This is a genomic window from Cellulomonas aerilata (assembly GCF_007991755.1).
Taxonomy (GTDB): Bacteria; Actinomycetota; Actinomycetes; order Actinomycetales; family Cellulomonadaceae; genus Pengzhenrongella; species Pengzhenrongella aerilata.
On record NZ_BJYY01000021.1, the window covers coordinates 57,311 to 113,948 of the forward strand.

The 56,638-nt window shown below is 75.2% G+C and carries 50 protein-coding genes (2 of these 50 cut by a window edge); 18 read left to right on the forward strand and 32 right to left on the reverse strand.

The genetic code is table 11. The features are described from left to right. The 9 genes from ftsW to mraZ form a co-directional block, all read right to left on the reverse strand. Positions 1-493, reverse strand: the start of a protein-coding gene (gene ftsW, locus CAE01nite_RS16390) for a putative lipid II flippase FtsW (RefSeq protein WP_146906599.1). Its footprint begins 827 nt before the window's first position; 493 of the gene's 1,320 nt are visible here — the first part of the coding sequence; its start codon is at positions 491-493; the stop codon falls past the left edge of the window. A 17-nt stretch (positions 494-510) separates the two neighbouring features. Next, positions 511-2,004, reverse strand: coding sequence for a UDP-N-acetylmuramoyl-L-alanine--D-glutamate ligase (gene murD, locus CAE01nite_RS16395; protein WP_146906709.1), 1,494 nt, complete (start codon positions 2,002-2,004; stop codon positions 511-513). Positions 2,005-2,012: 8 nt separating this feature from the next. After that, positions 2,013-3,095 (reverse strand): phospho-N-acetylmuramoyl-pentapeptide-transferase, encoded by a 1,083-nt coding sequence (gene mraY, locus CAE01nite_RS16400; protein ID WP_146906600.1) that lies wholly within the window; start codon positions 3,093-3,095, stop codon positions 2,013-2,015. After that, positions 3,092-4,591, reverse strand: a complete 1,500-nt coding sequence (locus CAE01nite_RS16405) for a UDP-N-acetylmuramoyl-tripeptide--D-alanyl-D-alanine ligase (RefSeq protein ID WP_146906601.1) — start codon at positions 4,589-4,591, stop codon at positions 3,092-3,094. Before CAE01nite_RS16405 ends, mraY begins: the two co-directional genes overlap by 4 nt. Further along, a complete protein-coding gene (locus CAE01nite_RS16410) occupies positions 4,588-6,156 on the reverse strand; it encodes a UDP-N-acetylmuramoyl-L-alanyl-D-glutamate--2,6-diaminopimelate ligase (protein ID WP_146906602.1) in 1,569 nt (522 codons plus the stop codon). Before CAE01nite_RS16410 ends, CAE01nite_RS16405 begins: the two co-directional genes overlap by 4 nt. A 67-nt stretch (positions 6,157-6,223) precedes the next feature. After that, complete coding sequence (locus CAE01nite_RS16415) at positions 6,224-8,362, reverse strand: peptidoglycan D,D-transpeptidase FtsI family protein (protein ID WP_246131287.1); 2,139 nt, start codon at positions 8,360-8,362, stop codon at positions 6,224-6,226. Positions 8,363-8,631: 269 nt separating this feature from the next. Continuing rightward, positions 8,632-9,057 (reverse strand): cell division protein FtsL, encoded by a 426-nt coding sequence (gene ftsL / locus CAE01nite_RS16420; protein ID WP_146906603.1) that lies wholly within the window; start codon positions 9,055-9,057, stop codon positions 8,632-8,634. Further along, positions 9,054-10,046: a 16S rRNA (cytosine(1402)-N(4))-methyltransferase RsmH gene (gene rsmH / locus CAE01nite_RS16425; RefSeq protein WP_146906604.1), complete on the reverse strand. Its 993-nt coding sequence runs from the start codon at positions 10,044-10,046 to the stop codon at positions 9,054-9,056. The genes ftsL and rsmH overlap by 4 nt, the downstream gene beginning before the upstream one ends. Before the next feature lie 327 nt (positions 10,047-10,373). Further along, positions 10,374-10,808, reverse strand: coding sequence for a division/cell wall cluster transcriptional repressor MraZ (mraZ, locus tag CAE01nite_RS16430; protein WP_186816642.1), 435 nt, complete (start codon positions 10,806-10,808; stop codon positions 10,374-10,376). Between the two features lie 426 nt (positions 10,809-11,234). Between mraZ and CAE01nite_RS16435 the strand changes: the two genes are divergently transcribed. From CAE01nite_RS16435 to CAE01nite_RS16445, 3 genes are all read left to right on the forward strand, one after another. Beyond that, on the forward strand, positions 11,235-12,233 hold the full coding sequence (locus CAE01nite_RS16435; protein WP_146906606.1) for an AAA family ATPase: 999 nt from the start codon (positions 11,235-11,237) through the stop codon (positions 12,231-12,233). A gap of 109 nt (positions 12,234-12,342) precedes the next feature. Beyond that, positions 12,343-13,605 carry a DUF58 domain-containing protein gene (locus tag CAE01nite_RS16440; protein WP_146906607.1) on the forward strand — a complete coding sequence of 421 codons (1,263 nt, stop codon included), beginning with the start codon at positions 12,343-12,345 and terminating at the stop codon, positions 13,603-13,605. Next, complete coding sequence (locus CAE01nite_RS16445) at positions 13,575-15,800, forward strand: transglutaminase TgpA family protein (RefSeq protein ID WP_222595962.1); 2,226 nt, start codon at positions 13,575-13,577, stop codon at positions 15,798-15,800. The genes CAE01nite_RS16440 and CAE01nite_RS16445 overlap by 31 nt, the downstream gene beginning before the upstream one ends. Positions 15,801-16,290: 490 nt before the next feature. Here CAE01nite_RS16445 and CAE01nite_RS16450 read toward each other — a convergent pair whose 3' ends face one another. The 3 genes from CAE01nite_RS16450 to CAE01nite_RS16460 are packed head-to-tail and all read right to left on the reverse strand — an operon-like array spanning position 16,291 to position 18,547. Continuing rightward, positions 16,291-16,692 carry an SCO2097 family morphological protein gene (locus CAE01nite_RS16450; protein ID WP_146906609.1) on the reverse strand — a complete coding sequence of 134 codons (402 nt, stop codon included), beginning with the start codon at positions 16,690-16,692 and terminating at the stop codon, positions 16,291-16,293. A 39-nt stretch (positions 16,693-16,731) separates the two neighbouring features. Continuing rightward, positions 16,732-18,012 carry a DNA polymerase IV gene (dinB, locus tag CAE01nite_RS16455; RefSeq protein ID WP_146906610.1) on the reverse strand — a complete coding sequence of 427 codons (1,281 nt, stop codon included), beginning with the start codon at positions 18,010-18,012 and terminating at the stop codon, positions 16,732-16,734. A 10-nt stretch (positions 18,013-18,022) separates the two neighbouring features. After that, on the reverse strand, positions 18,023-18,547 hold the full coding sequence (locus CAE01nite_RS16460) for an SAV_6107 family HEPN domain-containing protein (protein WP_186816637.1): 525 nt from the start codon (positions 18,545-18,547) through the stop codon (positions 18,023-18,025). Between the two features lie 173 nt (positions 18,548-18,720). Here CAE01nite_RS16460 and CAE01nite_RS16465 point away from each other — a divergent pair, with 173 nt between their 5' ends. After that, positions 18,721-19,497: a spermidine synthase gene (locus tag CAE01nite_RS16465; protein ID WP_246131288.1), complete on the forward strand. Its 777-nt coding sequence runs from the start codon at positions 18,721-18,723 to the stop codon at positions 19,495-19,497. Positions 19,498-19,555: 58 nt separating this feature from the next. Here CAE01nite_RS16465 and CAE01nite_RS16470 read toward each other — a convergent pair whose 3' ends face one another. The 5 genes from CAE01nite_RS16470 to CAE01nite_RS16490 all read right to left on the reverse strand — a co-directional run bounded on the left by CAE01nite_RS16470 (position 19,556) and on the right by CAE01nite_RS16490 (position 24,376). Beyond that, on the reverse strand, positions 19,556-19,759 hold the full coding sequence (locus CAE01nite_RS16470; RefSeq protein WP_146906611.1) for a cold-shock protein: 204 nt from the start codon (positions 19,757-19,759) through the stop codon (positions 19,556-19,558). 299 nt (positions 19,760-20,058) lie between these two features. Next, a complete protein-coding gene (locus CAE01nite_RS16475; RefSeq protein WP_146906612.1) occupies positions 20,059-21,000 on the reverse strand; it encodes a proteasome assembly chaperone family protein in 942 nt (313 codons plus the stop codon). Positions 21,001-21,096: 96 nt separating this feature from the next. Further along, positions 21,097-21,537, reverse strand: coding sequence for a response regulator (locus CAE01nite_RS16480; protein ID WP_146906613.1), 441 nt, complete (start codon positions 21,535-21,537; stop codon positions 21,097-21,099). 11 nt (positions 21,538-21,548) lie between these two features. Next, entirely contained in the window at positions 21,549-23,225 is a 1,677-nt protein-coding gene (locus tag CAE01nite_RS16485; RefSeq protein WP_246131289.1) for a sensor histidine kinase, read from the reverse strand. Continuing rightward, the gene (locus tag CAE01nite_RS16490; RefSeq protein ID WP_246131290.1) at positions 23,222-24,376 is read right to left on the reverse strand and encodes a PP2C family protein-serine/threonine phosphatase; all 1,155 of its coding nucleotides are present in this window, start codon (positions 24,374-24,376) and stop codon (positions 23,222-23,224) included. Before CAE01nite_RS16490 ends, CAE01nite_RS16485 begins: the two co-directional genes overlap by 4 nt. Positions 24,377-24,671: 295 nt before the next feature. On the opposite strand from CAE01nite_RS16490, the gene CAE01nite_RS16495 reads away from it, so the two are divergent. Then, on the forward strand, positions 24,672-26,951 hold the full coding sequence (locus CAE01nite_RS16495) for a HelD family protein (protein ID WP_146906614.1): 2,280 nt from the start codon (positions 24,672-24,674) through the stop codon (positions 26,949-26,951). Between the two features lie 79 nt (positions 26,952-27,030). After that, complete coding sequence (serA, locus tag CAE01nite_RS16500; RefSeq protein WP_146906615.1) at positions 27,031-28,230, forward strand: phosphoglycerate dehydrogenase; 1,200 nt, start codon at positions 27,031-27,033, stop codon at positions 28,228-28,230. An 85-nt stretch (positions 28,231-28,315) separates the two neighbouring features. Here the strand turns inward: serA and CAE01nite_RS16505 are convergent, their stop codons facing one another. After that, entirely contained in the window at positions 28,316-28,516 is a 201-nt protein-coding gene (locus CAE01nite_RS16505; protein WP_146906616.1) for a DUF5302 domain-containing protein, read from the reverse strand. 133 nt (positions 28,517-28,649) lie between these two features. Between CAE01nite_RS16505 and CAE01nite_RS16510 the strand changes: the two genes are divergently transcribed. Both CAE01nite_RS16510 and CAE01nite_RS16515 read left to right on the forward strand, forming a co-directional pair. Beyond that, positions 28,650-29,705 (forward strand): aldo/keto reductase, encoded by a 1,056-nt coding sequence (locus tag CAE01nite_RS16510; RefSeq protein WP_146906715.1) that lies wholly within the window; start codon positions 28,650-28,652, stop codon positions 29,703-29,705. A 16-nt stretch (positions 29,706-29,721) separates the two neighbouring features. After that, positions 29,722-31,236 carry a serine hydrolase domain-containing protein gene (locus CAE01nite_RS16515; protein WP_146906617.1) on the forward strand — a complete coding sequence of 505 codons (1,515 nt, stop codon included), beginning with the start codon at positions 29,722-29,724 and terminating at the stop codon, positions 31,234-31,236. Between the two features lie 50 nt (positions 31,237-31,286). Here CAE01nite_RS16515 and nrdR read toward each other — a convergent pair whose 3' ends face one another. Beyond that, positions 31,287-31,823 (reverse strand): transcriptional regulator NrdR, encoded by a 537-nt coding sequence (gene nrdR, locus CAE01nite_RS16520; RefSeq protein WP_146906716.1) that lies wholly within the window; start codon positions 31,821-31,823, stop codon positions 31,287-31,289. Positions 31,824-31,958: 135 nt separating this feature from the next. Then, positions 31,959-32,444, reverse strand: a complete 486-nt coding sequence (locus CAE01nite_RS16525) for a LysM peptidoglycan-binding domain-containing protein (RefSeq protein ID WP_146906618.1) — start codon at positions 32,442-32,444, stop codon at positions 31,959-31,961. 216 nt (positions 32,445-32,660) lie between these two features. On the opposite strand from CAE01nite_RS16525, the gene lexA reads away from it, so the two are divergent. Together lexA and CAE01nite_RS16535 are read left to right on the forward strand one after the other, a co-directional pair. After that, the gene (lexA, locus tag CAE01nite_RS16530) at positions 32,661-33,416 is read left to right on the forward strand and encodes a transcriptional repressor LexA (RefSeq protein ID WP_371862914.1); all 756 of its coding nucleotides are present in this window, start codon (positions 32,661-32,663) and stop codon (positions 33,414-33,416) included. 143 nt (positions 33,417-33,559) lie between these two features. Then, positions 33,560-33,814 (forward strand): hypothetical protein, encoded by a 255-nt coding sequence (locus tag CAE01nite_RS16535; protein ID WP_146906620.1) that lies wholly within the window; start codon positions 33,560-33,562, stop codon positions 33,812-33,814. Here CAE01nite_RS16535 and CAE01nite_RS16540 read toward each other — a convergent pair. The 3 genes from CAE01nite_RS16540 to hflX all read right to left on the reverse strand — a co-directional run bounded on the left by CAE01nite_RS16540 (position 33,811) and on the right by hflX (position 38,970). Then, positions 33,811-34,818, reverse strand: coding sequence for an L-lactate dehydrogenase (locus CAE01nite_RS16540; protein ID WP_146906621.1), 1,008 nt, complete (start codon positions 34,816-34,818; stop codon positions 33,811-33,813). The genes CAE01nite_RS16535 and CAE01nite_RS16540 overlap by 4 nt on opposite strands. Before the next feature lie 84 nt (positions 34,819-34,902). Next, positions 34,903-37,251 carry an ATP-dependent DNA helicase gene (locus CAE01nite_RS16545; RefSeq protein ID WP_371862917.1) on the reverse strand — a complete coding sequence of 783 codons (2,349 nt, stop codon included), beginning with the start codon at positions 37,249-37,251 and terminating at the stop codon, positions 34,903-34,905. 165 nt (positions 37,252-37,416) lie between these two features. Then, the gene (gene hflX / locus CAE01nite_RS16550; RefSeq protein ID WP_146906622.1) at positions 37,417-38,970 is read right to left on the reverse strand and encodes a GTPase HflX; all 1,554 of its coding nucleotides are present in this window, start codon (positions 38,968-38,970) and stop codon (positions 37,417-37,419) included. Positions 38,971-39,201: 231 nt separating this feature from the next. Between hflX and CAE01nite_RS16555 the strand changes: the two genes are divergently transcribed. Then, positions 39,202-39,864 carry a class I SAM-dependent methyltransferase gene (locus tag CAE01nite_RS16555; protein WP_146906718.1) on the forward strand — a complete coding sequence of 221 codons (663 nt, stop codon included), beginning with the start codon at positions 39,202-39,204 and terminating at the stop codon, positions 39,862-39,864. 27 nt (positions 39,865-39,891) lie between these two features. Here the strand turns inward: CAE01nite_RS16555 and CAE01nite_RS16560 are convergent, their stop codons facing one another. From CAE01nite_RS16560 to CAE01nite_RS16575, 4 genes are all read right to left on the reverse strand, one after another. Further along, positions 39,892-40,230, reverse strand: a complete 339-nt coding sequence (locus CAE01nite_RS16560; RefSeq protein WP_146906623.1) for a thioredoxin family protein — start codon at positions 40,228-40,230, stop codon at positions 39,892-39,894. A 124-nt stretch (positions 40,231-40,354) separates the two neighbouring features. Then, positions 40,355-41,338: a diaminopimelate epimerase gene (dapF, locus tag CAE01nite_RS16565; protein ID WP_146906624.1), complete on the reverse strand. Its 984-nt coding sequence runs from the start codon at positions 41,336-41,338 to the stop codon at positions 40,355-40,357. Next, entirely contained in the window at positions 41,335-42,303 is a 969-nt protein-coding gene (gene miaA, locus CAE01nite_RS16570; protein WP_222595964.1) for a tRNA (adenosine(37)-N6)-dimethylallyltransferase MiaA, read from the reverse strand. Before miaA ends, dapF begins: the two co-directional genes overlap by 4 nt. Next, positions 42,300-43,064, reverse strand: coding sequence for a class III extradiol ring-cleavage dioxygenase family protein (locus CAE01nite_RS16575; protein WP_146906625.1), 765 nt, complete (start codon positions 43,062-43,064; stop codon positions 42,300-42,302). Before CAE01nite_RS16575 ends, miaA begins: the two co-directional genes overlap by 4 nt. A 79-nt stretch (positions 43,065-43,143) precedes the next feature. Between CAE01nite_RS16575 and CAE01nite_RS16580 the strand changes: the two genes are divergently transcribed. Both CAE01nite_RS16580 and CAE01nite_RS16585 read left to right on the forward strand, forming a co-directional pair. Continuing rightward, entirely contained in the window at positions 43,144-43,776 is a 633-nt protein-coding gene (locus tag CAE01nite_RS16580; protein WP_146906626.1) for a type III secretion system chaperone family protein, read from the forward strand. Next, positions 43,773-44,285, forward strand: coding sequence for a type III secretion system chaperone family protein (locus tag CAE01nite_RS16585; protein WP_371862915.1), 513 nt, complete (start codon positions 43,773-43,775; stop codon positions 44,283-44,285). The genes CAE01nite_RS16580 and CAE01nite_RS16585 overlap by 4 nt, the downstream gene beginning before the upstream one ends. Before the next feature lie 52 nt (positions 44,286-44,337). Here the strand turns inward: CAE01nite_RS16585 and miaB are convergent, their stop codons facing one another. After that, positions 44,338-46,038, reverse strand: coding sequence for a tRNA (N6-isopentenyl adenosine(37)-C2)-methylthiotransferase MiaB (gene miaB / locus CAE01nite_RS16590; protein ID WP_146906627.1), 1,701 nt, complete (start codon positions 46,036-46,038; stop codon positions 44,338-44,340). 100 nt (positions 46,039-46,138) lie between these two features. Here miaB and CAE01nite_RS16595 point away from each other — a divergent pair, with 100 nt between their 5' ends. The 4 genes from CAE01nite_RS16595 (at position 46,139) to CAE01nite_RS16610 (ending at position 49,536) form a co-directional block, all read left to right on the forward strand. After that, entirely contained in the window at positions 46,139-46,930 is a 792-nt protein-coding gene (locus CAE01nite_RS16595; RefSeq protein ID WP_146906628.1) for an amino acid ABC transporter ATP-binding protein, read from the forward strand. 28 nt (positions 46,931-46,958) lie between these two features. Further along, positions 46,959-47,834 carry a glutamate ABC transporter substrate-binding protein gene (locus CAE01nite_RS16600; protein WP_146906629.1) on the forward strand — a complete coding sequence of 292 codons (876 nt, stop codon included), beginning with the start codon at positions 46,959-46,961 and terminating at the stop codon, positions 47,832-47,834. A 131-nt stretch (positions 47,835-47,965) separates the two neighbouring features. Continuing rightward, positions 47,966-48,667 (forward strand): amino acid ABC transporter permease, encoded by a 702-nt coding sequence (locus tag CAE01nite_RS16605; RefSeq protein WP_146906721.1) that lies wholly within the window; start codon positions 47,966-47,968, stop codon positions 48,665-48,667. After that, positions 48,664-49,536 (forward strand): ABC transporter permease subunit, encoded by an 873-nt coding sequence (locus CAE01nite_RS16610; RefSeq protein WP_146906630.1) that lies wholly within the window; start codon positions 48,664-48,666, stop codon positions 49,534-49,536. Before CAE01nite_RS16605 ends, CAE01nite_RS16610 begins: the two co-directional genes overlap by 4 nt. 3 nt (positions 49,537-49,539) lie before the next feature. On the opposite strand, the gene rny is transcribed toward CAE01nite_RS16610, so the two are convergent. The 4 genes from rny to CAE01nite_RS16630 form a co-directional block, all read right to left on the reverse strand. Further along, the gene (gene rny / locus CAE01nite_RS16615; protein WP_146906631.1) at positions 49,540-51,081 is read right to left on the reverse strand and encodes a ribonuclease Y; all 1,542 of its coding nucleotides are present in this window, start codon (positions 51,079-51,081) and stop codon (positions 49,540-49,542) included. A 40-nt stretch (positions 51,082-51,121) separates the two neighbouring features. Next, positions 51,122-51,802 (reverse strand): regulatory protein RecX, encoded by a 681-nt coding sequence (locus CAE01nite_RS16620; protein WP_146906632.1) that lies wholly within the window; start codon positions 51,800-51,802, stop codon positions 51,122-51,124. A gap of 5 nt (positions 51,803-51,807) precedes the next feature. After that, positions 51,808-52,848: a recombinase RecA gene (gene recA, locus CAE01nite_RS16625; protein ID WP_146906633.1), complete on the reverse strand. Its 1,041-nt coding sequence runs from the start codon at positions 52,846-52,848 to the stop codon at positions 51,808-51,810. Between the two features lie 319 nt (positions 52,849-53,167). Next, positions 53,168-53,401, reverse strand: coding sequence for a DUF3046 domain-containing protein (locus CAE01nite_RS16630; RefSeq protein WP_146906634.1), 234 nt, complete (start codon positions 53,399-53,401; stop codon positions 53,168-53,170). A 61-nt stretch (positions 53,402-53,462) separates the two neighbouring features. Here CAE01nite_RS16630 and CAE01nite_RS16635 point away from each other — a divergent pair, with 61 nt between their 5' ends. After that, a protein-coding gene (locus tag CAE01nite_RS16635) for an Lhr family helicase (RefSeq protein ID WP_186816640.1) crosses the window boundary here: on the forward strand, positions 53,463-56,638 show its 5' portion. The gene runs 1,990 nt beyond the window's last position; the window shows 3,176 of its 5,166 coding nt (coding positions 1-3,176); it begins with the start codon at positions 53,463-53,465; the stop codon falls past the right edge of the window.

The window sequence follows — 56,638 nt, forward strand, 5'->3', positions numbered from 1 at the left end:
CGAGCTTGACGATCTCGGACGGCTGCATCGTGATGGGGCCGACGCCGATCCAGTTCTGGTTGCCGCCCTCGCCGAGCCCGAGCGGCGTGAAGACGAGCAGCTGGAGCACCGCGGCGCCGACGAGCATGGGCCACGCGAGCCGCTTGAGCGCGGCGACCGGCAGCCGGCTCATCACCCACAGCACCGGGAGCCCGATGATCGCGAACTGCGCCTGCTTGAGGAACTCCGCGTACGGCGAGCGGTCGTCGGCCAGCGACTCCACGCTCGAGCTGGACAGGACCATCACGAGCCCGAGGACGACGAGCATCGTCGTGGCGCCGGTCAGCAGGTAGTAGCTCGTGACGGCGCTGTTCCAGTGGCCCAGCACCGCCGCGAGGTCGCGGCGGCGGCCGTGCAGCGCGGCGCCCGTCGAGGCCGTCGCGGCACCGGCGGGTCGGCGGGGGTCGTGGTCGCGCGCCGAGGCGGCCGGGCGGTACCCGGCGGTCTGCGTCATGCCGCGTCCCTCGCCGCTCACCGGTCGCCGAGCGCCCGGGCGGCCGCGGCGAACGCGTCACCCCGCTCGGCGTAGGACGTGAACTGGTCCATCGAGGCGCAGGCCGGTGCGAGCAGCACGGTGTCGCCCGGCCGGGCGAGCCGGCGGGCCTGGTCGACGGCGCGGGTCATCACCGTCCCAGTGTCGTCGGGATCCACCCCGACGACGGGAACCTCGGGAGCGTGTCGGGCCAGCGCACCGGCCAGCGGCTCCTGGTCGACGCCGATCAGCACGACGGCGTGCAGCCGGTCCCGGCGGGCGCGGACCAGCTCGTCGAACGACGCCCCCTTGGCCAGCCCCCCGGCGACCCAGACGACGCCGCCGCGCGGCAGGGCGGCCAGCGAGGCCGCCGCCGCGTGCGCGTTGGTCGCCTTGGAGTCGTCGACGTAGCGGACGCCGTCGACGGTGGCGACGGTCTGGATCCGGTGCGCGCCGGGCGCGTACGCGCGCAGCCCGTCGCGCACCGCGGCCGGCGGGACGCCGTGCGCGAGCGCGAGCGCGGCGGCCGCGAGCGCGTCCGCGACCACGTGGGACGGGACCGCGCCGGTGCGCGGGTCGGTCCCCTCGCCGCCGCCCGGCGCGAGGTGCTCGAGGTCCGCCAGCGTGCCCAGCTCGGCGGCGTGCGTGTGCCGCAGCACGGCGAATCCGCGGTCGACGAGCACGTCCTCGACGAGGCCGACCTGCCCGACGCTCGGAATGCCGAGCGTGAACCCGACCGCGACCGCGCCGTCCACGACGTCGGCGTCCCGGACGAGCTGCTCGGTCAGCGGGTCGGCGGAGTTGTAGATGCAGGCCACCTGGGCGCGCTCGAAGATCCGGCCCTTGGCCGCGGCGTAGTCCTCGAAGGTGCCGTGCCAGTCCAGGTGGTCGGGGGCGACGTTGAGCACGGCCGCCGCCTGCGCGGACATGGACCGCGTGTGGTGCAGCTGGAAGCTGGACAGCTCCACGGCCAGGACGTCGAGGTCGGGGTCGGTGGCCGCCAGGATCGCCGGCGTCCCGACGTTGCCGACCGCCAGGGTGCGGCGTCCCGCCGCGGTGAGGATCGCCTCGAGCATCCCGACGGTCGTGGTCTTGCCGTTCGTCCCGGTGACCGCGAGCCACGGCGCCGGGCCGCGCGGGGTGCCGTCCGCGTCGGGGGTCCGGTCCGCGCGCAGCCGCCAGGCCAGCTCGACCTCGCTCCACACCGGGATGCCGCGACGCTCCGCCTCGGCGAGCACGGGCGTGGTGGGACGCCACCCGGGCGACGCGACGACGAGGTCGACGTCGTCCAGGGCGGAGCCCACGGCGAACCCGTCGACGTCCGCGACGTCGGCGTCCGGGTCGCGCGCGTCGAGCGTCGTGACGCGGGCGCCGCGGGCGGTGAGCACCTCGGCGACCGCGCGGCCGGTGACGCCGTAGCCGGCGACGACGACGCGCCGGCCGGACAGGTCCGGGGTGCCCGGGCGCGCACCCGGGACGTCGGGGAGCGGCAGGTCCGGCACTAGCCCGCGACCCACTCGGCGTAGTACACGCCGATCCCCGCGGCGACGAACAGCCCCGCGATGATCCAGAACCGGATGACGATGGTGACCTCGCCCCACCCGGACAGCTCGAAGTGGTGGTGCAGCGGCGCCATCTTGAAGACCCGCTTGCCGGTCATCTTGAAGAAGCCGATCTGGATGACGTCGGAGAGCACGACGAGCACGAACAGGCCGCCGATGATCGCGGCGAGGACCTCCGTGCGGGACAGGATCGACAGCCCGGCCAGGGCGCCGCCCAGGGCCAGGGACCCCGTGTCGCCCATGAAGATCTTCGCCGGGCTCGCGTTCCACCACAGGAACCCGAAGCAGGCGCCGGTGATGGCCGCGGCCACCACCGCCAGGTCCAGCGGGTCGCGCGTCTCGTAGCAGCGCGGGCCCACGGTGAGGATCGACTGGCAGGTCTGGTTGGACTGCCAGACGCAGACGATGACGTAGGCGCCGAACACGATGAGGGACACACCGGTCGCCAGGCCGTCGAGCCCGTCGGTGAGGTTCACGGCGTTCGACCAGGCCGTGATGAGGAAGTTCGCCCAGATGACGAACAGGATCAGGCCCACGGTCGCGCCGGCGAACGCCAGGTCCAGCCCGGTGTCGCGGATGAACGAGATCTGGGTGGACGCCGGCGTGCGGAAGTTCTGGTTCGGGAACTGCAGGGCGGCCACCGCGAAGCCGATCCCGACGAGCCCCTGCCCGATGATCTTCCAGCGGGCGCGCAGGCCCAGGCTGCGCTGCCGGGAGATCTTGATGAAGTCGTCGAGGAACCCCACCACCCCCAGCCCGGTCATGAGGAACAGCACCAGGACGGCGGACGCGCTGGGCAGGTTCCCCGTGACCAGGCTCGCGCCGGCCCACCCCAGCAGCGTGGCCAGGATGATGACGACGCCGCCCATGGTCGGCGTCCCGCGCTTGGTGAAGTGCGCGGTCGGACCGTCCTGGCGGATGAACTGCCCGTACTGCTTGCGGACGAGGTAGCGGATGAACAGCGGGGTTCCCAGCAGCGACAGGACCAGCGCGAGCCCGCCGGAGATGAGGACCGCCCTCACGGGGCGACCACCGCCTCGTCCCCGCCCGTGGCCTCGTCGGCCGGGCCGGCGGCGCCGGTCGCGCCGGCACCGTCGGCGGTGAGGAGGTCCCCGAGCCGCCACAGGCCCGCCCCGAAGGACGACTTGACCAGGACGACGTCGCCCGCGCGGAGCTCGTCGGCGAGGAAGGCGGCCGCGGCGTCGACGTCGTCGACCATGGCGACCTCGTCGCCCCACGAGCCCTCACGCAGCGCACCGTCGGCGATCGGCTGGGCGCCGGACCCGACGACGACGGTGAGGCCGACGTTCAGCCGCACCACCATGAGCCCCAGGGCCTCGTGCGCGGTCCGGTGGTCCTCGCCGAGCTCGAGCATCTCCCCCAGCACCGCGACGGAGCGGCGGTCGCGGCCGGCGACGACGGCGAGCGTCTTGAGCGCGGCCCGCATGGAGTCCGGGTTGGCGTTGTAGGAGTCGTCGATGACCGTCACGCCGTCGGCGCGCTCGACGACGTTCATGCGGTGCGGGCTGAGCGTGCCGGCCGACGACAGCCGCTCGGCGACGTCCGCCAGACCCAGCCCGAGCCGCAGGGACACCGCGGCGGCGGCGAGCGCGTTGTGGACGTGGTGCTCCCCCACCAGCCGGAGCGTGACGGTCGCGCTGTCACCGCCCGCGGTCAGGGCGAACGTGGCGCGGCCGGCGCGGTCCACGCGCACGTCGGTGGCGCGCACGTCGGCGCCCTCGGAGCTACCGAACGTCACCACGTCACCGGGCGCGGCGTCCGCCATCGCGGCCACGCGCATGTCGTCGGCGTTGAGGACCGCCACACCGCCGGGCGCCAGGCCCGCCACGATCTCGGCCTTGGCGCGCGCCACGGCCTCGATCCCGCCGAACTCCCCCAGGTGCGCGCTGCCGACCACCAGGACGGCGGCGACGTCGGGCGGCGCGATGCCGGTCAGGTAGGTCAGGTGGCCCAGCCCGCTGGCCCCCATCTCCAGGACGAGGAACCGGGTCTGCTCGTCGGCGCGCAGGACGGTCAGCGGAAGGCCGATCTCGTTGTTGAACGACTTCACCGGTGCGACGGTCGGGCCCGACGGCGTCAGCAGCTGGGCGAGCAGGTCCTTCGTCGTGGTCTTGCCGACCGACCCGGTGACGCCGACGACGGTGAGCCGGGTCGCGCCCGCCTCGTCGTCGGTCCGCAGCCGCAGCAGCACCTCGCGCGCGAGGTCGCCCAGCGCGCGCTCGACGTCGTCGACCAGGACGCTCGGCAGCTCGCGGCCGTCGTCGCCGACCGTCGCGCGCGACGCGAGCACGAGGGCCGCGCCGCGGTCCACGGCCGCGGCGGCGTAGTCGTGCCCGTCCACGTGCTCGCCGGGCAGCGCGACGAACAGCGACCCGGTGTCGACCTGGCGCGAGTCCACCACCACCGGCCCGTGCACCATCAGTGCCGGGTCGAGGGTCTGCGGGTGCAGCCGTCCGCCCGTGGCGGCCGCCACCTCGGCGGCCGTCAGGGCGATCACTCGCCGGCCCCGCGAGCGGGCGTGCCGACGGCGGCGAGCAGGACGTCGCGGTCGTTGTACCGGTGGAAGACCCCGGCGATCTCCTGGGTGGGCTCGTGCCCCTTGCCGGTGATGATGATCGTGTCCTTGTCGTCGGCGAGCGCGAGGGCCGCCCGGATGGCGTCCGCGCGCGACGTCGCCTCATGGATGTCGGTGCCGTCGGGACGCTCGGCGCGTGCCCCGGCGAGGATCTGGGCCCGGATCGCGGCCGGGTCCTCCGACCGCGGGTTCTCGTCGGTCACGACCAGCACGTCGGCCAGCCGCGCCGCGATCTGCCCCATGATCGGGCGCTTGCCCTGGTCCCGGTCGCCGTCGGACCCGAAGACCAGGACGAGCCGGCCGGGCGTGATCGGCCGGACCGCCTCCAGGGCCAGCACGAGCGCGTCCGGGGTGTGGGCGTAGTCGACCAGGGCCAGCGGCAGGCCGCCGCCGCGCTCGACCACGCGCTCCATCCGGCCGGGGATGGCGTGCGCGGTGCCCACGGCGGCGATCGCGGCGTCGAGCGGCACCCCGGCGCGGTGCGCGAGCACGATCGCCAGCGCGGCGTTGGAGACGTTCACGAGCCCGGGCAGCGGGCTCGCGGCGGCGTGCTCCACGCCGTCCGGGCCGCGCAGCGTGAAGGTCGACCCGACGCCGTCCAGGCCGATGGTCGCCGCGGTGACGGCCCAGTCGGCACCGGCGGCCTGCGGCGAGCCGACGTGGGTGGAGACCGACTCCACCGGCACGGGGGACTGCGCGACGAGCCGGCGTCCCCACTCGTCGTCGACGACGACGACCCCGCGGCGGGCCTGCGCGGGCGCGAACAGGCGCGCCTTGTCCGCGAAGTAGCCCTCCATGTCGCCGTGGAAGTCCAGGTGGTCGCGCTGGAGGTTGGTGAACCCCACGACGTCGAAGGTCAGGCCGTGCACCCGGCCGAGCGCGAGGGCGTGGCTGGAGACCTCCATGGTCACCGCGCCGGCGTCCCGCTCACGGGCCAGGCGCAGCAGCGCGTGCAGGGCGGGCGCCTCCACCGTGGTGCGGGGGCTCTCGATCGCCTCCTCGCCGATGCGCAGCTCGACCGTGCCCAGGACGGCGGTCGTCGCGTGCACGGCGCGCAGCGCGGCGTCGACGAAGTAGCTGGTGGTCGTCTTGCCGTTGGTGCCGGTGATGCCGACGGTGACGAGCTCGGTGGCCGGGTGCCCGTGCACCCAGGCGGCGAGGTCGCCCAGCAGCGCCCGGGGGTCGTCGGCGACGAGCACCGGGACGTCGAGGTCGCCGCACCGGTCCGCGCCCTGCGCGTCGGTGAGCACCGCCACGGCACCGGCGGCCACCGCGGCGGGTGCGTAGGCGGCGCCGTGCACCCGGAACCCGTCCAGGCCGACGAACAGGTCGCCCGGCTCCACCTCGGAGCTGGCGTGCGTGACGCCGGTGACGACGACGTCGGGCTGCTCGGGTCCCGCCCAGCGCAGCGCGAAGGTGCGTGCGAGGTCGACGACCCCGTGGACCGTGGGATGCGCAGGGCGCATCCGGCCGTACGGGGACGTCATGGGACGAATCTACCGCGGGCCGTCGGGCCGGGCCGGAGGGCGAGCGGCCGCGCGGGCATGGTCTGCCTCACTCGTAGGTCGTCGGGAAGAGGGCGGCCGGCGCACCGGTGGGCGGCACCTTGAGCAGCTGCAGGGCGAAGCCGCCGACCTCGCTGAAGACCGGCGCCGCGACCGTGCCGCCCCACTCGGACGTGCGCGGGTTGTGCATGATCACGGCGATCGCGATCCGCGGGTCGTCGGCCGGTGCGACGCCGATGAACGACGCCGTGATGCCGACCTGCCCGTCGGCGCCCCACGCCTGCGCCGTGCCGGTCTTGCCCGCCACCCGGTAGCCCGGGATCGCGGCGTCGGCGCCGGTGCCGCCCTCGCTCGTCACGACGCTCTCCAGCATCGTCATCACCGTGTTCGCGGTCTCCTCGGAGACCACCCGGACGCCCTCACCGGGTGTGGTGGCGGGCTGCACGGTGCCGTCGGGGAGCGTGTAGCCCTTGATGAGGTGCGCCGGCATCCGTACGCCGCCGTTGGCGATGGTGGCGAAGACCTGGGTCGCCTGGACCGCGTTGACCGATACGCCCTGGCCGAACAGGACCGCGTACTTGGTGCGCCCGTCCCAGGCGTCCGCCGGGTGCAGGATGCCGGCCGACTCCCCCTCCAGCTCCAGACCGGTGCGGGTGCCGAACCCGAACTTGGCCAGGTAGTCGTGGCGCACCTGCTGCGGGATGTTCTGGCCGATCATCACCGTGCCGGTGTTCGACGACTCGGCGAGGATGCCGGTCGTCGTCAGCCTCAGGCCCGGGTGCTCGTGGGAGTCCTTGAAGGTCTGCCCGTTCGCCGTCGTGTACTGGTAGGGCACCTCCCACGGCTGCAGCGGGTCGGTCACGCCGGTCTCCAGCGCCGCGGCCATGGTGATGACCTTGGCGGTGGACCCGGGCTCGAAGACGTCGGAGATGGCACGCGAGCCGCGCCGGTCGGCGGCGGTGGCGCCGGGGTCGTTGGGGTCGACCGAGCCGGAGTCGACCAGCGCGAGGATCTCGCCCGTGGTGACGTCCATCGCGACGAGGGACCCGGAGTCCGACCCCGTGGTCGCGACCTGCTGGTCGATCGCCTCCTGGGCCTTCCACTGCAGGTCCCGCAGGATCGTGGTCCGCACGTCGGTGCCGGGCTGGGCCGGGGTCTCCTCGCGGACGCCGCCGGGGATCTCCTGCCCGCCCGCGCCACGCTCGTAGCGGTACGTGCCGTCGACGCCGGTCAGGACCTCGTCCAGCGAGCGCTCCAGGCCCGCCTGCCCGCGGCCGTCGCGGTCGACGAAGCCGACGACGTTCCCCCCGACGGTGCCGGCCGGGTACACCCGCTCGTCCTCCCGGTCGGCCTCGACGCCGGTGATGCGCTCCTCGCGGATGGCGCGCCACACGTCCGGCAGGACGCCGCGGCGGATCTCGACGTACCGCTTGTCGCCGACCAGGGCGGCCCCGAGCTCGGCGGGGTCCATCCCGAGCAGCGGACCCAGGATCGCCGCGGCGTCGGCCGGGCCCTCCTCGAGCACCTTGCCGCCCGAGGTCCGCTTCCAGGCGGCGACCTTCGTCTGGTCGACCCAGACGACGTAGCGCTCCACCGACGTCGCCAGCGCGACGCCGTCCGCGTCGGTGATCTCCCCGCGGGGGGCGACCAGGTGCGCGGTCCCCATCCGCTTCTCGAGCGCCTCGGCGGCGACCGCCGACCCGATCAGCCCCTGGACGTAGACCAGGCGGGCGGCGAACACCACGAGCACGGTCAGGGTGAGCACCATCAGGACGCTGTGCCGCCGGCCGGGCGCGGCCGGGCGTGCCGGGGCGTCGCGGTCCGTGCGCCCGCGGCGGGTCGGGACGCCCGCGGTCGAGGTCCGCGCCAGCGTCCGGGCGGTCGTCCGGTCGGGGGTCCTCGCGTCGTGCTCGACCGTCGTCCTGGCGTCGGTCCGCGACCGGACGGTCGTCGTGCCGCGGGTGGTCGTCGTTCCGCGGGTGGACGTCGTGCCGCGGGTGGACGTCGCGCGGTCGGTCGTCGCGCGGCCGGTCGCCGCACCCGGCGCCGTCGTCGCGCGGTCGGTCGTCGCGCCCGGCGCCGTCGTCGCGCGGTCGGTCGTCGCGCCCGGCGCCGTCGTCGCGCCGCGCCCGGCGGTCGGCCGCGTGGCGCGGGTGCCCGGCAGCGGGCGCCCCGCGGTCGGACGCACGGCCGCGTCGCCGCGACGCGCGCCGGCATCGCGCGAGGTCGCGGTGCGGGCGGTCGCGGCGGGCGCGGCGTCGACGGCAGTGGCGCCGGTCCCGCGCGGCGCGGCGGTGGTCGGTCGGCCGGTGGACGGCGACGGGCGAGCCGCCGAGGTCCGGTCGCCGGCGGCTCCGCGCGCCCGCGACGGCGAGGAGCCCGCGGTCGTCCGGGACGTCGAGGTGGTGCCGCCCGGCCGGGCGGCACCCGGCAGGCCGGCGTCGCGGCGCTCGCCGGTCATCCGGCGGCCCCGGCGGGCGTCGGGGTGCCCAGGACGGCGCCGTCGGAGAGCCGCAGGTACGCCGACGGCGGCGCCTGGACCAGCCCGAGCGCGCGCGCCGAGGCGGCGAGCTGGGGCGGGGACGCCTGGGCGTCCAGGCTCGTGCGCAGCGACTGCTCGGTGCGCGCCAGCCCGGCGAGCTCCACCTGCATCTCGTGCTTGCGGTAGGCGGCGCCGGCCATGCTCGTGTTGAGCACGAGCGCGCCGAGCAGCGACCCGACGAAGATCGCGATGCAGAGCAGCACGAACGGCACCCGGGTGCGGCCGTGCTCGGGTGCCCGGACCACCCGCAGGCGGGGACCCGAGCCGCGGCCGCGGCCAGGAGCCGGGGCGTCCTCAGCCGGCCGGGCCGCGGGTGCGAAGGACTGTGGAACGGCACTCATGGGCGCACCCCCCGGAGGTGGTCGGGCGTGGGACGGAGCCGCTCGGCGGCCCGCAGGCGGACGGACTGCGAGCGCGGGTTGCGCTCGCGCTCCTCGGGCGGCGCCTCCTCGGCGCCGCGGGTGACCAGCCGCAGGTACGGCTTGTGGGTCTCGGGCTCGACCGGCAGGTCCGGCGGGGCGCTCGACGTCGCGCCGGCGGCGAACGCGCGCTTGACGATCCGGTCCTCCAGCGAGTGGTACGCCTCGACGACGATGCGCCCACCGACGGCGAGCGCCTCGATCGACGCGGGCACCGCCCGCTCGAGCACCTCGAGCTCGCGGTTGACCTCGATCCGCAGCGCCTGGAAGGAGCGCTTGGCCGGGTTGCCGCCGGTCTTGCGGGTGGCCGCCGGGATGCTGGCGCGCAGGAGGTCGACCAGCTCGGCGGTCCGGGTCAGCGGCGCGGTGGCGCGGCGGCGCACGACGTTGCGCGCGATGCGGGCGGCGAACCGCTCCTCGCCGTACTCGCGCAGCACCCGGGCCAGGTCGCGCTCGTCGTAGGTGTTCAGCACGTCGGCCGCCGTCGGACCGGTGGACGGGTCCATCCGCATGTCCAGCGGCGCGTCCTGCGCGTAGGAGAACCCGCGCTCGGGCTCGTCGAGCTGCAGGGAGGACACGCCCAGGTCCATGAGCACCGCCTGCACCTCGTCCAGCCCGAGGTCGTCGACGACGTCGCCGATCTGGTCGTAGACGGCGTGCACGGGCCGGAACCGCTCGCCGAACCGCGCCAGACGCCGGCCGGCGAGGTCCAGCGCCTGCGGGTCGCGGTCGAGCCCGATGACCCGGACGTCGGGGAAGCGGTCCAGCACCGCCTCGGTGTGACCGCCCATGCCGAGCGTCGAGTCGACCATCACGGCGCCGGGCTGCCCGACGGCGGGCGCGAGCAGCTCGAGGCAGCGCTCGAGCAGGACCGGCGTGTGCCGGTCCGCCGTGTCGCGCGGCTCGCTCATCGGCTGCTCCTGGTGGGTCGTGCGGTGGGTGGTGCGGTGGGTCGTGCGGCGGGTCGTCCCGCGGGTCGTGCGGTGGGTGGTCCGGGGGTGCTGGGGTTTGCGATGCGGTCGGCGCCCGGAGGCACGTCGGCCGCTCGCGGTCCGGGCGGACGCCGGGGTGGCGTCCCGATCGCGGGGCGGTGGATGGGTGGACGGGGCGGCTGTGGGTGGCGGCTGGTGCGATGGGCGGGGGTGCGCCGTCCGGTCAGGTCCCCCTCCGACCCTCTGGCGCCGGGGAAGTGCGTCAGAGCAGGCGGGAGGAGACCTCACCGGACGGGGCGTCGTCCCCTAGAAGGGGCCGTTCGGGAACACCTCCTCGGCGGTGTCGGCGTAGTCGGACTCCTGCTCGGCCAGGTAGGTCTCCCACGCGGCCAGGTCCCAGATCTCGACCCGGGTGCCGGCGCCGATGACGGCGACGTCGCGGTCCAGACCGGCGTAGGTGCGCAGGGTGGGCGGGATCGAGATGCGGCCCTGCTTGTCGGGCAGCTCGTCGCTGGCCCCGGACAGGAAGACGCGCAGGTAGTCGCGCGCCTGCTTGCTGGTCACCGGCGCCTGCCGGATCTGGTCGTGCATCCGGCGGAACTCCTCCAGCGGCAGGAGGAACAGGCACCGCTCCTGGCCGCGCGTCATCACCAGGCCCGGAGCCAGCTGGCCGCGGAACTTCGCCGGGAGGATCAGCCGGCCCTTGTCGTCGAGCCGCGGCGTGTAGGTGCCCAGGAACATCGCGGAGCCGGCGCCGAGGAGGTCGCTCATGGACAGCCGACCCCTCCCCGCAGACACCCGCTCGCACCCTGTGCCTCCACACTACTCCACATCCCTCCACCGACAAGGGGGCATGTGCCTCTCGGGACGCCCAGTCGGGGCGTCCGTGCAGGTCAGAGACGGTGGAGGAGGGTGGAGCGGACGGGCGCCCCTGCCTGTCCCCGGCGAGTTGCCAGCCCCGCGGCAGCGGGCCGTCGCCCGTGAAACCCGGGCGAGCCGAACAGGCAGACGGCCTGCTCCGGTCGGGATCCGACGGCCGGACGGCTGCGGTGGAGGACGGTGGAGGACCGGTCGGCCCGCACGGGTGACGTCCGGCGGCACCGGTCGTTCACTCCCAGGTGCTCCGTGGACGGCCTACGCTTCGCACAGGTCCTCGAGGGAGAAGACATGTTGCAAGCAGTGCCGACGTCGACCGAGCTCGAGGAGCTCGTCGACACCACCAGCCTGATCAGCTCGAGCATCGAGCGAGTGGTCGCCGGACGTCCCCAGCTCGTGCGGCTGACCGTCGCCGTGCTCCTCGCCGAGGGGCACCTGCTGCTCGAGGACGTCCCGGGGGTCGGCAAGACCACGCTGGCCAAGGCGCTCGCGCGCAGCATCGACTGCTCGGTCGGGCGCATCCAGTTCACGCCGGACCTGCTGCCCAGCGACCTCACCGGGGTCAACATCTTCCGGGCGCAGACCCATGAGTTCGAGTTCCGGCCCGGCCCGGTCTTCGCGAACATCGTCATCGGCGACGAGATCAACCGGGCCTCGCCCAAGACCCAGTCCGCGCTCCTGGAGTGCATGCAGGAGTCGCAGGCCACGGTCGACGGCGCCACGTACCCGCTCCCCCGGCCGTTCCTCGTCATCGCGACGCAGAACCCGGTCGAGATGGAGGGGACCTACCCGCTGCCCGAGGCGCAGCGCGACCGCTTCATGGCCCGGCTCAGCGTCGGCTACCCCGACCGCGGCGCCGAGCTCGAGATGCTCGAGCGCCAGGAGGTGGCCGAGCCGCTCGCCGACATCTCGCCCGTGACCGACGCGGCCCACGTCGCCCGGCTCATCACCACGGCCCGCCGCCTCTACGCCGCTCCGGCGGTCAAGGGCTACGTCCTGGACCTGGTCGCGGCGACCCGCGCGGACGCGGGCCTGCGCCTGGGCGCCTCGCCGCGGGCGTCCATCCAGCTGCTGCGTGCCGCCAAGGCCCTGGCCGCGCTGTCCGGACGCGACCACGTCCTGCCCGACGACGTCCAGGATCTCGCCGAGCACGTGCTCGCCCACCGCCTGCTGAGCTCCACCGAGTCGCGGCTGTCCGGCCGGACCACCATCGACGTCGTCCGGGGGATCGTCGCGCGCACGCCGATCCCGTCGGTCGAGGCGCCGCGCGCCCGCCGCGCGACCGGCTGACATGCCCTCCGTCGCCTCCCTCGTGCGGCACGGCCGCGACCCGCGCGACCCGCGTCGCGGGACGTCGCGGGCCGGCCGCCTCGTCCGCCGGGACGCCCCCGTCTGGACGATGCGACCCACGCCGCGCGGCTGGGGCCTGCTCGCGGTGGGGGCGCTCGTCACCGGGGTCGGCATCGGCCTCGGGTCGACCGACCTCGTCCGGCTCGGGCTCGTGGCGCTGCTGGTCGTCGTGGCCGGCGCCGTCTGGGTGCTCGTCGTGGACCCGACGCGCGGCCGCCACGCCCTGCGGGTGCACCGGTCGGTGACCCCGAACCCGGTCTCGGCGGGCTCGGGTGCCACGGCGCACGTCCAGGTCACCGCGGGCGACGTCGCCTCCCGGGTCCGGCTGGCCGAGGTCCAGCTCGGCGAGCAGGCGGCCAGCCAGCTGTCCGGCGGCCTCACCCTGCGCGCGCGGGTCGAGCGCGCACCGGCCAGCATCACGCTCACCTACCCCCTGTCGCCCGTCCGGCGAGGCCGCTGGCCGCTGGGTCCTCTGGTCGCGCGGCGCACCGACCCGTTCGGCGTCGTGCGCACCCGCGCCACCCTCGGCGAGGCGGTCGACGTCGCCGTCTGGCCCGAGGTCGCGGAGCTGGCCTTCCCGGCCGGCGCCCTGGTCGGCGAGCCGGACCGGGTGGCGCTGGGCGCCCGCACGCCGTCCCCGGACGACGCGGGGCTGCGCACCTACCGGGTGGGCGACGACCTACGGCGCGTGCACTGGGCGAGCTCGGCGCGCCGCGGGGAGCTGCTCGTGCGCAGCGACGAGCGCGCCGGTCGCCGTCCCGCGACCGTGCTCATGGACCTGCCCGCTGACCGCTCCGGCATCGAGTGGACCGTGTCGCTGGCGGCGTCCATGGGGCTGGCCACGCTCGGGTCCGGGCACCCGGTCCGGATGCTCGGCGGGCGCTCGCTCGCCACCCGGCCGCTCGCGGAGTCGGTCGGCGCACTCACCCACGTCCGGGAGGGCACCGGCGTCTCGAGCCGCGCCGAGCTGCTCGACCGCGCCGTGGACCTCGAGCCGGCGGCGACCGAGGCGGAGTCGGAGGCCGACCTGCTCGCCGCCGCGGCCGAGCTCACCCGCTCCGGCTCCGGGTCCGAGCTCGTGCTCGCCGTCCTGGGACCCCTGACCCCTCGCGCCCGCGCGGCCCTGGCTGAGGTCGTCGACGCCTGCGAGCCGTACGCCGTCGTGCGCCTGCCCCGGGCCGCGGGGGCGGCCCGACGGGACGCCGAGGTCACGCTCGGTGCGCTGCGTCGCGCCGGGTGGCACGTGTGCTCGGCCGAGCCCGGAGAGAACCTGGAGGACGTATGGGCACGCCTGCTGGAGACGGCGCGATGAACGACGTCGTGCGCGGGACCCGGGCCTGGCTCGCGGTCGGGCTGCTCGCGGTCGGGGTGTCGGCGAGCCTGCTCGCCCTGACGTTCCTGCTCGCACCGGGCCGGTGGCTGCAGCTCGGGGCGCTGGCCGTCGTGGCCCTGGCGGCCGTGCTCGGAGGGATCCGGGCGACCACGCGCGCCTGGTGGGCCCCGACCCTCGGCGGCGCGCTGCTGTCGACCTTCGCGCTGCTCGTGCTGTACGCCTCACCGCCCGGACGCCTGCAGGTGCTGCCCGACCGCGAGTCCGTCGCGCGGCTCGGCGACCTCATCCGCGCGGGCCTGCAGGCTGCCGACACCTCCCGACCTCCGGCGGAGCCGACGCTCCCGCTGGAGCTGCTCGTGGTGGGCGGCGCCCTGCTCGTCATGCTCGCCGCCGACCTCATCGCGCTCGGCCTCGGCGCCCCGGCATGGGCCGGCTTGGCCATGCTCGCACTGTGGATCCCCAGCATCGTCATCGGCCGGCCGGGGAGCACGCAGGGCTTCGTCGGCGCCGCGCTGGCCTACCTGCTGCTGCTCGCGGTCAGCGCGGCACCCGCGACGTCGTCGCGGCGCCGGCGCAGCCCCGAGGAGCACCGGCGACGCGCGACCGCCGCGGCGACGATCGCCGGCGGCGTCATCGTCGTCGCGCTCGTCGTCGGGCCGCTCGGCACCGTGCTGCCGGGCTGGTCGACGGTGCGCCTGCCCCAGGTGGGCAGCTCGACCGGCGGCTCGCTGCAGCTCGCGGACGACCTGGACATGCGCCAGAGCCTGGGCACCCGCTCCAGCGAGGTGGTCCTCTCCTACCGCGCCGACCCGGCGCTGGCCGGCCCGCTGCGCGTGTTCACCCTGCGCGACTACGACGGGGAGACCTGGTCGCGCGAGCAGGACGACACCGATCTGCCCCCGGTCGAGGCCGGCACGCTCCTGTGGCCGACCCGCGACCTCACCCCCGAGCCGCCCGGCGAGGGCGAACCGTCGACGACCCGGCTCGACGTCCGGCTCGAGGGTCTGCGCGAGGACCGCCTGCCCGTGCCGGTGATGCCCCGCACCCTCTTCGTGGACGACCGCCTGACCTACGACAGCCGCCGGGACGAGGTCGTCCGCGCGGGCCTCACCCGGTCCGGCATGCAGTACTCCATGGAGGTCGAGCTGCTCGACCTCACCGACGACACGCTGCGCGCCTCGGGCGAGGACGACCCGCGCGACGTCGCGCAGTACCTCGACCTGCCCGAGACGTCCCGCGTCGACGACATCGAGCGGGCCGCGCGCGAGGTCGTCGACGGCGAGTCCGGGCGCTACGACCAGGCCCTGGCGCTGCAGAACTACTTCCGCAGCACGCAGAACTTCACCTACACGATCGACGTGGACCCCGCCCGCAGCGACGACGCGGTGTGGGACTTCCTCGGCTCCCGCACCGGCTACTGCGTGCAGTTCGCCACCGCCATGACGATCATGGCCCGGACCCTGGGCATCCCCGCGCGGCTGGCCGTCGGCTTCCTGCCCGGCACCCCGGCGGACTCCGGCGAGTACGTCGTGACCGGCCGGGACTCCCACGCCTGGCCCGAGCTCTACTTCCCCGACGCCGGGTGGATCCGGTTCGAGCCGACCCCGCGCGTGCAGTCGGGCGCGCCGCCGGCCTGGGCCGACCCGTTCGCCGGGACCGGGTCGACGCCGTTCATCGAGCCGGAGCCCACCGGCGCGGCCGGGGACCTCGGCCCGCTGCCGTCCGCCGCGCCCGTACCGCAGGCGACCACCGCCGCGCCGACCGACACGACGCCCGGCTACCTGGTCCCGGTCGGCATCGCCACCGGCGTGCTGCTGCTGGGGGCCGCCGCGTACCTGCTGCGCCGCCGCCTCTCGGTCGCCGAGGAGCTGCGGCCCGAGGCCGCCTGGGCGCACCTGCGCAAGCGGCTGGCCGCCTCGGGCATCGTCTGGACGGATGCGCACACCACGCGTCAGGCGGCCGAGCTGGTCGCGGCCGAGATCGCGGCGCGGCGCGGAGGCCCGATGGACCCGGCGGCACGCCGGGCGCTCGTCGACCTCGCGCGGGCCGTCGAGGACCACCGCTACGCGGCGGCCCCGCGGGTGTGGTCGCACGCCGACCTGGAGCAGCGGGTGGCCGACGTCCTGCGGGAGGTCGCCGCCGCGACGCCGGCCCGAAGCGGCCGCAGGGGCTAGCCCGCCGGGGCCGCGGTCCGCACCGGCCCTCCGGAGGGCCGATGCGCACGCAGCGGCGACCGGACCGGCTTCAGGCCGGCTCCCGGCTCCGGGCCGGGTTCGGACCGGGCCGCCCCCGTCCGGGCCGCGCGGCCGTGTTGCCGGCCGTACCGGTGGCGACGGCACCGGCCGGCGCGCCACCGCGCCTGCGCGGCACCAACCCCGCAGACCGGCACCACCTCGCAGCGGCACTGCGTCGTACCGGCACCACCTCGCACCGGCACCAGGTCTCGCCGGCACCACGTCGGGGCGGTCCCGATCACGGGCTCCCACAAGATGACCACGCGGTCGACGTCGGCGTCAGCGCGCTCCCGTCGCCCGCCTCCGCAGTCCGCTCGACCCTGCCATCAGCGCCCGCGTCGGCAGCTGCACCCGCACTCGGACCCAGGGACGACGATGCTCCCGCCGGCCGGGGCCGACGGGAGCATCGTGGAGTCGTGCGGGAGTGCGGTCAGCGGCCCTCGTGGCGGCGTCGGTCCCACCGCTCCTCGAGTCGGCTCATGAAGCCGCGCTTGGGTGCGGGACGCGCGCCGGGCCGCTTGTTGCGGTTCGCCACGCTGCCGTCGGGCTGCACCACGCCGGCCGGGCCCGCGGGAGCCTGCGGCCCGGCGAACGCGAACGCCACGGCGCCGAACATGAGCAGGAAGCCGACGACCCCGAGCAGCAGCTGCGACAGCGCCGCACCGGCCACGAGGAGCAGCAGCCCCGCGATGAAGCCCGCGGTCACGATCAACCAACGGCCGACGCCACGTCTGCCTCTGGACTGCAGCGTGTTGGCCAGTCTGGGGTCGTCAGACGTGAGCTGTCGCTCCATCTGCTCCAGTACGCGCTGCTCGTACTCGGACAGAGGCATCAGTACCTCCGCACTTCCCCGGTGGGACGATTGTCCCCGTCAGGATAGGTCGCGAAACCCCGCTGCGGTAGTTGACCGAGGGGTGACGCTGTCGTCCGAGGTCACGACGGTCCCCGCGACGATCGCGGCCCGGCCGAACCGGCCGCGCACGAGGTCCATCGCACGCTCGGCCTCCCGTCGGGACGCCCCGTCGTCGGCCGTCGCCTCGTCCAGAGTGGGCTGCCGCGGAGTGGTCCGAGCGGGTGACAGCCCCTCGGCGCGGACGCCGATCAGCCGCACCGGCAGCCCGCCCAGGTCGACCCCGGCGAGCAGCTCGCGAGCGACGAGGAAGATCTCCCGGCCGACGTCGGTGGGCGTGTGCAGCGTCCGGGACCGGGTGAGCGTGCGGAAGTCCGAGGTGCGCACCTTGATGCTCACCGTGCGAGCCAGGAAGGACTCCGCCCGCAGCCGCTCGGCGCACCGGTCCGCGAGCGTCAGCGCCTGGGCCTCCACGACCGCGGGGTCGAAGACGTCGGCGGGGAAGGTCACCTCGGCGCCGATGCTCTTCTCCACCCGGCCCGGCTCGACCGGGCGCGGGTCGCGACCCCAGGCGAGGTCGTGCAGGTGCGCGCCGGCCACCTTGCCGACCGCCCGCTGGATGGTGGTGACGTCGCTGTGGGCCAGCTCGGCCACGGTCCGCACGCCCCACCGCGCCAGGGCCGCCTCCGTGCGCTCCCCGACCCCCCAGAGGGCCCCGACGGGGAGGTTGTGGAGGAAGTCCACCGTGGCGGCGCGCGGGACGAGCAGGACGCCGTCGGGCTTGGCGTGCCCGGAGGCGAGCTTGGCGACGAACTTGGTGCCCGCGATGCCGACCGAGCACGTGATGCCGTGCTCGCGGCGCACCCGCTCCCGGATCAGGGCAGCGATGCCCGTCGGCGGGCCGAGGCGTCGGCGGGCGCCGGAGACGTCGAGGAACGCCTCGTCCACGCTGACCTGCTCGACGAGGGTCGTGACCTCGGCCAGCGCCTCCATGACGGCGGTGGACACCGCACGGTAGGCCGGCATGTCGGGCGGGATCACGATCGCCTGCGGGCACATCCGGCGGGCGACGGCCATCGGCATCGCCGAGTGGACGCCGAACGCCCGGGCCTCGTAGGTCGCGGCCAGCACGACCGACCGCTCCTCGCCGCCGACGATCACCGGCCGTCCGCGCAGCTGCGGCCGGCGGGCGAGCTCGACGGAGGCGAAGAACGCGTCCATGTCGACGTGGAGGATCGAGCAGCCGTCCTCCTCGCTGCCCCAGTCCCGCCGCCCCAGGGCCGCCCGAGGGGCGCGGCTCATCGGGTCCGGCTCATGACGCGCGGACCGCCCGCAGCGGGCGGGCCGTCGTGCCGGGCGCCCGTCCGGCCTCCAGGAGCGCGCGCACCTCGTCGAGGAAGTCCTCCGCGGCGCACAGCGTCGCCTCCGCGTGGTCGGCGTCGACCGCGTCGAAGCGGCCGGCCTCGATCGCCCGCCGGATCGGCGCGCCCGCGGCGAAGTAGGTTGACCAGTCCCCGGCCTCCGGCGCGACCGCGGTGAGCATGTCCCACACCGTGCGCGGGGCACGGCGACCGGTCGGACGTCCGCGGACCGCCAGCACGGCGGCGGCGGCACGCAGGGCCGCCAGGTGCGCGTGGGAGAAGGTCTCGTCGGGCGCCGCGGAGAACTGCGCGGCCAGCAGCTCGGCGTCGGCCCGCCGGAGCAGGTCCACGGCGCTCTGCGGGAGCGGAGCGGTGTGCGCGGTCCGGGGCCCGGCGGCGGGCGCGGTACGGGTCCCCGCGGTGCGGGGCTCAGCGCTACGGGTCCCCGCGGTGCGGGACTCGGCGGTACGGGTCATGGTGGGCACCTCCCGCTCCCATTCTCGAACACATGTTCGAATGTCGTCAACACGTCGGCCCGGCGGCCTACGGTGGTCCGGTGGCACGGACCGGCGGCAGCTCCTCGAGGCGATCCCGTGGAGCATCGCATCCACCACTGACAACACCGCGGGAGCTCCCGGAAGTCCCGGTCGTGACCACCACGGGCACGGTGTCCCTCGAGCGCCGGCTCGACGACCCGACGGGCGTGACGGTGCTGGTCAACGGCGTGCCGAGCTCGCACCTGGACCTCGTGGACCCCACCCGGCTGGAGTTCGAGTACATGCAGCAGATGGCTGCCGTGCTGGACCGGACGGCGGGTCCCGGCGCCGCTCTGCGCGCGGTGCACCTGGGTGCCGCGGGCTGCACGATGGCCCGGTACGTGGACGCCACCCGCCCGGGGTCGCACCAGCTCGCGGTCGAGCTGGACGCCGCCCTGGCCGAGCTCGTCCGGACGTGGTTCGACCTCCCGCGCTCGCCTGCGCTGCGCATCCGGGCCGGCGACGCCCGGGCGGAGCTCGAGCGGCGTCCGGACGCGAGCGCGGACGTGGTCATCCGGGACGTGTTCGCCGGGGACACCACCCCCGGCCACGTCCGGACGGTCGAGTTCACCGCGCAGGTGGCCCGGGTGCTCGTCCCCGGCGGGGTGTACCTGGCCAACTGCGCGGACCGCCCGCCCCTGGCCGAGGCGCGCGCGGAGGTCGCGACGCTGCGCGCCGTGTTCCGCGACGTGATCGCCATCGCCGAGCCCGGGCAGCTCAAGGGGCGCCGCTACGGCAACGTCGTGCTCGCCGGCACGGACCGGGAAGGCCTGCTGGGCTCGGCGGAGCTGGCCCGCACCATCCGCTCCCTGCCGGCGCCGACCCGGGTGCTGCACGGGGCCGAGCTGGCGTCCTTCGTCGGCGACGCTCGGCCACTGCGGGACGGGTGAGCCCGGACAGCACGAGGCCCCACCCCGCGAGCGGGACGGGGCCTCGTGACGTCAGCGGTCAGAGCGGGCGGACGGCCTCCGCCTGGGGGCCCTTGGGGCCCTGGGTGATCTCGAACTCGACCCGCTGGCCCTCGTCGAGCGAGCGGTACCCCTGGGTCTCGATGGCGGAGTAGTGGACGAAGACGTCGGCACCGCCGCCGTCCTGGGCGATGAACCCGTAGCCCTTCTCCGAGTTGAACCACTTGACAGCACCCTGTGCCATGTTCCTGTCCTTCTGTCCATCCGAGGCGTGTGACCGTGCCCTTGTTGGCCCGGTCGCCGTGCCGCAATGCCTTCTCACACGACCTGCACCGGGTGGACCAGCCGGGTGGCTGATGTGCCGGGCCCGGGGGCTCCGGCGCCGGTCAAGCGTCCGTACGTCACTGCAACGCGCACGAGTGTGGCACAGCGCACACCTGCCGGGGCCCATTCGACAGCCCACTTCCGGCACGGCGTCCCGGGTGTCCCCTGGGGTCGGTCCGGCAGCCGCGTGAGACGGTCCTCGCGAGGAGCGCGCCGAGGTCAGAGGCCCGGGCCGTCGCCGCCCTGGGAGGCCAGGAACCGCTCGAACTCCTCGCCGAGCTCGTCCGCCGTGGGGATCTCGGCGGTCTCCGCGAGCAGGCTCGTGCGGCCGATGGACCGGGCGAAGCTGTCGTACTGCTCCTCCAGCGCGTGGACGACGGCGGCGACCTCCGCGGAGGCCTCGACCTGGCGGTCGATCTCCTCGGTCGCCTCGCGCACGGCGGGCGCCAGGGCGTCGATCCGCAGGTTCAGCCCGGTGGACCGCTGCACGTCCTGCAGCGCCGTCTGGCTCGCGAGCGGGAACGGGGACTGGGCGAGGTAGTGCGGCACGTGGACGGCGAAGCCCATCGCGTCGTGCCCGGACTCGCCGAGGCGGTACTCCAGCAGGGCTCCCACGCTCGCCGGGACCTGGACGGTGCCGAACCAGGACCGGTGGTCGGCCACGAGCTCGGGCCGGGTCGCGTGCGCGGTGGCCGTCATGGGCCGCGTGTGCGGCACGCCCATCGGGATGCCGTGCACGCCGATGGTCAGCGGCACGTCGAAGCGCTCGACGAGCTGGCGCACGGCCGCGGCGAACCGCTCCCACTGCACGTCGGGCTCGACGCCGTGCAGCAGCAGGAACGGCACGCCGTCGGCGTCGGTGACCAGGTCGAGGACCAGCTCGGGCTCGCTGTAGTCGCTCCAGGTGGTGGAGTCGAACGTCATCAGCGGCCGCCGGGAGCGGTAGTCGAGCAGCTGGTCGACGTCGAACGTCGCCAGGCGCACCGCGTCGAGCTCCTCGCGGATGTGCTCGGCCGCGATCTGCCCGGCGCTGCCGGCGTCGACGAAGCCGCGGATCGCGTGCAGCAGCACGGGACCGCCGTCGGGCAGGTGCGCGGACAGCTCGGCGAGCCGGGCCGCGACCTGCGGCTCGACCTCGTAGATGTCGCTGGGATCCAGCATGTCGTGTTCTCCCGCCTGGTCGGACGTCGGCGGCGGTCAGGCCGCCGACACCAGGTCAACACGCTCGGGGCGGCGATGCTTCCCGGCGGCAGCGGCTCAGCGACCCGGCAGGCGCACCACGGAGACGAAGAACTCGTCGATCTGCCGCACGACGTCGATGAACCGGTCGAAGTCCACCGGCTTGGTGACGTACGCGTTCGCGTGCAGCGAGTAGCTGCGCAGCACGTCCTCCTCCGCCTCCGACGTGGTCAGCACGACGACCGGGATGCGCCGCAGCTGCTCGTCGCCCTTGAGCGCCTGCAGCACCTCGCGGCCGTCCATCCGTGGCAGGTTGAGGTCCAGGAGGATCAGGTCGGGCGTCGGGGCCTGGGCGTACTGCCCCTCCTTGCGCAGGTACTCCAGCGCGCTGACGCCGTCGCTGACGACGGCGAGCCGGTTGGTGACCTTGTTGTCCTCGAACGCCTCGCGGGTCATCAGCACGTCACCCGGGTCGTCCTCGACGAGCAGGACGTCGATGACCTCGGGTGTGGCGCGCATGGGCTGTCCCTTCACCGACCGGCTGCGGTCGTCTCGTCGATCGTCCGGGCGGACGCGTCCGTCGTCGTCCCGCCGGTCACCGCCACGTGGTCGACCGCAGGAACCCCGGCGGCCACCGGCTCCCCGGACGCCCCGGCCGGCAGGGTCCAGCGGATGCTGGTGCCCGGGCCGTCGGTGACCGGCTCGATCCAGATCTGGCCACCGTGGTGCTCGACGATCTTCTTGCACAGGGACAGGCCGATGCCGGTCCCCTCGTACGTCTCCTTGGCGTGCAGCCGCTGGAAGATGACGAACACGCGCTCCGCATACTGCTGGTCGATGCCGATCCCGTTGTCGCGGCACTCGAACTCCCAGGAGTCTGCCACGCGGCGGGCCGAGAGCCGGACCCGTGGGGGGCGCTGCGGGTCGCGGAACTTGACCGCGTTCGCCACCAGGTTCTGCAGCAGCTGGACCAGCAGCGGGCGCTCACCCAGGACCACAGGCAGACCGTCGTGGGTCACCTCGGCCCCGGCGTCGTCGATCGCGTGCTCCAGGTTGCCGGCGGCGACCGCGAGCGCGTCCGCCATGTCGACCGGGGCGGGCTCGCCGCCGACCCGGCCCACCCGGGAGAAGCCGAGCAGGTCCTGGATGAGCCGCTGCATCCGCTTGGCCCCGTCCACCGCGAACTCGATGTACTGGTCGGCGCGCTCGTCCAGCTGCCCGCCGTAGCGCTTCTGCAGCAGCTGGGTGAAGCTCGCGACCTTGCGCAGCGGCTCCTGCAGGTCGTGGGACGCGACGTAGGCGAACTGCTCCAGGTCCCGGTTGGACCGCTCGAGCTCGGCCGCCTGCCCGGTGAGCAGCCGGTGCGCCTCGACGAGCTCGGCGGCCGAGTGGGCCGCCTGCTCGACCTGCCGGACCAGGACGCGGCGCATGGTCTCCACGTCGTCGGCCAGCGCGGCGATCTCCCCCGGGCCGGTCGAGAGCACCTCGTGGGTGAGGTCCCCGGAGCTCACCTGGCGCGTGTCGGCGGCCAACGCCGCCAGCGGGCGGGTCACCGAGCGCCCCAGCGTGACCCACAGCCCGACGCCGACGGCCATCGCCCCGACCGCCAGCGCTGCGGCCGACGCGACCAGGACCCTCGTCCACGTCTGCAGCCGGTCGTTGGCCTCCGCCCGGTGGTCGAGGATGACCTCGAGGTAGCCCTCCACGGCGTCCCGCGTCCGGTCGAACAGCACCCTGCCGCGCTCGACGTCGGCAGGGGTGACCGCGGCCGGGCCGCCGGCCTCGACGGCCGCGATGGTCGGCTCGGCGAACTCCAGGAACCAGACGCGCGCCCGGGCCACCGCCTCGTCCCGGGCGGCGGCGAGCTCGGGGTCGGCGGCCAGCTCGTCGGCGAGCTCGGCGGTGGAGGACCCGCCCGAGCCCGAGATCGCGTGCTGGTACGGCTCCAGGGTCGCGGGATCACCGGTCAGGGCGTAGCCCCGCACGCCCGTCTCGGCGTCGAGCATGCGGATGTACCCGTCGTTGGCCTCGCGGATGGCCCGAAAGTACAGGTCCGTGACGTCGTCCTGGGCACGGATGACCTGCACGGTGGCCGTCAGCGCCATGAGCACCAGGACGCCGAGCACGGCGGCGGCGACGGTGAGTGCGCGGCCCAGGCGCGCCCGGAGCGTCGCGGTCCAGCGCGACGGCCGCCCCGGGCCGGTCACCGGGCACTCCCGTGCCAGCCGAGGACGACGGCCGCGGCGTCGTCCGCCAGCTGGCCGCCGTGGCGCCGACGGACCTGCCCGATGACCTCGTCCACCAGGCTCGCCGTGCCCCGCTCCAGCGTGTGGTCCACGAGCTCGACGAGGCCGTCCTTGCCCAGGCGCCCGCCGACGACGGTGGCCTCGATGATCCCGTCGGTGTACATCATCAGCCGCCAGGGGGCGCTGAGCTCCAGGCGCTGCGGTCGCCACGTCCCGGGGACCGGGACGCCCAGCGCGCGGTCGCGCATCGTGGGGGGCACCAGCCGACTGGGCGGACCCAGCAGCAGGGGCACCGGGTGGCCGGCGAGGTAGAGGTCGGCGGAGCGGCGGTCGGGGGCGACCGCCAGCATGCTCGCCGTCGTGAAGATCTCCGGGGCCCACCGCTCGGAGTCGAGCACGCGCTCGAGCAGCGGCAGGATCTGCTCGACATCCGCGCCGGCCAGGACCAGCGTGCGCCAGGCGGTGCGCAGGGTGGCGCCGAGGGCAGCGGCGTCGGGGCCGTGCCCGCACACGTCGCCGACGATCGCCAGCACCGACCCGTCGGGGCGCTCGACGACGTCGTAGAAGTCGCCGCCCAGGAGCCCGTCGCGTCCCGCCTGGTAGCCGACGCCGACCTCCAGCCACGGGTCGACGACGACCGGCGTGGGCAGCAGGGCGCGCTCCAGCCGGGACGTCTCCTCCGCACGCACCTGGCTGCGGTACAGCTCGCGCTCCGTGGCCTCGGACCGCTGTCGCTGGACGGCGTAGCGCACGGACCGTCCCAGCATGCCGCCGTCGGCCTCCCCCTTGACGAGGTAGTCCTGCGCGCCGGCTGCGAGCGCCTGCAGCCCCAGGTCGGTCCCGCTCAGCCCGGTCAGGACCACGACGGCGGGGGCACCGGCGTCCAGCAGCCGCTCCAGCCCGCCGAGGCCCATGGCGTCGGGCAGCCCGAGGTCCAGCAGGACGCAGTCGGCGTCCAGGGCGTGGACGGCCGCGTCGAGGGACCGGACGTGGACGAGATCCACGGCGATGCCGGCGTCGGCGAAGAGCTCCTCGACGAGCAGGGCGTCGCCGTCGTCGTCCTCGACCAGCAGCACACGGATCGCCTGGTCCGTCGTCGTGCTGGCGGTCACTCGGCGTCCCCTCGTCGTCGCGGTCGCCCCGGAGCATACGGGCGCGAGCCCCGCGGCCACGCACCCGTCACCCCGCCGGCCGAGGCCGTGCGTCGCGCCCCACGGACACCACCGACCAGCCACCGCCCACCGCCACCGCCCACCGGCCATAGCCACCGCCACCGCCACCGCCACCGCACGGACCCGCCGCCATGGACACCGGGTGGACCACATCGGGAGCGGGCGGATAATGGACGGCCGCCTTTTCGAGGCGGCCGGTCCGCCAGGGCCGGTGCGGCACCGACAGGGGCGAGACATGGCAGGGCGCGAGACCGAGCTCGCGGGCGAGCAGAAGCGCGTCGACGCGCTGTACGCGCGGCTGGACGAGCTGCGCGCGCACCAGCGCGAGCGGCTGCGTGAGGTCCGGCGCGAGGGTCCGTCCGGCTCGCCGCAGAACCGCAGCGAGCGCGACGCCTTCGCCACGCTGTACGAGGACCGGGTCGCCCAGCTCGAGGCGGTCGAGGACCGGCTGGCGTTCGGGCGCCTCGACCTGGACGACGGCAGCCAGCGGTACATCGGCCGGATCGGCCTGACCGACGAGCACCACACGACCATGCTGACCGACTGGCGCGCACCGGCCGCCCAGGCGTTCTACCGGGCGACGGCGGCGCACCGCGACGACGTCGTGCGCCGGCGTCACCTGGTGACGCGGGGACGGTCCGTCACCGGGATCGAGGACGAGGTCCTGGACCTCGCGTCGCTGGGCGCGGGCGACGACGGGGACGGGTCGGCGATGTCCGGGCTGACCGGCGAGGGTGCGCTGCTCGCGGCGCTGGCCGCGGGACGCACCGGCCGCATGGGCGACATCGTCGCGACCATCCAGGCCGAGCAGGACGCGATCATCCGCTCCGACCTCGCCGGGGCGCTGGTCGTGCAGGGCGGTCCGGGGACCGGCAAGACGGCGGTCGCCCTGCACCGTGCCGCCTACCTGCTCTACGCGCACCGCCGGGTGCTCGAGCGCTCCGGCGTGCTGCTCGTGGGGCCGAGCGCCGTGTTCCTGCGCTACATCGACCAGGTGCTGCCGTCCCTCGGGGAGACCGGCGTGGTCACGGCGACGATCGGGGACCTGTACCCCGGCATCGAGGCCACCGCCGACGAGGACGAGGCCGTCGCCGAGGTCAAGGGCCGGGCGGTGATGGCCGGCGTCGTCGCGCGCGCCGTCCGGCAGCGCCAGCGGGTCCCCGCCCACGAGCAGAGCGTCCGCGTCGAGGGGCGCACCGTGGTGATCACCCCCCGCGACGTCCAGGAGGCCATGGCCCGCGCCCGGCGCAACCACCGGCCGCACAACCTGGCGCGCGTGACGTTCGTGCGCGAGATGCTCTCCCGCCTCGCGGACCAGTACGTCGCGCAGCTGGGCGACGACGTCCCGTCCGACGAGCGCGGCGAGATCCTCGAGGAGCTGCGCACCACGCGCGACATCCGGGTCGCGCTCAACCTGGCCTGGATGCCGCTGACCCCGCAGAAGCTCGTCGAGGACCTGTACGCCAAGCCCCCACGCCTGGTCGCCGCCGCGCCGGAGCTGTCCCGTCGGGACCGCGCCCTGCTGCGCCGCGAACCCGGCGCGCTGTGGACCGCCGCGGACGTCCCGCTGCTCGACGAGGCCGCCGAGCTGCTCGGCGAGGACGACCAGGCGGCCCGGGCGCAGGCGCGCGCCGACGCCGAGCGACGCACCGCCGAGGTGGAGTACGCGCGGCGGGTGCTGGCGTCGTCCGGCAACCAGGGCCTGGTGTCCGCCGAGCTGCTCGCCGACCGGTTCGCCGCCACCGGGCCCCGGCTCACCACCGCCGAGCGCGCCGCCGCGGACCGGACCTGGACCTACGGGCACGTCGTCGTCGACGAGGCGCAGGAGCTGTCCGCGATGGCCTGGCGGATGCTGCTGCGCCGGGTGCCCACCCGGTCCATGACCATCGTCGGGGACGTCGCGCAGACCACCGCCCGTGCCGGCGCCCGGTCCTGGCGCGGCATGCTCGACCCGGTGCTGCGCAGCTCGTGGCGCCTGTCCGAGCTGACCGTGAACTACCGCACCCCGGCCACGGTCGCCGCCGCCGCGCAGTCCGTCGCCGGCGCCGCACAGCTGCCGGTCAGCGACCTGCGGTCGGCCCGGGACGTCCCCGACGCGCTGGTCGTGGAGCAGGTGACCGACGGCGGCCCCGACGCCGTGGTGCGGGCCGCCGTCCGGCACGCGCGCGCGGCGGTGGAGGAGATGGACGACGTCGCCGACGGCGGCCGGGTCGCGGTCGTCGCTCCCGCGGGCCTGGTCGCACCGGTGCGCTCGGCGATCGAGGCGGCCGGGCTCGGCGCGGCGCTGGGCGCGGGCGCGGGTGCGATGGACGCGCCGCTCATCGTGCTGACGCCGCGGCAGAGCAAGGGGCTGGAGTTCGACGTCGTCGTGCTGGTCGAGCCCGCCGCCGTGCTGGCCGCGAGCGCCGGTGACCTCTACGTCGCCATGACGCGGCCGACCCGGGGGCTGCGCGTGGTGCACCGCGACCCGCTGCCGGCCGGCTGGCCGCGCGACGCCGGCGCCGCGGTCGCGTAGGCGCCCGCGCGGGGACCCGGCTGCGTCCGAGGGGCGGGACCGAATTGGTCCGCCTCTCGGACAGGCGCACCATGGGGGCGTGCTGCGCGCCCTCCTCCTCGAGAACCTCCATCCGCTGGCCGCCTCGATCCTGGCGGCCCAGGGCATCGAGGTGACGACCCGGACCGGGGCGCTGGACGAGTCCGAGCTGATCGACGCGCTGGACGGCGTGCACCTGCTCGGCATCCGCTCCAAGACGCACGTGACCGATAAGGTCGTGGCGGCCGCCCCCGACCTGCTCGCGATCGGCGCGTACTGCATCGGGACGAACCAGATCGACCTGACCGCGGCCGCCGCGCACGGCGTCGCCGCGTTCAACGCGCCGTTCTCCAACACCCGCTCGGTCGTCGAGATCGCGCTCGCCGACATCATCGCGCTGACCCGCCGGCTCACCGTGCTGGACCGCGCCATGCACGACGGCGTCTGGGAGAAGTCCGCCGAGGGCGCCCACGAGGTCCGCGGCCGGACGCTGGGGATCATCGGCTACGGCAACATCGGCACGCAGCTGTCCGTGCTCGCCGAGAACCTCGGCATGTCGGTCGTCTTCTACGACACCGCGGAGAAGCTCGCTCTGGGCAACGCCCGCCGCTTGGAGAGCCTGGACGAGCTGCTCGACGCCGCCGACGTCGTGACGCTGCACGTCGACGGGCGCAGCGGGAACGCCGGCCTGTTCGGCGCGGACCAGTTCGCCCGGATGAAGCCCGGCGCCGTGTTCCTCAACCTGTCCCGCGGCTTCGTCGTGGACTACGCCGCGCTGCGCGACGCGATCCTGTCCGGCCACGTCGCCGGCGCCGCGGTCGACGTGTTCCCGGTGGAGCCCAAGCGGCGCGGCGACGCGTTCGAGTCCGAGCTGCGCGGCCTGCCCAACGTCATCCTCACCCCGCACACCGGGGGGTCCACCGAGGAGGCGCAGGAGGCGATCGGGCAGTTCGTGTCCAACAAGATGCGCGACTACCTCGGCACCGGCACCACGACGCTGAGCGTCAACCTGCCCAACCTCGCGCTGGACCAGGGGACGGGCATCCAGCGCATCGCGCACCTGCACCGCAACACCCCCGGCGTGCTGGCCGCGGTCAACGCGACCCTCGCGGAGCACGGCGTGAACATCGAGGGCCAGCTGCTCGGGACGCGCGGCGAGATCGGCTACGTGGTCACCGACGTCAACTCCGACGTCGCCCCGGACGCGCTCGAGGCGCTGGCCGGCATGCCGCAGACCGTGCGGCTGCGCGTCCTGTCCTGACGCACGCGGCGCAGAGCGGCCCCGCACCCGTCAGGGCGCGGGGCCGGTTGTCGCCCTCGGGCCGGCCGCCGGCCGACCCGCGCCCCTAGGAGGAGCCGGAGCGCCGGCGGAACGTCCGCTGCCCCCGGCCGGCCGTCTCCGAGCCGTGCACGGAGCCGGTGTTGCCGGATCCCTGGGACGTGCGGTGGTTGGCCGACTTCTTGCGCTCGAGCGCCTCCCGGAACCGGGCCTTGGCGTCGTCGCTCGCGCCGGTGGGAGTCGGCGTGCCCTTGTCATCCTCTGCCACGGAGACCTCCTGACGGTCGCGTCCTGCGGCGCCGGGTCCGGCGCCGCCGTCCAGCGTGCCCCGCCCGGGGCCGCGCGACAAACCGGGCGAGCCGCGGGTCACCGGCGATCGGGTCCCGCGGCGGCGTACGGTCCTGCGTGTGCACGTCGCCGACCCGCAGCGCTACGGCGCGCTCCCCTTCCGCCGAGCCGGCCGCTCCGGTCTGGACCTGCCCGCGATCTCGCTCGGGCTCTGGCAGAACTTCGGTGACGCCGACCCGCACGAGCGGCGCCGCGACGTCGTCCTGCACGCGTTCGACCGGGGGATCACCCACCTCGACCTCGCCAACAACTACGGGCCGCCGCCCGGCGCCGCCGAGGAGGCCCTCGGCCGGATCCTGGCCCGCGACCTGCGTCCGTACCGCGACGAGCTCCTGCTCTCCACGAAGGCGGGCTACGACATGTGGCCCGGCCCCTATGGGTCCGGCGGCTCGCGCAAGTACCTGCTCGCCTCCCTCGACCAGTCCCTCGCGCGCCTGGGCACCGACCACGTCGACCTCTTCTACAGCCACCGGTTCGACCCCACGACGCCGCTGGAGGAGACGCTCGGCGCGCTGCGGACGGCCGTGGACTCCGGGCGCGCGCGGTACGTGGGCATCTCGTCCTACTCCGCGCACCGCACGCAGCAGGCGTTGGCCGTCGCCGCGGACCTGGGCCTGACCCTGACCGTCCACCAGCCGGCGTACTCCATGCTCAACCGCTGGATCGAGCGCCCGGACCCGATGGCCGGCGACCGGTCCCTGCTCGACGTGGTGGGCGGGGCCGGCCTGGGCGCCGTGGTCTTCTCGCCGCTCGCGCAAGGCATGCTGACCGGCCGGTACCTGGACGGCATCCCGGCGGGGTCGCGCGCGGCGCGGGGCGGCTCCCTGCGTCGGGAGTTCCTCACGGAGGAGAACCTCGCCCACGTGCGCGCGCTGGCCGCGATCGCGGCGGACCGTGGGCAGACCCTCGCCCAGCTGGCCATCGCCTGGGCGCTGCGCGACCCACGGGTCACCTCGGTCCTGCTCGGGGCGAGCAGCGTCGGGCAGCTCGACGAGAACCTGGCCGCCCTGGACGGCCCGGCCCTCACCGCGCCGGACCTCGACCGCATCGACGAGCACGCCGTGGAGGCGGGCGTGAACCTCTGGGCGGCGCGATCCAGCGACCTGTGACCGGTACGGTCGGCCGGTGACCCACGACGACGTCCGCGAGACCCGCACCGACGAGGCCGTCCCCGCGCGCACCGGCACGCCTCCGTCGGCCGCCGGCAACGGCGCCTGGGACGCCGTCGGCGCGGCCGTCCGCGACGCCGCCGCGTACGCCGAGCAGTGGCTCGCCGTCCAGCACCGCGTGCACGACCTGCCCGGGATCCAGGTCGCCGTGGGCCTCGGGGACGACGTCGTGCTGAGCCGCGCCTACGGGGTCGCCGACGTCACGACGGGCGAGCGGCTCACGCCCGAGCACCTGTTCCGGGTCGCGTCCCACTCCAAGACGTTCACGGCGACCCTGGTCATGCAGCTCGCCGAGTCCGGCGCACTGCGCCTGGACGACCGGCTGGACGCGTGGCTCGAGCACCTGTCCGCCTCGCCGCTGGGCGGCGCGACCGTGCGCGACCTCCTGGGACACGGCGCGGGCGTGAGCCGCGACTCCGACGACGGCGACTTCTGGCAGCTGGTCGGCCCGTTCCCGGACGACGACGCGCTGCGGCGGATCACCGCCGTCGGGGCCGACGTGCTCCCCGTCGCCGAGCGGTTCAAGTACTCCAACCTCGGCTACGGCCTGCTCGGTCTCGTCGTCGAGGCGGCCGGCGGCAAGTCGTACGCCGAGCTGCTGGCGGCGTCCGTGACCGTCCCCCTCGGGCTGGACCGCACCGGGGCGGACTGGGACGACTCGGTCACCGGGACGCTCGCCACGGGGCACACCGGCCGCGCCACGTCCCGCCCGGGCGAGCCGCGCCGGCCGATCGCCCCGGTCCCCACCGGCGCCCTCGCTCCGGCGACCGGGGTGTGCTCCACCGCCGAGGACATGGTCCGGTTCGCCGCCGGGCACTACCTCGGGGACACCCGCCTGCTCTCGGACGCGGCGAAGCGACGCATGCAGCGCCCGGAGTGGGCCGGGGTGCGGCCCGACGAGGACTACGGGCTCGGCCTCATCGTCGCCACCGTCGACGGCCGGCGCACCGTCGGGCACAGCGGCGGCTTCCCCGGGTACATCACCCGGACGCTGTGGGACCCGGCCGACCGGTTCGCGGTGTCGGTGCTGACGAACGCCATCGACGGTCCCGCCACCACGCTCGCGACCACGGTGGTCCGGCTCGTGGACCTGGCCGCGACGGTGCCCCTCGACCCGCGGACGGCGGCGCGGGACACCGAGCGCCTGGACCGGTTCACCGGCCGCTTCGCCAACCTGTGGGGCCTGATGGACGTCGTGCGGCTGGGTGGGCGGCTCTACGCGTTCGACCCGACCGCGACCGACCTCACGGCCACCCCGGTGCACCTGACCCCCGAGGACGACTCGACCCTGAGGATCGGCGGCGGTACCGGCTACGGCTCCCCGGGAGAGACGTTCCGCTACACGTGGGCGCAGGACGGCTCCGTGCGGTCGGTCCGGGCGGGCAGCAGCCAGACCATGCACCCCGCCGACGCGTACGTCGACGCGCTCGCCGAGCGGTCCGAGGTCACCGGGGCCATCGACCTGGCGTGAACCGCCGGCCGTGGGCCGCGAGGCCCGGTCGGCGCTCAGCCCGCCTGCGCTCAGCGCGCCGGCGCGACCGTCGAGGCTGGCGGGCCGGCGGACGGGTCGGGATCGGGCCCGGCGTGGGGCTCGGTGTCGGATCGCGAGGCCTCGTGCTCCGCGCGCAGTGACGTGATCGCCGCCTCGAAGTCGTCCAGCGAGTCGAACGCCTGGTACACGCTCGCGAACCGCAGGTACGCGACCTCGTCGAGCTCACGCAGCGGACCCAGGATCGTCAGGCCGATCTCGTACGCGTCGAGCTCGGCGCTGCCGGTGCTGCGGACCAGCTCCTCGACCCGCTGGGCCAGCAGCGCGAGGTCGTCCTCGGAGACCGGACGGCCCTGGCACGCCTTGCGGACGCCGTTGACGATCTTCTCCCGGCTGAACGGCTCCGTGGCGCCGGAGCGCTTCACCACCGACAGGCTCGCCGTCTCCACAGTCGTGAACCGGCGCCCGCACTGCGGGCACTGCCGGCGGCGGCGGATCGACGAGCCGTCGTCGGACGTCCGCGAGTCGACGACCCGCGAGTCGGCGTGACGGCAGAACGGGCAGTGCACGAGGGCGGCCTCCGACCATAGGGAGCGTCCGCGCACCCGGTGCCACCTGGCTCCCTGCGGCGCGCGGGCACCCACACCTACTCCATCCGGTGTGCAACCTAGGCGGTGGGTCCGCACCCTGCAAGGACGCCGGGGTCAGTGCCGGACGGGCACCAGGATCTGGTCGCCGGCGGTCAGGCGGCTGCCGCTCATGCCGTTCAGCTCGGTGAGGTCGTCCACGACATCCCGGACGTCCTCGCCGGGCGCGGTGTACGCCGCCGCGATCGTCCACAGGGTCTCCCCCGCGCCGACCGTGTAGCTGTCGACCGCGACCGGCGCACCGGGCCCCTCGGCGACGGCGCGGCCGCCGGTCAGCAGCGCCAGCCCCGCGACCACCACAGCGAGGGACCGCACCACCCAGCGGCCGCGCGCCGTGAGGGCCAGCGCGCCGCCGGCCGGCTGCGTCGTCGGAACCTGCGCCGTCGGCGCGTGCGCTGCCGTCCGCGCCTGCGCCAGCCCCTGCGCCGTCGCCGGCGCGGCCGTCGTCACGCGCGGTGCCGTCGCCGGGGCCGTCGTCCGGCGCGGTGAGCTCGTCACCCGCGGTGCCGTCGGGACCCGCGGTGCCATCAACGCTGCGCTCATGATCCGCTCCTCCTCCGTCGACGTCGAACACGTGTTCGACGAACGTCTGTACGATATCTACCACGTCCGACACGCGGCGTCGAGACAGATGACGCGACACGGTCGAACAGGTGTTTGAAAGCGACGCCCTGCACTCCTAGGCTGCGAGGACACGCACAGCGCATCATGAGCCACCCACACGGACGGGTGGCGGACCGCGCGACAGGGAGGACTTCGGTGGCTTCAGACGCAGAACAGGGCGGGCAGGCGGCGGGCCTGGCGTCGGTCCACGTGCTTCCGGACGGCGTCGCGGGCGACGACGGCCTCACGGCCCGGCAGCGGCTCGTGCTGGAGACCATCCGGTCGTCGGTGGAGCACCGCGGGTACCCGCCGAGCATGCGCGAGATCGGGGAGGCCGTCGGCCTCACCAGTCCCTCCAGCGTCAAGCACCAGCTCATGGCGCTCGAGCGCAAGGGCTACCTGCGCCGCGACCCGAACCGGCCGCGCGCCATCGAGGTGGTCCAGCCGGACGACTCGCGCACGATCACCGCGTGGTCCGCGCCCACGGCCGAGGAGACGTTCGGCGAGGAGCACCTGGCCGCGAACGATGCCGCGCCCACGCCGTCCTACGTCCCCGTGGTCGGGCGGATCGCCGCCGGTGGGCCGATCCTGGCCGACCAGGTCGTCGAGGACGTGTTCCCGCTGCCGCGCCAGCTCGTCGGCGACGGCGACCTCTTCCTGCTCAAGGTCGCCGGCGACTCGATGATCGACGCGGCCATCTGCGACGGGGACTGGGTCGTCGTCCGGCGCCAGCCCGTCGCCGAGAACGGCGAGATCGTGGCGGCGATGATCGACGGCGAGGCGACCGTCAAGACCTTCAAGCGGTCGGACGGCCACGTGTGGCTGCTGCCGCACAACGCGGCCTACGCACCCATCCCCGGCGACCAGGCGCAGGTGCTCGGTCGCGTCGTCAGCGTGCTGCGCAGCCTCTGACGTCCGTGCCGACGGGCGCCACGACGGCGCGGCGCCCGTCGGCTGCGGCCCGCACCCGGCTCGCGCCCGGCGACGGGCCCCGCGAGGCTGGGACCGACCCGGCGCACGACAGGTCCGCCGACGAGACCAGCAGGAGGTCGACAGTGCCCGGACGCCTTCCCGACCCCGGTCCCCGCGCCACCGAGCGTCTGCGGCGCCTGCAGACCGAGCCGCTGCCGCGGGCGGCGCGTGGACCCGCGGCGGACGACGTCGTCCCCGAGACCTCCCACCGGAGTGAGGCGCAGGCGGAGCGGACGACGCCGTCCACCGGCGAGGCCGAGCGTAGGACGCCGTCGACCTCCCGGGTGCAGCCGCCGCAGGACCTCCCCGACGCCGACGCGGAGCCGTCCGCCGGCTAGAGCCCGAACCGCCGCGCGACCGTCCGCAGCGCGTCGGCGGAGTGCCGCAGGCTCGCGAGCTCGCCGTCGGACAGCGGGACCTCCAGCAGCCGCTGCGCCCCGCCCCGGCCCACGACCGTGGGGACGGACAGGCACACGTCCCCGATGCCGTGGTAGTCCTCGAGCAGGCTGGACACCGGCAGCACGCGCCGCTCGTCGTTGAGGACGGCCTCGATGATCCGGGACCCGGCCAGGGCCACCGCGTAATTGGTCGCGCCCTTGCCCTCGATGATCCGGTACGCGGAGTCGATGACCTCGCGCGTCATCGACTCGCGCACCTCGGGGGTCAGCGGGCCGGCGCTGCGCGACCCGCGCCACTCCAGCAGCGGCACCCCGCCGATGCTGGCGGACGTCCACAGCGGGAACTCGGTGTCCCCGTGCTCGCCCGCGATGTAGGCGTGCACGTTCTGGACCGCCACGCCGGTGTGGTGGGCCACCAGGTAGCGCAGCCGGGAGGAGTCCAGCACGGTGCCGGACCCGAACAGCCGGGCGGGCGGCAGGCCGGAGACCTTCAGCGCCGCATAGGTGACGATGTCGACGGGGTTCGTGACCATGACGAACACGGCGTCGGGGGCGACCTCGACCAGCGAGGGCAGCATGGACCGCACCAGCGCGATCGTGTTCTCGGCGAGGTCGATGCGGGTCTGCCCCGGCTTCTGCTTCGCCCCGGCGGTGACCATCACGACGTCGGCGTCGGCGCACACCGCGATGTCGTCCGACCCGACGACCTCGGCCATCGGCATGAACTGGATCCCGTGCCCGAGGTCGAGGGCCTCGGCCTCGACCTTGGCCTTGTTGATGTCGTACAGCGCGACGGTCCGCGCGGCGCCGCGCATGAGCGCCGCGTACGCCATGGTCGACCCCACCGCGCCGGCTCCCACGACCGCGACCTTGGTGGTGCGGCGCCGGGCCGTGCCGGCGGGGGCGTCGTCGACGGCGGCGTCACGCGCCAGGCTCTCGCTCACGAATCCTCCGGGTCGGGTCGGTGCCGGGCGGTGCGGTGCGCCGCGCCAGGGCCAGGGCGGGGGCCGCCCGGCCGGCGCGTCCGATCAGGCTAGTGCCGCGAGCCGCTCGAGGGCGGAGAGGACGGCGGCCCGGTCGGTCGTGCGCCAGAAGTCCGGCAGGGAGCGGGCCAGGAAGTCCCCGTACCGGGCGGTCGCGAGGCGCGGGTCCAGCACCGCCACCACACCGCGGTCCTGGGTGCTGCGGATGAGACGGCCGGCGCCCTGCGCGAGCAGCAGGGCGGCGTGCGTGGCCGCCACCTGCATGAAGCCGTTGCCGCCGGACGCCTGCACCGCCTCCGAGCGCGCGGAGCGCACCGGGTCGTCGGGCCGCGGGAACGGGATCCGGTCGATCAGCACCAGCTGGCACGCCGCGCCCGGGACGTCGACGCCCTGCCACAGCGACAGCGTGCCGAACAGGCAGGTCGCCGGGTCCTCGGCGAACTGCCGCACGAGCGTGGGCAGCTGGTCGTCGCCCTGGACGAGGACCGGCACGTCGAGCCGCTCGCGCATCGCCTCGGCGGCGGCGGTCGCCGCGCGCCGGGAGGAGAACAGCCCCAGGGTGCGTCCGCCGGCCGCCGTCACCAGGGCCGCGATCTCGTCGAGCTGCGCGTCGGTCGTCGGCTCCCGGCCGGGCGCGGGCAGCCGGGACGCGATGTAGAGGATGCCCTGCCGGCGGTAGTCGAACGGGCTGCCGACGTCCAGGCCGCGCCACGCGCGCTCCTCGTCGGCCCGCGTGGCCGACGTCGACGCCGCACCCGCCGTCTCGCCCGGGCTCTCACCGTCGGGCGTGCCGCCGTCGGCGGTCCCCGCGTCCGCGGTGCCCGCCGCCCGGGGGCCGGCGTCCGGCAGACCCGACGGTGCCGTGGGCTGCTCGGCGAGCGCGGCGGCCGGCACCACCCCGGCGCCCGCGGCCGCCGCCCCGGCGAGGGGCTCGGCGTCGGCGGCGTCGCGGCGCGCGGGACGCTCCAGGCCCAGGGACCGTGCGACCGGGACGAACGTCCCGCCGAGCGAGAGGGTCGCCGAGGTCATCACCGCCGACCGCCCGGCCAGCAGGTGCGTGCGGATGAGCCCGTTCACCGCCAGCGGGGCGGCGTGCAGCCGGGACATCCCGCTGCCCCGGAAGCCACCGGAGCCGTCGTCGCCGCGGGAGCACCACAGCACGTCACGGCCGGAGCGGGCCGCGTCACCGCTCATCCGGTCGGCGATCTCGAACAGCGCCAGCATGGCCGAGGCGGCCATCTTCATGCCGCCCTCGGCGGCCGCCTGGGCGGGCGCGCCGTCCGGCTTGAGCACGGTGAGCAGGCCGCGCGCGGCGTCCCGCACGGCCCCGACCGCGAGCACGGCGGCGTCCGGCAGCCCGTCGCGGAACCGTCCCTCGGGCAGCTCGGCCAGCACGGCGCCGAGCGCGACGCTCGCCGCGTCGAGGTCCGTGGTGGGGACGCCGCCGTGGCGCCGGGCGAGCCGGGCCGCGTGCTCGACGCTCGCGACGGACAGGTCGACGGTGGCCTGGGCGGTGACCCGGTCGGTCAGCTCGTGCGCCTCGTCGACGACGAGGACGTCGTGCTCGGGCAGCACACCGGGTGCCCCGGAGGCGGCGATGCCCAGCATCGCGTGGTTCGTCACCACGACGTCGGCCTCCTTCGCCAGGTTCCGCGCCCGGTTCGGGAAGCACTCCTCGATCATGTGGCAGCGCGGCCCCAGGCACTCCAGCGAGGTGACGGACACCTGGCGCCACGCGCGGTCGCTGACGCCCGGGACGAGGTCGTCCCGGTCGCCGGTGCCGGTCTCCTCCGCCCACTCCCGCAGCCGCAGGACCTGCGCGCCCAGGTCCCCCACCCGGTCACCCCTGCCGGACCCGGCGCCGTCGTCGGCGGCGGGGTGGTCGGCCGCCCCCGCGTGCTCGCCGTGCGCGTCGACCGGCAGGGCGAACAGCGCCGACGGGTCCTCGGTGGGGTAGCCGCCGGAGACCTTCTGCAGGCACACGTAGTTGTGCCAGCCCTTGAGCAGCGCGATCCGCGGGGCACGCGGCAGCCGAGGGGCGACGGCGTCGGCGACTAGCGGCAGGTCCCGGGTGACGACCTGGCGCTGCAGCGCCAGGGTGGCGGTCGAGACCACCACGCGCTCGTCCTCGCGGACGGCGTGCCGGACGGCCGGCACGAGGTACCCCAGGGACTTACCGGTCCCCGTGCCGGCCTGGACGAGCAGGTGCTCGCCGGTGCCGATCGCCTCCGCCACGGCGCGGGCCATCGCGTGCTGCCCGTCGCGCCGCGCACCGCCCAGGCGCCCGACGGCGAGGTCCAGCAGGGTGTCCACCTCGGCGGCGACCTGCTGCCGCTCCGCGGGGGGTGCGTCACCGGCCGCCTGGCCGGCGGGGGCCGGCTTCGGGGACGTCACGGACACCGCCCCAGCGTAGTCGGCGGGGGACCGTCCCCCGGGCGCCGCCACCCACCCCGGGGACACCGGGCGCCTCGACGCCCGGTCGTGAGGAGCCAGGGACGCGGCGGGCCGGCCCGGGATCCGGGCCGGCCCGCCGTCGGCCGTGCGCGAGCGGAGGGGCGGTCAGGACCGGACGGCCGCCGCGGTGAGCTCGGCGGCGAGCGAGGCGTCCACCTTCGCGCGGATCGCGGTGCCCTGCTCGGTGTGCTGGGCGGTCTCGATCTCGCCCTCCTCGTGCACGCGGCTGACCAGGTCCCCGCGCTCGTAGGGGATGACGAGCTCGACCTGCACGCCAGGGCGCGGCAGCTGGTCGGCGATGAGCGCCAGCAGCTCCGCGATCCCCTCGCCGGTGTGCGCCGAGACGACCACCGAGTGCAGCTCGCGCGAGCGCAGCCGGGCCACGACGGCCGGGTCGGCGACGTCGGCCTTGTTGAGCACGATGACCTCCGGCACGTCCATGGCGCCGGGGATGTCGGCGAACACGTGCCGCACCGCCGAGATCTGCCCCTCGGGGTCCGGGTGCGACGCGTCGACGACGTGCAGCACGAGGTCCGCCTCGGCGACCTCCTCCAGCGTCGAGCGGAACGCCTCGACGAGCTGGTGCGGCAGGTGCCGGACGAACCCGACCGTGTCGGTGAGCGTGTACTGGCGCCCGTCCGGAGTCTGCGCGCGGCGGACCGTCGGGTCCAGCGTCGCGAACAGGGCGTTCTCGACCAGGACACCGGCGCCCGTGAGCCGGTTCAGCAGGGACGACTTGCCGGCGTTGGTGTACCCGGCGATCGCGACCGACGGGACCGCGTTGCGCCGCCGGGACGCGCGCATGGTGGCCCGGGCGGGCTCCATCGCGGCGATCTCCCGGCGCAGGCGCGCCACCCGGTTGCGGATGCGGCGCCGGTCCAGCTCGATCTTCGTCTCACCGGGACCGCGCGAGCCCATCCCGGCGCTGGCGCTGCCGACCTGACCACCGGCCTGCCGGGACATCGACTCGCCCCACCCGCGCAGGCGCGGGAGCAGGTATTCGAGCTGTGCGAGCTCGACCTGGGCCTTGCCCTCCCGGGACTTGGCGTGCTGGGCGAAGATGTCCAGGATCAGGGCCGTCCGGTCGATGACCTTGACCTTGACGACGTCCTCCAGCGCGCGGCGCTGGGACGGGGCGAGCTCGCCGTCGACGACGACGGTGTCCGCGCCCGCGGCACGCACGAGCTGGGCCAGCTCGGCGGCCTTCCCCGAGCCCAGGTAGGTGCCGGGGTCCGGCTTCTGCCGGCGCTGCAGCAGCCCGTCGAGCACCTGCGAGCCTGCGGTCTCGGCCAGCGCGGCGAGCTCGCGCAGCGAGATCTCCGCCTCCTCGGGCGTCCCCTCGCCAGAAATGCCGACCAGCACGACGCGCTCCAGGCGCAGCTGGCGGTACTCGACCTCGGTGACGTCCTCGAGCTCGGTGGACAGCCCGCCCACACGGCGCAGCGACGTGCGCTCCTCGAGCTCCATCTGGTCGCCGTCGTAGGCGGTGTGCTCGGTGCGTCCGGTGCCGACGGCCGCGGCTCCCGCGCGGGCCAGGACGCGGGCGACGACGTCGCCTGCGACGTCCTGCGCGCTGCGCCCGGTGGTCGTGGTGTCACTCCGGCCGGCGTCGTCCGGCTGCCCGGTCGCGTCGGTGTGCCCGGTGTGGGGGTGGGTCACGTGGTGCCTCTCTTCTCTGCTTCGTTCCAGACTGACACGGGCCCCCAGGGCCCGCGAACGTTATTCGCTGCCAGCGTGATCCGCCGCCCGGCGCGGGGTGTCGGGGCCCGCCGATACGCTCGGCGCGTGCCTGACGCCCCGGTCCACCGAGCCCGCCCCGACCAGCCCGTCACGGCCGGCCCGGTGGACGGCGACGCGCTGCCCGGTGCCGGCCCGGCCGGCGGCGACGGTCTGGGTCCGGACGTCGGTCCGGCGGACGGTCCAGGTGACCACTACTTCAGCGCGCGCCCGGCGTCCGCCGACGAGCGGCGCACGCTGGCGGTGCACCTGGCGGGCCGGGACCTGCAGGTCGAGACCGCCGGCGGGGTGTTCTCCCCCGGCCGGCTCGACCTGGGCACCGAGGTGCTCCTGCGGACCGTCCCCGACCCGCCCCCGTCCGGGGACCTGCTCGACCTCGGGTGCGGCTGGGGGCCGGTCACGCTGACCCTCGCCCTGCTCTCCCCCGACGCCACGGTGTGGGCGGTGGACGTCAACGAGCGCGCCCTGGACCTGGTCCGCCGCAACGCGGCTCGGCTGGGGCTGACCCGGGTGAGGGCGGTGACGCCCGACGACGTGCCGGACGACGTCGCCCTCGCCGCCCTGTGGTCCAACCCACCGATCCGGGTCGGCAAGGCGGCCCTGCACGAGATGCTCCTGCGCTGGCTGCCGCGGCTGGCGCCCGGGGCCGACGCGCACCTGGTGGTGCAGCGCAACCTCGGCGCGGACTCGCTGCAGCGGTGGCTCGCCGACGCCCTCGCCTCGTCCACCCCGCCCGACGGCGTGCCGGCGTCCTTCGACGTCGACCGCGTGGCCAGCGCCAAGGGCTTCCGCGTGCTGCGCGTCGCCCGGGGCTGACCCGGCGCCCGTCCCGGCCGGACGGGCTCAGCCCACGCGGACCACGCGGTCCGCGAGGGCCACGGCCGCTCGGGCCTGGGCCAGGCTCGGCACGCCGGAGGCGCGCCGCACCACGACGCCCTCCGCGTCGAGCACGAGCACGGTGGGCGTGACGTCGATCTCCAGCGCCTGCCCGAGGTCGGTGCGGTCGGCCACGTCCAGCTCGACGTGCACGACGCCGTCCTCGGTGGCCAGCAGGTGCTCCAGCACCCGGCGGGTCGCCCGGCACGGGGCGCAGAACGTGCTCGAGAACTGCACGAGGGTCGCCCGCCGGCCGAGCGGTGCGCCCAGGTCGTCGGCGGTCAGCCGGGGACGGTCGATGGTCACACCGGGTCCAACACGGTCGCTGCCGCCGGTGTTCCGCTCGTGGGGCGCCACGTGGCGCGCAGCGGCGCTCCGGCCGCCCGTGCTCGGGCGACGGCCGGCGGCGCGGTGCTCCGGCCGCCTCGGCTCAGGCGACGGCCAGCGCGGCGAGGTCCACCCGCCCCGTCGCGACCAGGGCAGCCGGACCGGCCAGCTCGACGTGGCCGGAGGCCAGCACACGGACCCGCACGGTGCCGCCGGGGACGTCCACCAGCCAGACGTCCGGCGCACCCGCACCCGCCCAGGTGCGCACCGCGAGGGCCGCCGCGCACGCGCCCGTGCCGCACGACCGGGTCTCCCCCACCCCGCGCTCGTGCACGCGCATGCGGACCCGGCCGACCAGGACGCCGTCGGCCCCGGCCTGCTCGCCGAGCGGCACCACGAGCTCGACGTTCGTGCCCGCCGGTGGCAGGGGCTGCACCTGCGGTGCGCGGGCCAGGTCGGCGGCGGACAGCTCCCCCTCGTCCGCGAGCGCGAGCACCGTGTGGGGGTTGCCCACGTCCACGCTCAGCGCGGGACGGGTCACCGGGAGCCCGGCGACGTCGACCTCGGCGTCGTACCCCGCGACGGCCGCCGCGTCGCCGCCGGGCAGGTGCCACGGACCCATGTCGACGGCGTACCAGCCGCCCGGCTCGGCGCGCACGTACCGCACGCCCGCGCGGGTGCCGACCGCGAGCGCAGCGGTGGGGGGTCCCTCGCCGGGCCGCGGCGCCCGCGCGAGCCCGAGCCGCTCCAGGTAGGCGACGAACACCCGCACCCCGTTGCCGCACATCTCCGCGACCGAGCCGTCCGCGTTGCGGTAGTCCATGAACCAGGTCGCCGCCGGCTCGCGCTCGAGCAGGGCGGCAGCCTCGGGGACCGCGGCCGTCGGGACGACCCGGATCACGCCGTCCCCGCCGATCCCGGCGCGGCGGTCCGCCAGCCCGCGCACCAGGGCGGGTGTCAGGTCCAGCGCGGCGTCGCGGTCGTCGAGCAGGACGAAGTCGTTCTGGGTGCCGTGCCCCTTGGTGAACTCCAGGAGCCGGGGGTGCGCGGCACCGGCCGCGGTACGGACGACGTCGGGCGCGGTCATGAGCCCAGGGTACGGCGGGGCGCGCCGCCGTCCCCGACGGTCCCCGCGCCGGCGTCGGCCGCGGCCACGACCGCCAGGGCGTGCGCGACCAGGTCACCGTCGCGGGCGTCGAGCCAGTGGATGCGCGGGTCGCGGCCGAACCAGGTCATCTGCTTGCGGGCCAGGCGCCGGGTGCCGGCCACGACGGCGTCCCGGGCGGCCTGCTCGTCCAGCTCGCCCCGGACCAGGGCGAGGACCTCGGCGTAGCCCACCGCGCGGGCCGCCGTCCGGCTCATGCCGTGCACGGTGAGACCCAGGGTCTCCTCGACCAGGCCCTCGTCCCACATCCGGTCGACCCGGGCCTCGATCCGCGCGTCCAGCACCGCCCGGTCGCAGTCCAGGCCGATCTGCACGGCCGGGACCTCGTAGACCTGCTCGGGCAGGTTCGCGGTGTACGGGCGGCCGGTGATCTCGATGACCTCCAGCGCCCGCACGATGCGCCGGGTGTTCGCCGGGCCGATCGCGATGGCGGCGGCCGGGTCCAGGCGTGCGAGCTCGTCGTGCAGGTGCCGGGTGCCGTGCTGCTCGGCCCGCTCCCCCAGCCGGGCGCGGACCTGCGCGTCGGTTCCGGGGAACTCGAGCCGGTCCAGCAGTGCGCGCACGTAGAGCCCGGACCCGCCCACGACGACCGACCGTCGTCCGCGGCCGGCGATGGCGGCGAGGTCCTCGCGGGCCTCGTGCTGGTAGCGCGCGACCGAGGCGTCCTCGGTGACGTCCAGGACGTCGAGCTGGTGGTGCGGAACTCCGCGCCGCTCCGCGGGCGTGAGCTTGGCCGTCCCGATGTCCATCCCGCGGTACAGCTGCATCGCGTCGGCGTTGACGACCTCGCCGTCGAGCGCCTCCGCGAGAGCGAGACCGAGGTCGGACTTGCCGGTCGCGGTGGGACCCACCACCGCGACGACGAGCGGGGGGCGGGGGGCGCTCACCGGGTGCTCCAGGACGCGACCGCGTAGGTCGCCCCGAATGGCGCCGACACGTGCGGGACCGCCGCCCGCACGGTGGCGCGGCGGGGCACCGCGCCCAGGACGAGCTGCCAGGGCGCCCACGCCGTGACGGCGAGCTCGGCCGCCAGGTCCGGGGCCATCCCCGCGAGCCGGACGCGTGCGTCGGGTCCGGCGTCGGCCAGGTCGGCGAGCATGCCCCCGTCCACGGCCGCCGCGCGGCGATCGTGCTCCAGCGGCGCGTCGGACCCGCGCCGGGCGCTGAACGACCCGGCGACCAGGAACGCGACCCGCTCGGGGCCCGACGCCAGGCCGTACCCGAGCGCGGCCAGCTCGGCGGCACGGCCCGGGGCCACGGTCAGCGGCTCGGTCCCGGGCGGCGCGACCTCGGCGAGCGTCGTTGGTCCGGACCACCCGCAGCGGGCCAGCAGCGCGAGCGCGACGGCACTGGCCGGCCCGTCGACGCGGGTGGGGGTCACGTCGGGGTGCACGTCCCCGGCGGTCAGCGGCCAGCCCAGGCGCGCGTCGTCGATGCCCGCGGCGGCCAGGGTCGGCGCGAACGGGCCGGGCATCATCCGGTCGGCCCGGCCCGGCGCGACCACCACGACGCGCGCCGGGGACGCGGCGAGCAGTGCCTCGACGGCTGCGACCGCCGCGGCGCGGACCTCCGGGAGGACCTCGGCGGCCCCGGCCGCGCCCGGCACGAGCAGGGCGGTGTCGGGGACCAGGGTCGCGTTGTCGAGCACGGGCAGGAACGGTAGCCGCTGCGGGTCGCCGGTGGCGTCGGGCGCCGGGTCCCCGCGGTCACCGGGGTACTGTGCGGCGATGGGGTTCTTCCGGGGTGGCCGCCCGAGCTGGTGGCCGGGACGTGACCCGCAGCGTGACGCCGAGCACCTGTCCGACGCCGAGCTCCAGGCGCGCGTCGAGGAGCTGCTCACCCGCGAGCTCGGGGCGCGCCGGCTGTCCGACGTCGCCACGCCGGCGCGGCCGGGCGCGCCGATCCAGTCGGCCGACGACGCCGGCGACGTCCCGTGGCCGCTGACCGTCGCCCGGATCGTCGAGTGGTTCGAGGACAACGGGTTCAGCTACTTCATCGACAACGACGGCGACCTCGGCGGCCTGTGGCGCGGCCGGCTCTTCTACTTCTTCCTGTTCGGCGAGCGCTCGGAGATCCTCCAGGTGCGCGGGCAGTGGAACCGGGAGGTCTCCATCGAGCGGCTCGAGGAGATCCTGGACGCCTGCAACGAGTGGAACGCCGACCGGATCTGGCCCAAGGCGTACGTGCGGGTGCGGGACAACGGGATGGTGCACGTGATCTCCGAGGTGGCCACCGACCTCGAGCACGGCGCGACCGACGCCCAGCTCGGTCAGCTGCTGCACTGCGGCCTGAGCACCGGCAGCATGCTGTTCGACGCGATCGACGAGCTCTACCCCGACCCCGCGGGCCAGGCGCCATGAGCCCCGGTGCCCGGTCCCGCTGGCTCTCGCGGATGTTCGGCACGGCCCGCACGCACGCGCCCACGCCGTCCCCGGCGCGCGAGCGTGCCACCCCGGTGACCCGTGACCGCGTGGCGACGTACCTGCTCTCCCGCGGGTACCGCTTCCTCCTCGACGACGACGGCGACCTCACCGGCACGTGGGACGGCAGCCGGTTCTGGTTCCTGCTGCTCGGCGACCACGGCGAGATCCTGCAGATCCGCGGGCGGTGGCACCGCACCCTGCCGGTCACCCGCCGCACCGCCGTGCTGCTCGCCGCCAACGACTGGAACCGCGAGCGCATCTGGCCGAAGGTCTACGTCCGCGAGGAGGAGGGCGAGCTGGCCCTCTACAGCGAGGTGTCCGTCGACCTCGAGCACGGCGCGACCGGCAGCCAGCTGGCCCAGCTCGTCGCGTGCGGGCTCGGCACCGGGGTCCAGATGTTCACCGTGCTGGACTCGCTGCTGCCGCCGGAGACCGACCTGGACTGAGCGTCGCGGACGGCGTCGCCGGCGCAGACCCGGCGTCCGCCGGGCCGGGACCTCAGCGGGTGCGGACCGCCGGCAGCCCGAGCACGACGGGTCCCCCGGCCGCTCCGGACCCGGCGGCCGAGCCCTGGCCCGACCCGTGGCCGTGCCCGTGGTCGTCCCCACCCAGGCCGGCGCGGGCCCGGGCGCGCTGCGCCCAGGCGTCCCCGGCCCGCGTGCGCCGGACGGCGTAGATGCCGCCGGCGAGCGCCGAGTCGGCGACGAGGTGGTGCGGTGCGCCGTGGGTGACCTCGACCGTGACGAGGTCGCCCGGCCGGGGCAGGAGCGGGTGCGGGTGCTCCTCCAGCCGCGCGTCGGACGGGTGCCCCACCGCGTGCGCGCCGGCGCCGGCGGCCAGCCCCTGGACGGCGGGCGGCAGCGCGAAGTGCACGAGCCGGTTGTCCGCCGCCCGACCCGACACCCGCAGCGAGGCGCCGTCCTTGCGCCCCTCGGTGTCCGCCACCAGCACCTCGACCCGGCGCCCCGCCTGCGCCCGGTTCTCCTCCAGCGAGATCCGCTCCTGCAGCGCCTGCAGCCGCTCGTAGCGCTCCTGGACGACCGCCTTGGGCAGCTGGTCGGGCAGGTCCGCCGCGGGGGTGCCGGGGCGCTGGGAGTACTGGAAGGTGTAGGCCGACACGAACCGGGACGCCTCGACGACCCGCAGCGTCTCGGCGAAGTCGTCCTCGGTCTCCCCGGGGAAGCCGACGATGATGTCGGTCGTGATGGCGGCGTCGGGCATCGCCGCACGGACGCGGTCGAGGATGCCGAGGAAGCGCTCGGACCGGTAGGAGCGCCGCATCGCCCGCAGCACGCGGTCCGAGCCGGACTGCAGCGGCATGTGCAGCTGCGGCATGACGTTCGCGGTGGCGGCCATCGCCTCGATGACGTCGTCGGTGAACGCGGCCGGGTGCGGGCTGGTGAAGCGCACGCGCTCCAGGCCCTGGACGTCGCCGCAGGCGCGCAGCAGCTTGGCGAACGCGCCGCGGTCCCCGAACTCCACGCCGTAGCTGTTGACGTTCTGCCCGAGCAGCGTCACCTCGATCGCGCCCTGGTCGACCAGCGCCTGCACCTCGGCGAGGACCTCGCCCGGGCGGCGGTCGCGCTCCTTGCCCCGCAGGTGGGGGACGATGCAGAACGTGCAGGTGTTGTTGCACCCCACGCTGATCGACACCCAGCCCGCGTACACCGACTCCCGGCGGGTGGGCAGCGTCGAGGGGAACACCTGCAGGGACTCCGCGATCTCGACCTGCGCGCGCTCGTTGTGGCGTGCCCGCTCGAGCAGGACCGGCAGCGCGTCGAGGTTGTGGGTGCCGAACACGACGTCGACCCACGGCGCCCGGTCCACGATGCCGGCGCGGTCCTTCTGCGCGAGGCAGCCGCCGACCGCGATCTGCATGCCGGGGCGGCCGCGCTTGACGCCCGCGAGCTGGCCGAGGTTGCCGTAGAGCTTGTCGGCGGCGTTCTCGCGGACCGCGCAGGTGTTGATGACCAGGACGTCGGCGCTGCCACGGGCGGCGTCCGCCGCGGACGCCGGGACGTACCCGGCCTGCTCGAGCATGCCCGCCATGTGCTCGGAGTCGTGCACGTTCATCTGGCAGCCCAGGGTGCGCACGACGTACGTGCGCGCGTCGGCGACGGCGTGCTGCGCGGCGCCCGCGGGCGCCGGCGCGCGGTCGGCGGCCGGCACGGGCAGAGTGGGGGCGAGGGTCGTGTCCATCACCCGTCAGGGTACGTCGCCACGGGTGTGTGTCCGTGACGTTGCAGGTCCGTGACCTGCGGAGGTGGCGTCCGAAACGTGCGCCGCCTAGGTTCGCAGCATGGTTGACCGAACCTCTACCGCCGCCATACCCGCGACCGGGTCGCCGGTGGGTGGCGAGCCCCTGGTCGTGCTCGACGGCGTCAACAAGCACTTCGGCGCGCTGCACGTCCTGCGGGACGTCGACCTCACGGTGCACCGCGGCGAGGTCGTCGTCGTGATCGGTCCCTCCGGCTCGGGCAAGTCGACGCTGTGCCGCACCATCAACCGGCTGGAGACGATCGACACCGGGACGATCACCATCGACGGCAAGCCGCTGCCCGCGGAGGGCAAGGAGCTGGCGCGGCTGCGCGCCGACGTGGGCATGGTGTTCCAGTCCTTCAACCTGTTCGCCCACAAGACCGTGCTGGAGAACGTGACCCTGGGGCCGGTCAAGGCCAAGGGCATGAACCGGGCCCAGGCCCGCGACAACGGCATGGCGCTGCTCGAGCGGGTCGGCGTCGCCAACCAGGCCGGCAAGCTGCCCGCCCAGCTGTCCGGCGGGCAGCAGCAGCGCGTGGCGATCGCGCGGGCACTGGCGATGAACCCCAAGGTCATGCTCTTCGACGAGCCGACGTCGGCGCTCGACCCGGAGATGATCAACGAGGTCCTCGACGTGATGGTGTCTCTCGCCGGCGAGGGCATGACGATGATCGTCGTCACCCACGAGATGGGCTTCGCCCGCCGGGCGGCCCACCGTGTGGTGTTCATGGACGGCGGCCAGATCGTCGAGCAGGCGCAGCCCGAGACCTTCTTCACCGCGCCGCGCAGCGACCGCGCCAAGGACTTCCTGTCCAAGATCCTCACGCACTGACCAGCATCACCGACGTAAGGGAGCCACCATGCGCACACGACGGACCCGACTGACCGTCCTCGCCGCAGCCACCGCACTCGTCCTCGCCGGATGTGGCGGCGGCGACGCGGAGACGCCCGCGGCCGGCGAGACCGAGGCCGCGACCGAGGGCGGCTCGGAGGGCGGCGCCGAGGGCACCATCACCATCGGCATCAAGTTCGACCAGCCCGGCCTGGGCCTGCAGGACGGCAGCGAGTACACCGGCTTCGACGTCGACGTCGCCAAGCACGTCGCCGAGCAGCTGGGCTACGGCGAGGACCAGATCGAGTTCTTCGAGTCGCCGTCCGCGCAGCGCGAGAACCTGCTGCAGACCGGTCAGGTCGACATGATCTTCGCCACCTACTCGATCACCGACGCCCGCAAGGAGACGGTCGACTTCGCCGGCCCGTACTTCGTCGCCGGCCAGGACCTGCTGGTCGCGGCCGACGACGACAGCATCGAGGGCCCGGAGGACCTCGAGGGCAAGCGGCTGTGCTCGGTCACCGGGTCGACGTCCGCGCAGCGCATCAAGGACGAGTACTCCGCCGGCGTGCAGCTGCAGGAGTACCCGGGCTACGCCGACTGCGTCACCGCGCTGGTCGCCGGCGCGGTCGACGCCGTGACCACGGACGACATCATCCTCGCCGGCCTGGCGTCGCAGCCGACCAACGCCGGCAAGGTCAAGGTCGTCGGCAACCCGTTCTCCGAGGAGAACTACGGCGTCGGCCTGCCCAAGGGCAGCGAGAACTGCGAGGCGATCAACGAGGCGATCACGGCGATGATCGAGGACGGCACGTGGGAGCAGCTGCTCCAGGACAACGTCGGCGAGTCCGGCTACACCCCGAACGAGGAGCTGAACCCGCCCACGCCCGAGCCCTGCGCCTGACCCGCTGACCTCGACCGGCGCGCGGAGCACAGGCCGCGCGCCGGTCGTGGCGTCCGGGACGCCGCGACGCCGCCACCGGCCCCCGGCACCCGCCCGGGCGCCGTCCCGCCCCACCGTGAGGAGTGGTGACCCTGAGCGACTACCTCGACCAGTTCGCCGAGCTGTTCGCCACGTTCGACGTGCTCGGAGCGTTCTGGCAGATCGTGCGGCTCACCGCGGTATCCGCCGTCGTGTCCTTCGTGCTCGGGACCGTGCTGGCGCTCATGCGCATCTCGCCGATCCCGTCGCTGCAGTGGGTGGGCGCCGCCTACGTCAACGTGCTGCGCAACACGCCCCTGACGGTCATCATCCTGTTCTGCAACCTGGGGCTCTGGGCCCAGCTCGGGCTCAACCTGGCGAGCCCCACCTCGCAGACGTTCTTCGAGCAGAACAACTTCCGGCTCGCCGTGCTGGGGCTGTCCGTCTACCACGCGGCGTTCGTGTGCGAGGCCCTGCGGTCCGGGGTGAACACGGTGCCGGTGGGCCAGGCCGAGGCCGCCCGGGCGATCGGGCTCGGGTTCCTGCCCACGGCGCGGCTGATCATCTTCCCGCAGGCGCTGCGAGGCGCGATCGCCCCGCTCGGCAACACCCTCATCGCGCTGACCAAGAACACGACGGTGGCCTCGGCGATCGGCGTCGCGGAGGCCTCCGCCCTCATGAAGACGATGATCGAGTTCCGGCCCGACGTGATCATCGCGATCTTCCTGACCTTCGCGATCGGCTTCGTCATCCTGGTGCTGCCGGTCGGACTCGTCGTCACCAGCCTGTCCCGACGCCTGGCGGTGGCCCGATGAGCGCGCAGAACGTCCTGTTCGACGCCCTGGGACCGCGCGGACGACGCCGCATCCTCGTCGGCAACGTCGTGGCGGCCGTCGCGGTGACCGGGATCGCGGTGTGGGTGCTGATGCGGCTGGCCGACAAGGGCCAGCTCACCGGCGCCATGTGGCAGCCGTTCCTCACCGGCCGGGTGTGGGGCGACTACATCGTCCCGGGGCTGACCTCGACCCTGAAGGCCGCGGGGCTCGCCATCGTCGGGTCGCTGGTCCTGGGACTGCTGCTCGGGCTCGGGCGCCTCGCGCCGCTCGCGGTGGTCCGCGCGGTGTCCGGCACGGTCGTGGAGTTCTTCCGCGCCATCCCCGTCCTGCTCATGATGATCTTCTTCTGGCTGGGCCTGGCGCGGGTCGAGGCGATCCCGCGCGACCAGCTGCCGCTGGTCGCGGTCGTGCTGGCGCTCGTCCTCTACAACGGGTCCGTCGTCGCCGAGCTGGTCCGGTCCGGCGTGCACGGCCTGCCGCGGGGGCAGCGGGAGGCGGCCCTGGCGACCGGGTTGACCCACGGGCAGTCGCTGCGCTCGGTCGAGGTGCCCCAGGCGCTCATCGCGATGCTGCCGTCCGTGATCAGCCAGCTCGTCGTGATCCTCAAGGACACGGCGCTCGGCTACATCATCACCTACCCCGAGATGCTCTCGAACGGGCGCCGCCTGGGCGTGCAGGACGGCAACGTCGTGCCGGCGCTCATCGTCATCGCGGTCGTGTTCATCGTCATCAACTACACGCTGACGTGGGTCGCGGGGCGGCTCTCGCGGCGGCTCGGGTCGCGCACGTCGGGGACGACCCGGGCGGAGGCGCCGGCGCTGATCGTCGGAACCGCCACGACGCGCTGACGGTCAGCCGGCGGTGGCGCTGGCCCGGATCTCCCGGATGACCGTCACCTTGATCTCCCCGGGGTAGGTCAGGTCCGCCTCGATGTGCTTGGCGATGGCCGTGGCGAGCCCCGGCATGTGGGTGTCGTCGACCACCTCGGGCTGGACCAGGACGCGCACCTCGCGGCCGGCCGACATGGCCAGCACACGCCGGACGCCCTCGTGCTGGGCGACGAGCTTCTCGATGGTGTCCATCCGCTCGACGTACTGGTCCAGCTCGTCGCGCCGGGCGCCGGGCCGGGACGCGGAGCACGCGTCCGCGGCCTGGACGAGCACCGCCTCCACCGACTCCACCGGCACCTCGTCGTGGTGCGCCGCGACGGCGTTCACGACGACGGCGTTCTCCCCGCAGCGCCGGGCCAGGTCGGCGCCGAGCGTGGCGTGCGTGCCGGGCATCTCGGCGGTGAGCGCCTTGCCGACGTCGTGCAGGAACGCCGCCCGGCGCGCGACCGCGACGTCCGCGCCGACCTCCGCGGCCATCACGGCCGCGATCTGGGCGCTCTCCACCAGGTGCTGCAGGACGTTCTGGCCGTACGACGTGCGCAGCCGCAGGCGCCCCATCGTGCGGACGAGATCCCGGTGCAGCGACCCGACCCCGGCCTCCTCGGCGGCGTGGTGCCCCGCGGCCATCGTCCGCTCGTCCGCGCCCTCGACGGCGTGGGCGTACGCGGCCTCGATGCGCTGCGGGTTGATCCGGCCGTCCGCGACGAGCGCCTCCAGGGTGACCTGGGCGACCTCGCGACGCTCGGCGTCGAAGCACGACAGCATCACGGAGTCGGGGGTGTCGTCGATGACGACGTTGACGCCGGTCAGCGCCTCGAAGGCGCGGATGTTGCGCCCCTCCTTGCCGATGATGCGGCCCTTCATCTCCTCCGAGGGCAGCGGGACGACCGCGACGACGCTCTGCGAGCTGGTCGGCACCGCCACCCGCTGGACGGCGGTCGCCACGATCCGCCGAGCCCGCTCGTCGGACTCCGCACGCACCTTCGCCTCGACCCGCCGGGCCGCCGCCTCGGCCTCGTAGGTGGCCTGCTCCACGACCCGTCGCTGCAGCTCGGCGCGCGCCTCGGCCGCCGTGAGGCCGGCGGTCCGCTCGAGCTCGGCCGTGGCCTCCTCACGCGCCTGGGTCACGACCTCGGCAGCCTCCTGGCGGGACCGGGCCAGCAGCTCCAGCGCCTCCTGCTCGGACCGCGTCAGGGCCAGGGCACGGTCGCGCAGCTGCTGGGCGAGGTCGGCGGCGGCGGCCCGGTCCTCGGCGAGCGCACGCTCGCGGGCGGCCAGGCTCTCCGCGCGCCGGTCGAGGTCGGCGGCAGCCCGGCGCGCGTCGTCCTGCGTCGCCTGGGCCTCCCGCGCCGCACGGTCCCCGGCGGACTGCACGTCGCGGGCCGCGCGGTCACGGGCTGCGGCCACGTCCCGGCGGGCCAGCGACACGACGGCCACAGCCGCCACGACGACCAGCACCGCCGGTATGACGAGGAGCGCGATCTCCGCCGCGTCCAGATTCATGACTGCCCCCCGAGTCGTCCCCGGGAGTGACGGTACGGCCTCAGTCGTCCTCGGCGAGCACGGACGGGTCCACGTCGATCCCGTCGTCGTCCCAGCCCGCGGCGCCCGGGGCCTCGTCCGCTCCCCCGTCGAGGCCCTCCTCGGCGAGCTCGGCCAGGACCTCGCGCACCACCCGGTGCGCCAGGCCACCGGGATACCCCTTGCGGCCGAGCATGGCGGTGACCCGCCGGACCCGTACCTCCCTGGCGAGCCCGGCCGTCGTCGCGAGGCGTCGCCGGGCCAGGTCGCGCGCGGTCCGCTCCTCCAGGTCGCCGTCCACGGTGCTCAGCGCCTCGGCGGCCAGCTCGTCGTCGATCCCCTTGCGGCGCAGCTCCACGCCCAGCGCGCGCCGCGCCAGCCCGCGGTCGGCCTGACGGGAGCGCACCAGGATCCGCGCGTACTCCGCGTCGTCGATCAGGCCCACCTCGGTGAACCGGTCGAGGACCTTCTGCGCCACGGGCTCGGGCACGTCCTTGCGCGCCATCGCCTCGGCGAGCTGCGCCCGGCTGCGCGGGGCGCCGGTGAGCAGTCGCAGCGCGATCGCGCGAGCCACGGACTCCGGGTCCGGCTCGGTGTCGACGGCGGCCGCGCCGGAGCCCGGGGGCTCCGTCGCCACCGACCGGCGACCGGGCCGGCGCTCACCGCGCCGCCCGGACCGCCGGCCGTCGTCGAGGCCGGTCATGCCGCTCAGAAGTCGACCGCGGGGCCGGCGTCGGCCGGTGCGTCGAGCTTCGCCCCCACGCCGAGCTTTTCCTTGATCTTCTTCTCGATCTCCTCGGCCAGGTCGGGGTTGTCCCGCAGGAAGCCGCGGGCGTTCTCCTTGCCCTGGCCGAGCTGGTCGCCGTCGTAGGTGAACCACGAGCCGGACTTGCGCACGAACCCGTGCTCGACCCCCATGTCGATGAGGCCACCCTCACGCGAGATCCCCACGCCGTAGAGGATGTCGAACTCCGCCTGCTTGAAGGGCGGGGCCATCTTGTTCTTGACGATCTTCACGCGGGTCCGGTTGCCGACCGCGTCCGTGCCCTCCTTGAGGGTCTCGATGCGGCGGATGTCCATGCGGACCGAGGCGTAGAACTTCAGCGCCTTGCCACCGGTGGTGGTCTCCGGGGAGCCGAAGAACACGCCGATCTTCTCGCGGAGCTGGTTGATGAAGATGGCCGTGGTGCCCGAGGCGTTCAGCGCACCGGTGATCTTGCGCAGCGCCTGGGACATCAGACGGGCCTGGAGGCCGACGTGGCTGTCGCCCATCTCGCCCTCGATCTCCGCCTTGGGGACGAGCGCGGCGACGGAGTCGATCACCACGACGTCGATCGCGCCGGAGCGGATCAGCATGTCCATGATCTCCAGCGCCTGCTCGCCGGTGTCCGGCTGGGACACCAGCAGGGCGTCGGTGTCCACCCCGAGCTTCTTGGCGTAGTCCGGGTCCAGCGCGTGCTCGGCGTCGATGAACGCCGCGATGCCGCCGGCGCGCTGGGCGTTGGCGACCGCGTGCAGCGCGACCGTCGTCTTCCCGGAGGACTCCGGGCCGTAGATCTCGATGATCCGGCCGCGCGGCAGGCCACCGATGCCCAGCGCGACGTCGAGCGCGATGGACCCGGTGGGGATCACCTCGACGGGGGCGCGGCCCTCGTCGCCGAGGCGCATGATCGAGCCCTTGCCGAACTGGCGGTCGATCTGGCCGAGCGCGGCCTCGAGGGCCTTCTCGCGGTCCTGGGGAGCGGGCATGTCACACCTCGTGTCTGAAGGCAGCGGTCGCTGCGTGTCCTGGGGCTGGTCTGTTCTCGACGGCGACGCTATGCCCGACCACCGACATCCGACCCGAGCCCGCCACCGCATGTGGACGGGCCGTCGTCGTCATCGCCTGTGGTCCACGCTAGCCGAACACCTGTTCGACTGCACCCACCGCGGGCGCGACACGCCGACGGCCGTCCGGGGACGCCGGGGACGCGCCCGTGCCCGGCACGGCGCCGTCGGGACGGGTCGCCCGCCACCGGGTCCGGGCCGTTGCGACCGCCGGGGGCGACCCGGCCGTTGGGCGTCCGGCTCAGCGCCGCGGCGGCGCCGGCCGGCGGTGGTCGGTGCCCCACCGCTGCTGCTCGGGCACGTCCATCGCGTCGCACAGCACGTGCCACACCGTCCGCGGCTCCACGCCGTCCTCCAGGGCCTGCCACGCGGTCCGGTCGCCGAGCTCGCCGAGCACCTGGTCGGCGGCGAGGGTGCGCCCGTACCGCTCCCCGAACACCTCGTCGACCAGCTGCCAGAACTCGCGGTTGCGCATGGGAGGAGCCTGACACGCCCGCGTGGGGGCGCATGTCAGTGGCTGCGGACACAATGGCCCGGTGAGCAGACCCGGCAGCCCGACACCGCCCCCCGGCGGTGACGCGGACCCGCTGCGGCTGTTCTCGCCGGCGACGAGGGACTGGTTCACCGGGGCCTTCGCGGCCCCCACCACGGCCCAGGCCGGCGCGTGGGACGCCGTCGGCTCCGGCCGGAACGCCCTCGTGGTGGCGCCCACCGGCTCGGGCAAGACCCTCGCGGCGTTCCTGTGGGCGCTGGACGGCCTGCTCTCGCCGCGCGAGGGGGAGCCTGTGCCGCAGACCCCGGTGGAGCGCTGCCGCGTCGTCTACGTCTCCCCGCTGAAGGCGCTGGCCTCCGACGTCGAGCGGAACCTGCGGTCTCCGCTGGTCGGCATCCGCCAGGCGGCCACCCGGCTGGGCGTGCCCGTGCCGGACGTCACGGTCGGCGTCCGCACCGGCGACACCCCGCCGACCGAGCGACGCGCGTTCGCCACCAAGCCACCCGACATCCTCATCACCACGCCCGAGTCGCTGTACCTCGTGCTGACCTCGGCCGCCCGCGTGGGCCTGTCCGGCGTGCGGACCGTGATCCTGGACGAGATCCACGCCGTGGCGGGCACGAAGCGCGGCGCGCACCTGGCCGTCACCCTGGAGCGGCTCGACGCGCTGCTGCCCGCCCCGGCGCAGCGCATCGGCCTGTCCGCGACCGTGCGCCCCGTCGAGGCGGTCGCCTCGTTCCTCGGCGGCGCCCGCACCCAGGCCGACGGGGGGCGCGAGGTCGTCGTGGTCCAGCCCGAGTCCACCAAGCGCATCGAGGTCGACGTCGTGGTCCCCGTCCCGGACCTCTCCGACCTCGCCGGGGCGCCCCTGCCGCCCGGCGCCCGGGTCCCCGAGGGCCCGCCGCTGCCCGCGGGCGAGATCGACCTGACCGGGCCGGCCGCGGGCAACCCGTCACGAGCGTCCATCTGGCCGCACGTGGAGGAGCGGGTCGTCGACCTCGTCGCCGACCACCGCTCCACGCTGGTCTTCACCAACTCCCGCCGCGGCGCCGAACGGCTCACGGCACGGATGAACGAGGTCTGGGCGACCCGGCAGGGCGACGACGTGCCGGACCCCGCGACCCTGCAGGTGGCGGCCGTCCCGGCGCAGTCGGGGACGGCGGTCGGCATCGGCGCCGGGCTGCCGCCGTCGGACGCGTCCGTGCTGGCCCGGGCGCACCACGGGTCCATGAGCCGGGCCGAGCGGACCCGCACCGAGACCGAGCTCAAGGCCGGGCGGCTGCCCGCGGTGGTGGCGACGTCGTCGCTGGAGCTGGGCATCGACATGGGCGCCGTCGACCTGGTCGTCCAGGTCGGCTCGCCGCCGTCGGTCGCCAGCGGCCTGCAGCGCATCGGCCGGGCCGGGCACCAGGTGGGCGCCGTCTCCCGCGGCGTGCTGTTCCCGACGTTCCGCGGCGAGCTGGTGCCGTCGGCGGTCGTGGCCGGACGCATGCGGCTCGGCGAGATCGAGCACCTGGCCGTGCTGCGCAACCCGCTGGACGTCCTGGCCCAGCAGGTGGTCGCCATGGTGGCCGTCGAGGACTGGACCGTGACCGACCTGGCCGAGGTGATCCGGCGGTCGGCGCCGTTCGCCGGCCTCGGCGACGGCGCGCTGCGGGCGGTGCTGGACATGCTGGCCGGCCGCTACCCGAGCGAGGAGTTCGCCGAGCTGCGCGCCCGGATCGTGTGGGACCGGACCCGGGACCTGCTCACAGCCCGTCCCGGTGCGCTGCGGCTGGCGGTCACCAGCGGCGGGACCATCCCGGACCGCGGCCTCTACGGGGTCTTCCTCGCGACGGCGTCGGGCCCGGTGGCGGGGCCCGACGTCCCGGCCGACGACGAGCGCTCGGGCGGCGGCCGGCTGCGCGGCGGCAAGCGGGTCGGCGAGCTCGACGAGGAGATGGTCTACGAGTCCCGCGTCGGGGACACCTTCACGCTCGGCTCGAGCACCTGGCGCATCGAGGACATCACGCCCGACCGGGTGCTGGTCACCCCCGCGCCCGGCATCCCCGGCCGGCTGCCGTTCTGGAAGGGCGACTCCCCCGGCCGGCCGGCGGACCTGGGCCGGGCGATCGGCGCGTGGGTCCGCGACGTCGCCCGGATGTCGCCCGAGACCGCGCGCGCGGAGGTGGAGCGGGCCGGCCTGGACCCGTGGGCCACGGACAACCTGGTGGCGTACCTGCGCGAGCAGGTCGAGGCGACGGGCGTCGTCCCGGACGACCGCACCCTCGTGGTCGAGCGGTTCCGCGACGAGATCGGCGACTGGCGGATCGTCCTGCACTCCCCGTACGGGGCACGCGTCCACGCCCCGTGGGCGCTCGTGATCGGCGCCCGCATGCGCGAGCGGTACGGCGTGGACGCCGCCGCGATGCACGCCGACGACGGCATCGTCCTGCGCCTGCCGGACATGCTGGTCGGGGACGGCAGCACGTCGTGGGACGACTCGGGGCCGGCCGTCGACCCGACCGACCTGCTGATCGACCCCGACGAGGTGGCCGACGCCGTGCGCGAGGAGCTCGGCGGGTCGGCGATGTTCGGGGCGCGGTTCCGGGAGGCGGCCGCCCGGGCGCTGCTGCTGCCGCGACGGCGTCCGGACCGGCGCCAGCCGCTGTGGCAGCAGCGCCAGCGCTCGTCGCAGCTGCTCAGCGTGGCGGCGCAGTACCCGGACTTCCCGATCCTGCTCGAGGCCGTCCGCGAGTGCCTGCAGGACGACTTCGACGTCGAGGCGCTCACCACGCTCATGGCCGACGCCGCCGCGGGCCGGGTCCGCGTCGTCGAGGTCACCACGCCGACGCCGTCGCCGTTCGCGCAGTCCCTGCTGTTCGGCTACACCGCGCAGTTCCTCTACGACGGCGACGCCCCGCTCGCCGAGCGCCGCGCCGCCGCCCTGACCCTGGACCCGACGCTGCTCGCCGAGCTGCTCGGCCAGAGCGGCGCGTCGCAGCTGGCCGACCTGCTCGACCCCGCGGCGGTCGAGCGGACCGAGGCCGAGCTCATGGGCACCGCCCCGGAGCGGCTGGCCCGGCACGCGGAGGACCTCGCCGACGTCCTGCGCCGCCACGGCCCGCTCACCGCCGGCGAGGCCGCCACCCGGACCCGCGAGGACGTCCGGGAGCAGGTCCCGGCCTGGCTCGCCGAGCTCGAGAGCGCCCGGCGGCTCATCCGCGTGCGGCTCGCCGG

What these genes read in the sequence shown, in the direction of transcription:
- CAE01nite_RS16410 (WP_146906602.1), bottom strand. Translation starts at nt 6,156, where the DNA reads ATGACGTCCCCGTACGGCCGGATGCGCCCTGCGCATCCCACGGTCCAC.
- ftsL (WP_146906603.1), bottom strand. Translation starts at nt 9,057, where the DNA reads ATGAGTGCCGTTCCACAGTCCTTCGCACCCGCGGCCCGGCCGGCTGAG.
- rsmH (WP_146906604.1), bottom strand. Translation starts at nt 10,046, where the DNA reads ATGAGCGAGCCGCGCGACACGGCGGACCGGCACACGCCGGTCCTGCTC.
- mraZ (WP_186816642.1), bottom strand. Translation starts at nt 10,808, where the DNA reads ATGTTCCTGGGCACCTACACGCCGCGGCTCGACGACAAGGGCCGGCTG.
- CAE01nite_RS16435 (WP_146906606.1), top strand. Translation starts at nt 11,235, where the DNA reads ATGTTGCAAGCAGTGCCGACGTCGACCGAGCTCGAGGAGCTCGTCGAC.
- CAE01nite_RS16440 (WP_146906607.1), top strand. Translation starts at nt 12,343, where the DNA reads ATGCGACCCACGCCGCGCGGCTGGGGCCTGCTCGCGGTGGGGGCGCTC.
- CAE01nite_RS16445 (WP_222595962.1), top strand. Translation starts at nt 13,575, where the DNA reads ATGGGCACGCCTGCTGGAGACGGCGCGATGAACGACGTCGTGCGCGGG.
- CAE01nite_RS16450 (WP_146906609.1), bottom strand. Translation starts at nt 16,692, where the DNA reads ATGCCTCTGTCCGAGTACGAGCAGCGCGTACTGGAGCAGATGGAGCGA.
- dinB (WP_146906610.1), bottom strand. Translation starts at nt 18,012, where the DNA reads ATGAGCCGCGCCCCTCGGGCGGCCCTGGGGCGGCGGGACTGGGGCAGC.
- CAE01nite_RS16460 (WP_186816637.1), bottom strand. Translation starts at nt 18,547, where the DNA reads ATGACCCGTACCGCCGAGTCCCGCACCGCGGGGACCCGTAGCGCTGAG.
- CAE01nite_RS16470 (WP_146906611.1), bottom strand. Translation starts at nt 19,759, where the DNA reads ATGGCACAGGGTGCTGTCAAGTGGTTCAACTCGGAGAAGGGCTACGGG.
- CAE01nite_RS16475 (WP_146906612.1), bottom strand. Translation starts at nt 21,000, where the DNA reads ATGCTGGATCCCAGCGACATCTACGAGGTCGAGCCGCAGGTCGCGGCC.
- CAE01nite_RS16480 (WP_146906613.1), bottom strand. Translation starts at nt 21,537, where the DNA reads ATGCGCGCCACACCCGAGGTCATCGACGTCCTGCTCGTCGAGGACGAC.
- CAE01nite_RS16495 (WP_146906614.1), top strand. Translation starts at nt 24,672, where the DNA reads ATGGCAGGGCGCGAGACCGAGCTCGCGGGCGAGCAGAAGCGCGTCGAC.
- CAE01nite_RS16525 (WP_146906618.1), bottom strand. Translation starts at nt 32,444, where the DNA reads ATGAGCGCAGCGTTGATGGCACCGCGGGTCCCGACGGCACCGCGGGTG.
- dapF (WP_146906624.1), bottom strand. Translation starts at nt 41,338, where the DNA reads ATGACCGCGCCCGACGTCGTCCGTACCGCGGCCGGTGCCGCGCACCCC.
- CAE01nite_RS16580 (WP_146906626.1), top strand. Translation starts at nt 43,144, where the DNA reads ATGGGGTTCTTCCGGGGTGGCCGCCCGAGCTGGTGGCCGGGACGTGAC.
- CAE01nite_RS16585 (WP_371862915.1), top strand. Translation starts at nt 43,773, where the DNA reads ATGAGCCCCGGTGCCCGGTCCCGCTGGCTCTCGCGGATGTTCGGCACG.
- miaB (WP_146906627.1), bottom strand. Translation starts at nt 46,038, where the DNA reads ATGGACACGACCCTCGCCCCCACTCTGCCCGTGCCGGCCGCCGACCGC.
- CAE01nite_RS16595 (WP_146906628.1), top strand. Translation starts at nt 46,139, where the DNA reads ATGGTTGACCGAACCTCTACCGCCGCCATACCCGCGACCGGGTCGCCG.
- CAE01nite_RS16600 (WP_146906629.1), top strand. Translation starts at nt 46,959, where the DNA reads ATGCGCACACGACGGACCCGACTGACCGTCCTCGCCGCAGCCACCGCA.
- CAE01nite_RS16610 (WP_146906630.1), top strand. Translation starts at nt 48,664, where the DNA reads ATGAGCGCGCAGAACGTCCTGTTCGACGCCCTGGGACCGCGCGGACGA.
- rny (WP_146906631.1), bottom strand. Translation starts at nt 51,081, where the DNA reads ATGAATCTGGACGCGGCGGAGATCGCGCTCCTCGTCATACCGGCGGTG.
- CAE01nite_RS16620 (WP_146906632.1), bottom strand. Translation starts at nt 51,802, where the DNA reads ATGACCGGCCTCGACGACGGCCGGCGGTCCGGGCGGCGCGGTGAGCGC.
- recA (WP_146906633.1), bottom strand. Translation starts at nt 52,848, where the DNA reads ATGCCCGCTCCCCAGGACCGCGAGAAGGCCCTCGAGGCCGCGCTCGGC.
- CAE01nite_RS16630 (WP_146906634.1), bottom strand. Translation starts at nt 53,401, where the DNA reads ATGCGCAACCGCGAGTTCTGGCAGCTGGTCGACGAGGTGTTCGGGGAG.